Source organism: Streptococcus infantis (assembly GCF_047464615.1).
Lineage (GTDB): Bacteria > Bacillota > Bacilli > Lactobacillales > Streptococcaceae > Streptococcus > Streptococcus infantis_Y.
This window is the reverse complement of the sequence record NZ_JASHBO010000001.1, coordinates 171,438-228,072: the sequence shown is the minus strand read 5'-3', so window position 1 is coordinate 228,072 and position 56,635 is coordinate 171,438. Positions and strand designations below refer to the sequence as shown.

At 39.5% G+C, this 56,635-nt stretch carries 60 protein-coding genes, 1 pseudogene and 1 other annotated feature (2 of these 62 only partly in view); of the genes and pseudogenes, 45 read left to right on the top strand and 16 right to left on the bottom strand.

Annotation, left to right across the window (positions count from 1 at the left end; translation table 11 throughout):
* The 8 genes from QM450_RS01205 to QM450_RS01170 form a co-directional block, all read left to right on the top strand.
* Positions 1–563, top strand: the end of a protein-coding gene (locus QM450_RS01205) for an RsmF rRNA methyltransferase first C-terminal domain-containing protein (protein ID WP_414319419.1). 751 nt of this gene lie to the left of the window's left edge; only the last 563 of its 1,314 coding nucleotides appear in the window; the start codon falls outside the window, past its left edge; its stop codon occupies positions 561–563.
* A 109-nt stretch (positions 564–672) separates the two neighbouring features.
* On the top strand, positions 673–1,551 hold the full coding sequence (locus QM450_RS01200) for a phosphate ABC transporter substrate-binding protein PstS (RefSeq protein WP_049530895.1): 879 nt from the start codon (positions 673–675) through the stop codon (positions 1,549–1,551).
* Positions 1,551–2,468, top strand: a complete 918-nt coding sequence (gene pstC, locus QM450_RS01195) for a phosphate ABC transporter permease subunit PstC (protein WP_049509826.1) — start codon at positions 1,551–1,553, stop codon at positions 2,466–2,468. Before QM450_RS01200 ends, pstC begins: the two co-directional genes overlap by 1 nt.
* Positions 2,458–3,342: a phosphate ABC transporter permease PstA gene (pstA, locus tag QM450_RS01190; protein WP_000543058.1), complete on the top strand. Its 885-nt coding sequence runs from the start codon at positions 2,458–2,460 to the stop codon at positions 3,340–3,342. Before pstC ends, pstA begins: the two co-directional genes overlap by 11 nt.
* A gap of 10 nt (positions 3,343–3,352) precedes the next feature.
* The gene (gene pstB / locus QM450_RS01185) at positions 3,353–4,156 is read left to right on the top strand and encodes a phosphate ABC transporter ATP-binding protein PstB (protein WP_414319418.1); all 804 of its coding nucleotides are present in this window, start codon (positions 3,353–3,355) and stop codon (positions 4,154–4,156) included.
* Positions 4,157–4,168: 12 nt separating this feature from the next.
* Positions 4,169–4,927: a phosphate ABC transporter ATP-binding protein PstB gene (gene pstB, locus QM450_RS01180; protein WP_414319417.1), complete on the top strand. Its 759-nt coding sequence runs from the start codon at positions 4,169–4,171 to the stop codon at positions 4,925–4,927.
* Between the two features lie 11 nt (positions 4,928–4,938).
* The gene (phoU, locus tag QM450_RS01175; protein WP_075231712.1) at positions 4,939–5,592 is read left to right on the top strand and encodes a phosphate signaling complex protein PhoU; all 654 of its coding nucleotides are present in this window, start codon (positions 4,939–4,941) and stop codon (positions 5,590–5,592) included.
* A gap of 157 nt (positions 5,593–5,749) precedes the next feature.
* Positions 5,750–6,565: an ABC transporter substrate-binding protein gene (locus QM450_RS01170; protein WP_414319416.1), complete on the top strand. Its 816-nt coding sequence runs from the start codon at positions 5,750–5,752 to the stop codon at positions 6,563–6,565.
* Positions 6,566–6,584: 19 nt separating this feature from the next.
* On the opposite strand, the gene QM450_RS01165 is transcribed toward QM450_RS01170, so the two are convergent.
* The gene (locus QM450_RS01165) at positions 6,585–7,859 is read right to left on the bottom strand and encodes a PLP-dependent aminotransferase family protein (protein ID WP_414319415.1); all 1,275 of its coding nucleotides are present in this window, start codon (positions 7,857–7,859) and stop codon (positions 6,585–6,587) included.
* 284 nt (positions 7,860–8,143) lie between these two features.
* On the opposite strand from QM450_RS01165, the gene budA reads away from it, so the two are divergent.
* From budA to alaS, 10 genes are all read left to right on the top strand, one after another.
* A complete protein-coding gene (budA, locus tag QM450_RS01160) occupies positions 8,144–8,872 on the top strand; it encodes an acetolactate decarboxylase (RefSeq protein ID WP_414319414.1) in 729 nt (242 codons plus the stop codon).
* A gap of 12 nt (positions 8,873–8,884) precedes the next feature.
* The gene (locus tag QM450_RS01155) at positions 8,885–9,637 is read left to right on the top strand and encodes a YhfC family intramembrane metalloprotease (protein ID WP_414319413.1); all 753 of its coding nucleotides are present in this window, start codon (positions 8,885–8,887) and stop codon (positions 9,635–9,637) included.
* Between the two features lie 114 nt (positions 9,638–9,751).
* Positions 9,752–10,657: a UDP-N-acetylmuramate dehydrogenase gene (murB, locus tag QM450_RS01150; protein WP_414319412.1), complete on the top strand. Its 906-nt coding sequence runs from the start codon at positions 9,752–9,754 to the stop codon at positions 10,655–10,657.
* 159 nt (positions 10,658–10,816) lie between these two features.
* A complete protein-coding gene (locus QM450_RS01145) occupies positions 10,817–11,974 on the top strand; it encodes an ABC transporter ATP-binding protein (protein WP_049526954.1) in 1,158 nt (385 codons plus the stop codon).
* Positions 11,955–12,761, top strand: coding sequence for an ABC transporter permease (locus QM450_RS01140; RefSeq protein WP_000754123.1), 807 nt, complete (start codon positions 11,955–11,957; stop codon positions 12,759–12,761). Before QM450_RS01145 ends, QM450_RS01140 begins: the two co-directional genes overlap by 20 nt.
* Positions 12,758–13,531 carry an ABC transporter permease gene (locus QM450_RS01135; protein WP_045763347.1) on the top strand — a complete coding sequence of 258 codons (774 nt, stop codon included), beginning with the start codon at positions 12,758–12,760 and terminating at the stop codon, positions 13,529–13,531. Before QM450_RS01140 ends, QM450_RS01135 begins: the two co-directional genes overlap by 4 nt.
* A complete protein-coding gene (locus QM450_RS01130) occupies positions 13,528–14,598 on the top strand; it encodes an ABC transporter substrate-binding protein (protein ID WP_281335018.1) in 1,071 nt (356 codons plus the stop codon). Before QM450_RS01135 ends, QM450_RS01130 begins: the two co-directional genes overlap by 4 nt.
* Before the next feature lie 142 nt (positions 14,599–14,740).
* Complete coding sequence (locus QM450_RS01125; RefSeq protein ID WP_049503189.1) at positions 14,741–14,992, top strand: hypothetical protein; 252 nt, start codon at positions 14,741–14,743, stop codon at positions 14,990–14,992.
* Positions 14,993–15,265: 273 nt separating this feature from the next.
* Positions 15,266–15,751: an LURP-one-related/scramblase family protein gene (locus tag QM450_RS01120; protein ID WP_045763344.1), complete on the top strand. Its 486-nt coding sequence runs from the start codon at positions 15,266–15,268 to the stop codon at positions 15,749–15,751.
* A gap of 16 nt (positions 15,752–15,767) precedes the next feature.
* Positions 15,768–18,386: an alanine--tRNA ligase gene (alaS, locus tag QM450_RS01115; protein ID WP_414319411.1), complete on the top strand. Its 2,619-nt coding sequence runs from the start codon at positions 15,768–15,770 to the stop codon at positions 18,384–18,386.
* A gap of 94 nt (positions 18,387–18,480) precedes the next feature.
* Here alaS and gdhA read toward each other — a convergent pair whose 3' ends face one another.
* A complete protein-coding gene (gene gdhA, locus QM450_RS01110; protein WP_414319410.1) occupies positions 18,481–19,827 on the bottom strand; it encodes an NADP-specific glutamate dehydrogenase in 1,347 nt (448 codons plus the stop codon).
* Between the two features lie 229 nt (positions 19,828–20,056).
* Here gdhA and QM450_RS01105 point away from each other — a divergent pair, with 229 nt between their 5' ends.
* From QM450_RS01105 to QM450_RS01080, 6 genes are all read left to right on the top strand, one after another.
* Positions 20,057–20,992, top strand: coding sequence for a dihydroorotate oxidase (locus QM450_RS01105; protein WP_414319409.1), 936 nt, complete (start codon positions 20,057–20,059; stop codon positions 20,990–20,992).
* A 32-nt stretch (positions 20,993–21,024) separates the two neighbouring features.
* Positions 21,025–22,062: a DNA polymerase III subunit delta gene (gene holA, locus QM450_RS01100; protein WP_414319408.1), complete on the top strand. Its 1,038-nt coding sequence runs from the start codon at positions 21,025–21,027 to the stop codon at positions 22,060–22,062.
* Positions 22,063–22,131: 69 nt separating this feature from the next.
* Positions 22,132–22,737, top strand: a complete 606-nt coding sequence (sodA, locus tag QM450_RS01095) for a superoxide dismutase SodA (protein ID WP_414319407.1) — start codon at positions 22,132–22,134, stop codon at positions 22,735–22,737.
* Positions 22,738–22,888: 151 nt separating this feature from the next.
* Positions 22,889–23,797, top strand: a complete 909-nt coding sequence (locus QM450_RS01090; protein ID WP_049526940.1) for a LysR family transcriptional regulator — start codon at positions 22,889–22,891, stop codon at positions 23,795–23,797.
* Positions 23,794–24,255 carry a signal peptidase II gene (gene lspA / locus QM450_RS01085; RefSeq protein ID WP_414317747.1) on the top strand — a complete coding sequence of 154 codons (462 nt, stop codon included), beginning with the start codon at positions 23,794–23,796 and terminating at the stop codon, positions 24,253–24,255. The genes QM450_RS01090 and lspA overlap by 4 nt, the downstream gene beginning before the upstream one ends.
* A complete protein-coding gene (locus QM450_RS01080; RefSeq protein WP_414319406.1) occupies positions 24,245–25,135 on the top strand; it encodes an RluA family pseudouridine synthase in 891 nt (296 codons plus the stop codon). The genes lspA and QM450_RS01080 overlap by 11 nt, the downstream gene beginning before the upstream one ends.
* A gap of 23 nt (positions 25,136–25,158) precedes the next feature.
* Here QM450_RS01080 and ffh read toward each other — a convergent pair whose 3' ends face one another.
* The 3 genes from ffh to QM450_RS01065 are packed head-to-tail and all read right to left on the bottom strand — an operon-like array spanning position 25,159 to position 27,292.
* Entirely contained in the window at positions 25,159–26,724 is a 1,566-nt protein-coding gene (gene ffh, locus QM450_RS01075; protein ID WP_414319405.1) for a signal recognition particle protein, read from the bottom strand.
* A 17-nt stretch (positions 26,725–26,741) separates the two neighbouring features.
* Positions 26,742–26,957, bottom strand: coding sequence for a 2-oxoglutarate:acceptor oxidoreductase (locus tag QM450_RS01070; protein ID WP_414319404.1), 216 nt, complete (start codon positions 26,955–26,957; stop codon positions 26,742–26,744).
* Between the two features lie 2 nt (positions 26,958–26,959).
* Positions 26,960–27,292, bottom strand: coding sequence for a putative DNA-binding protein (locus QM450_RS01065; protein WP_000402065.1), 333 nt, complete (start codon positions 27,290–27,292; stop codon positions 26,960–26,962).
* Positions 27,293–27,445: 153 nt separating this feature from the next.
* Between QM450_RS01065 and rnc the strand changes: the two genes are divergently transcribed.
* The 4 genes and pseudogenes from rnc to QM450_RS01045 all read left to right on the top strand — a co-directional run bounded on the left by rnc (position 27,446) and on the right by QM450_RS01045 (position 33,170).
* On the top strand, positions 27,446–28,144 hold the full coding sequence (rnc, locus tag QM450_RS01060; RefSeq protein ID WP_248034114.1) for a ribonuclease III: 699 nt from the start codon (positions 27,446–27,448) through the stop codon (positions 28,142–28,144).
* Positions 28,135–31,674, top strand: coding sequence for a chromosome segregation protein SMC (gene smc / locus QM450_RS01055; RefSeq protein ID WP_414319403.1), 3,540 nt, complete (start codon positions 28,135–28,137; stop codon positions 31,672–31,674). The genes rnc and smc overlap by 10 nt, the downstream gene beginning before the upstream one ends.
* 87 nt (positions 31,675–31,761) lie before the next feature.
* Positions 31,762–32,421, top strand: a complete 660-nt coding sequence (locus tag QM450_RS01050; protein ID WP_414319402.1) for a trimeric intracellular cation channel family protein — start codon at positions 31,762–31,764, stop codon at positions 32,419–32,421.
* A gap of 171 nt (positions 32,422–32,592) precedes the next feature.
* A pseudogene (locus QM450_RS01045) lies at positions 32,593–33,170 on the top strand (HD domain-containing protein).
* Positions 33,171–33,395: 225 nt separating this feature from the next.
* On the opposite strand, the gene QM450_RS01040 reads toward QM450_RS01045, so the two are convergent.
* On the bottom strand, positions 33,396–33,863 hold the full coding sequence (locus QM450_RS01040; RefSeq protein WP_000136624.1) for an 8-oxo-dGTP diphosphatase: 468 nt from the start codon (positions 33,861–33,863) through the stop codon (positions 33,396–33,398).
* A 333-nt stretch (positions 33,864–34,196) separates the two neighbouring features.
* Between QM450_RS01040 and QM450_RS01035 the strand changes: the two genes are divergently transcribed.
* Genes QM450_RS01035 through ftsY form a run of 3 tightly spaced genes read left to right on the top strand, consistent with a single transcriptional unit; the run spans position 34,197 to position 37,264 of the window.
* A complete protein-coding gene (locus QM450_RS01035) occupies positions 34,197–34,988 on the top strand; it encodes a Cof-type HAD-IIB family hydrolase (RefSeq protein WP_414319401.1) in 792 nt (263 codons plus the stop codon).
* Positions 34,988–35,806 (top strand): Cof-type HAD-IIB family hydrolase, encoded by an 819-nt coding sequence (locus QM450_RS01030; protein WP_414319400.1) that lies wholly within the window; start codon positions 34,988–34,990, stop codon positions 35,804–35,806. The genes QM450_RS01035 and QM450_RS01030 overlap by 1 nt, the downstream gene beginning before the upstream one ends.
* Before the next feature lie 3 nt (positions 35,807–35,809).
* The gene (ftsY, locus tag QM450_RS01025; RefSeq protein WP_414319399.1) at positions 35,810–37,264 is read left to right on the top strand and encodes a signal recognition particle-docking protein FtsY; all 1,455 of its coding nucleotides are present in this window, start codon (positions 35,810–35,812) and stop codon (positions 37,262–37,264) included.
* Positions 37,265–37,303: 39 nt separating this feature from the next.
* Here the strand turns inward: ftsY and zwf are convergent, their stop codons facing one another.
* The 3 genes from zwf to QM450_RS01010 all read right to left on the bottom strand — a co-directional run bounded on the left by zwf (position 37,304) and on the right by QM450_RS01010 (position 42,145).
* The gene (gene zwf, locus QM450_RS01020; protein WP_414319398.1) at positions 37,304–38,791 is read right to left on the bottom strand and encodes a glucose-6-phosphate dehydrogenase; all 1,488 of its coding nucleotides are present in this window, start codon (positions 38,789–38,791) and stop codon (positions 37,304–37,306) included.
* A 448-nt stretch (positions 38,792–39,239) separates the two neighbouring features.
* Positions 39,240–39,980: an amino acid ABC transporter ATP-binding protein gene (locus tag QM450_RS01015; RefSeq protein WP_414319397.1), complete on the bottom strand. Its 741-nt coding sequence runs from the start codon at positions 39,978–39,980 to the stop codon at positions 39,240–39,242.
* A complete protein-coding gene (locus QM450_RS01010) occupies positions 39,980–42,145 on the bottom strand; it encodes an ABC transporter substrate-binding protein/permease (RefSeq protein WP_414319396.1) in 2,166 nt (721 codons plus the stop codon). Before QM450_RS01010 ends, QM450_RS01015 begins: the two co-directional genes overlap by 1 nt.
* A 172-nt stretch (positions 42,146–42,317) precedes the next feature.
* Between QM450_RS01010 and QM450_RS01005 the strand changes: the two genes are divergently transcribed.
* The 8 genes from QM450_RS01005 to QM450_RS00970 all read left to right on the top strand — a co-directional run bounded on the left by QM450_RS01005 (position 42,318) and on the right by QM450_RS00970 (position 48,537).
* A complete protein-coding gene (locus QM450_RS01005) occupies positions 42,318–43,271 on the top strand; it encodes a CPBP family intramembrane glutamic endopeptidase (protein WP_414319395.1) in 954 nt (317 codons plus the stop codon).
* A 76-nt stretch (positions 43,272–43,347) separates the two neighbouring features.
* Entirely contained in the window at positions 43,348–45,336 is a 1,989-nt protein-coding gene (uvrB, locus tag QM450_RS01000; protein WP_414319394.1) for an excinuclease ABC subunit UvrB, read from the top strand.
* A gap of 14 nt (positions 45,337–45,350) precedes the next feature.
* On the top strand, positions 45,351–45,848 hold the full coding sequence (locus tag QM450_RS00995; RefSeq protein WP_414310541.1) for an N-acetyltransferase family protein: 498 nt from the start codon (positions 45,351–45,353) through the stop codon (positions 45,846–45,848).
* Positions 45,849–45,942: 94 nt separating this feature from the next.
* The gene (locus QM450_RS00990) at positions 45,943–46,569 is read left to right on the top strand and encodes an NAD(P)H-dependent oxidoreductase (protein WP_371559142.1); all 627 of its coding nucleotides are present in this window, start codon (positions 45,943–45,945) and stop codon (positions 46,567–46,569) included.
* Complete coding sequence (locus tag QM450_RS00985) at positions 46,566–47,123, top strand: hypothetical protein (RefSeq protein ID WP_414319393.1); 558 nt, start codon at positions 46,566–46,568, stop codon at positions 47,121–47,123. Before QM450_RS00990 ends, QM450_RS00985 begins: the two co-directional genes overlap by 4 nt.
* Positions 47,095–47,619, top strand: coding sequence for a hypothetical protein (locus QM450_RS00980; RefSeq protein ID WP_241768492.1), 525 nt, complete (start codon positions 47,095–47,097; stop codon positions 47,617–47,619). Before QM450_RS00985 ends, QM450_RS00980 begins: the two co-directional genes overlap by 29 nt.
* Positions 47,616–48,050, top strand: a complete 435-nt coding sequence (locus QM450_RS00975; protein WP_045763321.1) for a hypothetical protein — start codon at positions 47,616–47,618, stop codon at positions 48,048–48,050. Before QM450_RS00980 ends, QM450_RS00975 begins: the two co-directional genes overlap by 4 nt.
* Before the next feature lie 19 nt (positions 48,051–48,069).
* A complete protein-coding gene (locus tag QM450_RS00970) occupies positions 48,070–48,537 on the top strand; it encodes an 8-oxo-dGTP diphosphatase (RefSeq protein ID WP_414319392.1) in 468 nt (155 codons plus the stop codon).
* On the opposite strand, the gene QM450_RS00965 is transcribed toward QM450_RS00970, so the two are convergent.
* A complete protein-coding gene (locus QM450_RS00965) occupies positions 48,534–49,049 on the bottom strand; it encodes a transcription repressor NadR (RefSeq protein WP_281334992.1) in 516 nt (171 codons plus the stop codon). The genes QM450_RS00970 and QM450_RS00965 overlap by 4 nt on opposite strands.
* Before the next feature lie 18 nt (positions 49,050–49,067).
* Positions 49,068–49,595: an ECF transporter S component gene (locus QM450_RS00960; RefSeq protein ID WP_001095969.1), complete on the bottom strand. Its 528-nt coding sequence runs from the start codon at positions 49,593–49,595 to the stop codon at positions 49,068–49,070.
* A gap of 188 nt (positions 49,596–49,783) precedes the next feature.
* Positions 49,784–49,919: a sequence feature (ribosomal protein L10 leader region), on the top strand.
* Positions 49,920–49,957: 38 nt separating this feature from the next.
* Here QM450_RS00960 and rplJ point away from each other — a divergent pair.
* Positions 49,958–50,458, top strand: coding sequence for a 50S ribosomal protein L10 (rplJ, locus tag QM450_RS00955; protein WP_001287269.1), 501 nt, complete (start codon positions 49,958–49,960; stop codon positions 50,456–50,458).
* A gap of 73 nt (positions 50,459–50,531) precedes the next feature.
* Complete coding sequence (gene rplL / locus QM450_RS00950) at positions 50,532–50,897, top strand: 50S ribosomal protein L7/L12 (RefSeq protein WP_001196968.1); 366 nt, start codon at positions 50,532–50,534, stop codon at positions 50,895–50,897.
* Positions 50,898–50,996: 99 nt separating this feature from the next.
* Here the strand turns inward: rplL and QM450_RS00945 are convergent, their stop codons facing one another.
* The 4 genes from QM450_RS00945 to QM450_RS00930 all read right to left on the bottom strand — a co-directional run bounded on the left by QM450_RS00945 (position 50,997) and on the right by QM450_RS00930 (position 54,814).
* Positions 50,997–52,148 (bottom strand): tyrosine-type recombinase/integrase, encoded by a 1,152-nt coding sequence (locus tag QM450_RS00945; RefSeq protein ID WP_414319391.1) that lies wholly within the window; start codon positions 52,146–52,148, stop codon positions 50,997–50,999.
* 121 nt (positions 52,149–52,269) lie between these two features.
* Positions 52,270–53,220, bottom strand: coding sequence for an Abi family protein (locus QM450_RS00940; RefSeq protein WP_414319390.1), 951 nt, complete (start codon positions 53,218–53,220; stop codon positions 52,270–52,272).
* A 452-nt stretch (positions 53,221–53,672) separates the two neighbouring features.
* Positions 53,673–54,434, bottom strand: a complete 762-nt coding sequence (locus tag QM450_RS00935) for an ImmA/IrrE family metallo-endopeptidase (protein WP_414319389.1) — start codon at positions 54,432–54,434, stop codon at positions 53,673–53,675.
* Between the two features lie 8 nt (positions 54,435–54,442).
* The gene (locus QM450_RS00930; RefSeq protein WP_414319388.1) at positions 54,443–54,814 is read right to left on the bottom strand and encodes a helix-turn-helix domain-containing protein; all 372 of its coding nucleotides are present in this window, start codon (positions 54,812–54,814) and stop codon (positions 54,443–54,445) included.
* A gap of 303 nt (positions 54,815–55,117) precedes the next feature.
* On the opposite strand from QM450_RS00930, the gene QM450_RS00925 reads away from it, so the two are divergent.
* The 4 genes from QM450_RS00925 to QM450_RS00910 are packed head-to-tail and all read left to right on the top strand — an operon-like array spanning position 55,118 to position 56,506.
* Positions 55,118–55,327 carry a helix-turn-helix domain-containing protein gene (locus QM450_RS00925; RefSeq protein WP_164232111.1) on the top strand — a complete coding sequence of 70 codons (210 nt, stop codon included), beginning with the start codon at positions 55,118–55,120 and terminating at the stop codon, positions 55,325–55,327.
* Positions 55,328–55,337: 10 nt separating this feature from the next.
* The gene (locus QM450_RS00920; RefSeq protein ID WP_414319387.1) at positions 55,338–55,520 is read left to right on the top strand and encodes a hypothetical protein; all 183 of its coding nucleotides are present in this window, start codon (positions 55,338–55,340) and stop codon (positions 55,518–55,520) included.
* The gene (locus QM450_RS00915; RefSeq protein WP_414319386.1) at positions 55,504–56,232 is read left to right on the top strand and encodes a phage antirepressor KilAC domain-containing protein; all 729 of its coding nucleotides are present in this window, start codon (positions 55,504–55,506) and stop codon (positions 56,230–56,232) included. The genes QM450_RS00920 and QM450_RS00915 overlap by 17 nt, the downstream gene beginning before the upstream one ends.
* A 4-nt stretch (positions 56,233–56,236) precedes the next feature.
* Positions 56,237–56,506 (top strand): hypothetical protein, encoded by a 270-nt coding sequence (locus QM450_RS00910; protein ID WP_414319428.1) that lies wholly within the window; start codon positions 56,237–56,239, stop codon positions 56,504–56,506.
* Here the strand turns inward: QM450_RS00910 and QM450_RS00905 are convergent.
* Positions 56,503–56,635, bottom strand: the 3' end of a protein-coding gene (locus tag QM450_RS00905; protein WP_414319385.1) for a hypothetical protein. Its footprint extends 575 nt past the window's final position; 133 of the gene's 708 nt are visible here — the last part of the coding sequence; the start codon falls outside the window, past its right edge; its stop codon occupies positions 56,503–56,505. The two genes, QM450_RS00910 and QM450_RS00905, sit on opposite strands and share 4 nt — an antisense overlap.

Sequence of the window (56,635 nt, the reverse complement as noted above, 5' to 3'; positions counted from 1 at the left end):
GAATGGTCCCTGGGATTGACTTACCTGAAGCCGCTAGAATGTATCCACATCACTTTAAGGGAGAAGGACAGTTTGTTGCCCATTTACAATTTCGAGGGGAAAATAAAGTCTCTAAGTTCAAGCCTTCTAAATCCAACCTCTCTCGAGAACAGATTTCCTTATGGCAGGATTTTGAGAAGAAACATTTAAAAGAGAAACTGGCTGGAGTCCTACAGGTTTTTGGAGACCAACTGTATTTATTGCCAGAAGGTCTACCAGATTTAGGAAAACTAAGAATTGCACGAAACGGACTTCATCTTGGAACCTTTAAGAAAAAACGTTTTGAACCAAGTTTTGCACTTGGCCTAGCTTTGAAACCAAGTCTAGTCAATCAAGGAATTGAAATTCATCAAGAGGACTTTGTCAAGTATGTAGCTGGTGAAACAGTTCAATTATCTGAAACTTTGCCAAATGGCTGGTACCAAGTTTTGGTAGCTGGAAATGGTTTAGGTTTTGCAAAAGTGACAGGAAATACATTGAAGAATTATTTCCCTAAGGGCTTGAGGTTTAAGGTGAAAAACTAGTCAAAATCAGTATTCTATGTTATAGTGGAAGTATGGATTTTTGCATAAAACATTAGAAAAATAGGGCGAAATTCCAAGCTATTCATCATTATTTTCAAGGAGACAAATAGTGAAAAAATTTAAAAAACTCACACTCTCTCTTGCGACTCTTTTACTTGCTGGTTCGTTAGTAGGATGTGCAAGTTGGATTGATCGTGGGGAGTCTATGACTGCTGTTGGTTCAACTGCTCTCCAACCTTTAGTCGAGGCAGCTGCAGATGAATTTGCATCAGCTCACATCGGAAAAACAGTCAATGTTCAAGGTGGTGGTTCTGGTACAGGACTATCGCAGGTTCAGTCAGGAGCAGTAGATGTCGGCAACTCCGATGTATTTGCGGAGGAAAAAGACGGTATTGATGCCTCAGCATTGGTCGACCATAAGGTAGCTGTCGCAGGTTTGGCTGTTATCATCAATAAAGAAGTAGATGTTGATAATCTAACGACGGATCAGCTCCGACAAATCTTCACAGGAGAAATTACCAACTGGAAAGAAGTCGGTGGTAAAGATTTAGCCATCTCTATTATCAATCGTGCTGCGAGTTCAGGTTCTCGTGCGACTTTTGACAGTGTGATCATGGATGGGCAATCAGCAATGCAAAGTCAGGAACAAGATTCAAACGGGATGGTCAAATCAATTGTTTCTCAGACCCCTGGAGCTATTTCCTATCTAGCATTTGCCTATGTTGATGATTCTGTTGGGACTATCAAACTCAATGGTTATGAACCAATTTCAGAGAATGTAACCACGAATAATTGGCCTTTGTGGTCTTATGAACATATGTATACACTTGGTGAGCCAAATGAATTGGTTGCCGAGTTCTTAAACTTTGTTCTTTCGGACGAAGCGCAGAATGGAATTGTTAAAGGAATGGGCTATATTTCTGTTAAGGAAATGAAGGTCGAAAAAGATGCTGCAGGTACTGTGACAGCAATAGAAGGGAGCCAATAATGAATCAAGAAGAATTATCGAAAAAATTACTTTCTCCCTCAAAAAACTCTCGTCTTGAGAAATTAGGAAAAGGGCTAACCTTTGCCTGCCTTTCTTTGATCGTCATCATTGTAGCCATGATTTTGATTTTCGTGGCTCAGAAAGGGTTATCTACCTTCTTCGTAAATGGTGTTAACATTTTTGAATTTTTATTTGGACAGACTTGGAACCCTTCGGGTAAACAGTTTGGCGCCCTTCCAATGATTTTAGGTTCCTTTATCGTTACCATCCTATCAGCTTTGATTGCAACACCATTTGCAATTGGTGCTGCAGTCTTTATGACAGAAGTATCGCCAAAAGGAGCTAAGATTTTGCAACCAGCTATCGAACTTCTAGTTGGGATTCCTTCGGTAGTTTATGGATTTATTGGTTTGCAGGTCGTGGTACCATTTGTACGTAGTGTCTTTGGTGGAACAGGTTTCGGTATTTTATCAGGGATTTTCGTTCTCTTTGTGATGATTTTGCCGACTGTAACCTTTATGACAACTGATAGCTTGCGTGCAGTTCCTCGTCACTATCGTGAAGCTAGTTTAGCCATGGGAGCGACTCGTTGGCAAACTATCTGGCGTGTAACCTTGAAGGCTGCTCGTTCAGGTATTTTTACGGCTGTAGTCTTTGGTATGGCGCGTGCCTTTGGTGAAGCCCTTGCGATTCAGATGGTTGTCGGAAACTCAGCAGTTGTTCCAACTTCATTGACGACACCAGCAGCGACTTTAACATCTGTATTGACCATGGGAATTGGTAATACCGTTATGGGAACTGTTGATAATAATGTTCTTTGGTCACTGGCCTTAGTATTGCTCTTGATGAGTTTGGCCTTTAACAGTGTGATTAAATTGATTACGAAAGAAAGAGGAAAGAAAAACTATGCACGCTAAGAAATTAGATAAACTTGCAACAGCTGTCCTCTATACCATCGCGGGAATCATTGTGACCATTCTTGCTTCCTTGATTCTCTATATCTTGGTTCGAGGCTTACCTCATGTTTCTTGGTCCTTCTTGACTGGAAAATCATCCTCATATCAAGCAGGTGGTGGTATTGGGATTCAGCTCTATAATTCCTTTTTCCTTTTGGTGATTACCTTATTCATCTCAGTACCTCTATCAATGGGAGCTGGAATTTACTTGGCTGAATATGCAAAAAAAGGTCGTGTTACCAATTTCGTTCGTACCTGTATTGAAATCTTGTCTTCACTGCCATCTGTGGTTGTAGGTCTCTTTGGTTATTTGATCTTTGTAGTTCAGTTTGAATATGGATTTTCCATTATTTCTGGTGCCTTGGCTTTGACTGTCTTTAACCTTCCACAGATGACTCGTAATGTTGAAGACAGTTTAAAACATGTTCACCATACGCAACGTGAAGCTGGTTTGGCGCTGGGACTTTCTCGTTGGGAAACAGTTCTTCATGTCGTTATCCCCGAAGCCCTACCTGGTATTGTAACGGGGATCGTGCTTGCCTCAGGTCGTATCTTTGGTGAAGCAGCCGCCCTTATCTATACAGCAGGACAATCAGCACCAGCCCTTGACTGGTCTAACTGGAATGTCCTTAGTGTAACCAGTCCAATCTCAATCTTCCGTCAAGCAGAAACCTTGGCTGTCCACATCTGGAAAGTCAACAGTGAAGGAACTATTCCTGATGGGACACTTGTTTCAGCGGGTTCTGCTGCGGTGCTCTTAATTTTTATCTTAATCTTTAACTTTGGAGCACGAAAACTCGGAAGCTATCTACATAAGAAATTAACCGCTGCCTAAAGGAGAAGCCATGTCGAAATATAATTGGGATGAAAGGCATATCATTACTTTTCCAGAAGAAAAAGTGGCCCTCTCTACGAAGGATTTACATGTTTACTACGGTAAGAATGAATCCATCAAGGGCGTGGATATGCAATTCGAAAAAAATAAAATTACGGCCTTGATTGGACCGTCAGGTTCTGGGAAATCAACTTACCTACGCAGTCTCAACCGTATGAATGATACCATTGATATTGCTAAGGTTACAGGACAAATTCTCTATCAGGGAATCGACGTTAACCGTCCTGAAATCAATGTTTATGAAATGCGTAAACACATCGGAATGGTTTTCCAACGTCCAAACCCATTTGCTAAATCAATCTACCGCAACATCACCTTTGCACATGAACGTGCAGGAGTTAAGGACAAGAAGGTCCTTGATGAAATTGTAGAAACCTCACTTCGCCAGGCTGCCCTTTGGGATCAGGTCAAAGATGACCTTCACAAGTCAGCCTTAACGCTTTCAGGAGGTCAGCAGCAACGTCTCTGTATCGCTCGTGCTATTTCTGTAAAACCAGACATCCTCTTAATGGATGAGCCAGCATCAGCCTTGGATCCGATTGCGACAGCTCAACTTGAAGAAACTATGTTTGAGTTGAAGAAGGACTTTACCATCATTATCGTGACACACAGTATGCAACAAGCTGCGCGTGCTAGTGATTACACAGGATTCTTCTACCTGGGTGACTTGATCGAGTATGATAAGACATCTAATATTTTCCAAAATGCGAAGCTACAGTCAACAAATGACTATGTAACTGGACACTTTGGTTAGAAAGGGAACAGTATGACAGAACCGATTTTACAGGTTTCAGACCTGTCTGTTTATTACAACAAAAAGAAGGCGTTGAATAGTGTTTCCTTATCGTTCCAACCCAAGGAAATTACAGCTCTTATAGGGCCATCAGGATCAGGAAAATCAACCCTGCTCAAGGCTATCAATCGTATGGGAGATTTAAATCCAGTGGTGACCACTACTGGTTCAGTGGTTTATAATGGTCACAATATTTATAGCCCTCGTACTGATACGGTTGAATTACGTAAAGAAATTGGTATGGTCTTCCAACAACCCAATCCTTTTCCTATGTCTATCTACGAAAATGTCGTTTATGGCCTCCGTATAAATGGGGAAAAAGACAAGCAGGTCTTAGATGAAGCAGTGGAGAAGGCTTTACAACGTGCTTCAATCTGGGATGAAGTCAAGGATCGCTTGCATGACTCTGCTATTGGTCTTTCAGGTGGGCAACAACAACGTGTTTGTGTGGCACGTGTATTAGCGACTAGCCCTAAAATCATCCTCTTGGATGAACCCACTTCAGCCTTGGACCCTATTTCTGCTGGTAAGATTGAGGAAACCTTGTATGGTCTAAAAGACAAATACACCATGCTCTTGGTTACGCGTTCTATGCAGCAAGCATCTCGAATCTCCGATAAGACAGGCTTTTTCCTCAATGGAGATTTGATTGAATTTAACGATACCAAGGATATGTTCCTCTATCCTCAACATAAGGAGACAGAGGACTACATTTCAGGTAAATTTGGATAAGGAGTGAGAAGATGTTACGATCTCAATTTGAAGAAGATTTAGAGAAATTGCATAATCAGTTTTATGCTATGGGACAAGAAGTTCTTTCCCAAATCAATCGTACCGTACGTGCTTTTGTAACGCATGACCGTGACATGGCTAAAGAAGTCATTGAGGAAGATGCAGAAGTAAACGAATACGAAGTGAAACTTGAAAAGAAATCATTTGAAATGATTGCCCTACAACAGCCAGTTTCACAAGACTTACGTACAGTTTTAACAGTTCTAAAAGCTGTGTCAGACTTAGAACGTATGGGGGACCATGCTGTATCTATCGCAAAAGCAACGATTCGTATGAAGGGTGAGCAGCGTATCCCTGCAGTTGAAGAAGAAATTAAAAAAATGGGTCGTGAAGTAAAAAACTTTGTTGAAGCCGCTTTAGAACTTTATTTGAATGGTTCTGTGGATCAAGCCTATGAAGTTGCAACCATGGATGAAAATATCAACAATTACTTTGATAATATTCGAGACCTAGCTACAGAAGAAATCAAAAAACATCCAGAAGCTATCGTCACAGGTCGTGATTACTTCCAAGTGATTTCATACTTGGAGCGCATCGGTGACTATGCAAAAAATATCTGTGAATGGGTTGTTTACTTTGAAACAGGTAAGATTGTTGAATTGTAAGATTGATTAATTATGCAAAAAAAGGAGCTTGTTAGTAAGTAAAAGCTCCTTTTTTGAAAGAAAAAATGAAAATTTTTCATAAAAATTTAAAATATGCTTGACAAACGGAGTTTGTGGAGTTATAATTATACAAAATTAACAGAGAGGTTGTTTATTTATGAATTTTAAAAAATGGATATTTGTCTTATGTAGTTTTCTTGCAAGCTTTTTATTGGTAGCTTGCCAATCGTCTAGCTCAAGCTCGCAGTCTGCAGTGGAGGCCATCAAGCAAAAAGGAAAATTAGTGGTTGCAACTAGCCCCGACTATGCTCCCTTTGAGTTTCAAGCACTTGTGGATGGTAAAAACCAAGTCGTAGGTGCGGATATTGACATGGCGCAAGCAATCGCTGATGAACTTGGAGTGAAATTGGAAGTTTCAAGCATGAGTTTTGATAATGTCTTGACCAGTCTTCAAACAGGAAAAGCAGACCTAGCAATTGCGGGAATCAGTGCAACTGAAGAAAGACAAGAAGTCTTTGATTTCTCAATTCCTTACTATGAAAATAAAATTAGCTTCCTGATCAGAAAATCAGATCTTGAAAAATACAAGGATTTGGACTCTCTAGCAAGTGCTAATATTGCAGCTCAAAAAGGGACTGTTCCTGAATCTATGGTAAAAGAGCAACTTCCAAAGGCACAGTTGACTTCTTTGACAAACATGGGCGAAGCAGTCAACGAGCTTCAATCTAGTAAAGTAGATGCCGTTCATATGGATGAGCCAGTAGCACTAAGCTATGCTGCTAAGAACTCAGATTTGGCAGTGGCTACAGTAAACTTGACTATGAAAGAAGGCGAAGCAAATGCTGTAGCTATCAAAAAAGGTAACTCAGATTTGAAGGAAGTAGTCGATAAGGTCATCCAAAAACTGAAAGATGACGGAACTTACCAAACTTATCTTGAAAAAGCTGCTAAGCTAACAGAAGTAGAACAATAAAAAATAACAGAGTTGGATTTCAGTCCAGCTCTGTTTTTAAATAGCTTAATGTTTTTTCAATATTTTCTAAGGGAATTTTTGCAAAGTGATAGGGACAAGACTCTATGTAGGATAATTCGAAAAAGTCGAGTCCTAGAGGACTATGTTTAAGACTAGCGATGCTAGGATAGTTCCTGAGGTCAAGCAAAAGCCCATCATGAAGTGGATAGCTCGGTAGGGAAATGGGATAGCTTTGTAAGAGCTGTTGTATGTGCTCCTGACTTTTTTCTTGCAGTGCCAGTCGTGCTAGTCTGTTTTTCTCAAAGAGTTGACTATCGATGTAGAGTGATAGAGCCTTTTGCATGATAAGGTTGTTATCATAGTCAAGGATATTTTTATAGGACACAAAGGCTTCTTTGATGGCATTTGGAAGTATGAGGGCAGTAATCCGAAGAGCAGGGAAAAGACTGGTAGAAAAGGATTTGATATAGATGACCAGATCATTTTGGTCTAGATAGTGGAAGGTCTGCCCCATTTTGGGATCGAGATCCCCCAGATAGTCATCCTCGACGATGTAAATTTGATACTTGGCAGCCAAATCTAGAATGGCTCGTTTTTCTTGGTCCGTATAGGAATGTCCTAGAGGATAGTGAAAACGTGGAATGGTATAGAAAAACTTAATCTTACCTGTTTTAAAATGTTGTTCTAGTTCGTTTAGGTCAATGCCATCAATCCGTCGTTCAATGGTTTGATAGGGAAGCCCCTGAGCCAGCAGGAGTTGGTTCATTCGATGATAGGTAGGTTGCTCAACCAGAATTTCCTGAGTCCGACTCGGAAAGTCTATCTGAGAAAGGATAAAGAGAGCCTGTTGGGTTCCAGACGTCATGACCAACTGGTCTGCCTTACTATAAATCGCTTGATCAAAGAGTAATGTCTGAACGGACTGACGTAATTCTTCTAAACCCTCTTGGTGTTCATAGTAGTTGTAGAGATAATTTTCTCGCCCAATCAAGCTCTCATTAACGCACAGACGAAAATCATCATAGGCTGCTGCGTGTTCATCGTTAACTGAGATAATTAAGTCTTCATGACTGGTTTGTTGCTCCAATACATAATAACCACTTTGAGGTTTTGAGTAGATATATTTCTCGTATCGGAGTTCTAAGAGTGCGCGCTGTATGGTGTCTTTGCTACAGTGAAAATCTTGACTGAGTTTTCGGATAGATGGTAGGCGACTTCCAGTTGGATATCTACCTGATTCTATCTCATTTTTTAGATAGTGAACGACTTGTTCATACTTGCTTTCTTGCTTCATCCCAGACCTCTCATGATTTTGTTACATTGTACCTTTTTTTTGGAAGTTTGGCAATGTTATACTCTTCGAAAATCTCTTCAAACCGCGTCAACGTCGCCTTGCCGTATATATGTTACTGACTCCGTCAGTTCCATCTACAACCTCAAAACAGTGTTTTGAGCAACCTGCGGCTAGTTTCCTAGTTTGCTCTTTGATTTTCATTGAATATTAAAAGGCAGTCTAGCATTCAATTCTAATCAGAAATGTGATATACTTAGTAAGTAAAATTTTCAAAGAAGAGTGAGATGATGAAGGTGCAAGAACCAGTTAAATTATTCCAATATAATACTTTGGGAGCCTTGATGGCGGGACTTTACGGTGGAACCATGACCGTTGGTGAATTGCTCCAACATGGTGATTTAGGATTAGGAACCCTGGATTCTATCGATGGAGAATTGATTGTCTTAGATGGGAAAGCTTATCAGGCTAAGGGATCAGGTGAGAAACCTGAAATTGTGGAAGTTTCACCAGATGCTTTAATTCCCTATGCAGCAGTTGTACCCCACCAGGCAGAAGTTATTTTCCGTCAGCGTTTTGAAATGACTGATCAGGAACTTGAAAAACGTATTGAGTCCTATTATGATGGAGAGAATCTTTTCCGTTCCATCAAGATTCATGGTGATTTTAAACACATGCATGTTCGCATGATTCCAAAATCAACAACTGAAACGAAGTTTGCTGACGTTGCGACACATCAGCCTGAATATAGCTGCGACAACGTCTCAGGAACTATCGTTGGTTTTTGGACACCTGAAATTTTCCATGGAGTTAGTGTTGCTGGTTACCATCTACACTTTATCTCAGATGACCTAACCTTTGGTGGCCACGTTATGGATTTTGTTATCAAGGAAGGTATTGTAGAAGTGGGAGCTGTTGACCAGTTGGATCAACGTTTTCCTGTTCAGGATCGTCAATATCTATTTGCTAAGTTTAATGTTGACGAGATGAAAAAAGATATCGAACAGGCAGAATAATAGGAGTCAAATATGAAAATTCATGTAATAATAACGATGCTGGCCTTGTTTGCCATCCTCATTGCAGCAGTTTGGTACGCAAGAAAGAAATACAAGATTAATTTTGCAGTTTTGGGACTTGGGGCAGTTGCATTTTTTGCTTCATCTCAGGTCTTAGAGAAAATCGTTCATCTCTTGGTTCTTCATCCACAAAAGGATGGGACAGTTCCACTCATGACAGAAAATCCTCTTCTCTATGTAATTTATGGCATTTCTATGGCTGCTTTATTTGAAGAAACAGCTCGACTAATCTTTTTCAAATGGTTGAACAAAAAAAGAGAGATGGAAGATTCAGATGCCCTCGCCTATGGTCTTGGTCATGGTGGGCTAGAAATGATTTATATCGGAATTGCTGGTTTACTCAATCTATTTATCCTATTTTCAGCAGTTGAATCGCAAAATCCAGCTATCATGCAACTCTTACCTGAGAGTACACTTGCAACCATTCATAATCTAGCAGCTTGGCAGATTTATCTTTTGGGAGTCGAAAGAATTCTTGCCTTGATTCTTCAAGTTGGATTGACCTTCTGGGTTTTCCAAGCTGTTCGCCAAAAAAAATGGATTTATCTAGTAGCAGCTTACGGTCTGCATGCCTTATTTGATCTGGCACCGAGCCTTTCTCAAGTTGCCTGGATCTCAAATCCTCTAGTGGTAGAGGGAATATTGGCAGTAGAAGTTTTGGCTTTCGTTTTCCTAACAAAATCAATCTTTTACAAGAAACAGTAATATTAAGGAGGCCTAGCCTCTTTTTGTATTGTCACTGCTAAAAGGTGACATAATCATCGAAAAAAATCGCTAAAAATGGTATAATGGAATGAATTTCATAAAAGGATTAGAAAAATGACTGTATCAGATAAATTAAAAGAAACCTTAGAAGGAATCGATATTCGTTTCGACGAACCTTTAAAATCCTATACTTATACAAAAGTTGGAGGAAAGGCAGATTATTTAGTTTTTCCACGCAATCGCTATGAGATGGCTCGTGTGGTCAAGTTTGCCAATCAGGAAAACATTCCTTGGATGGTGCTTGGAAATGCAAGTAACATTATCGTCCGTGAAGGTGGAGTCCGTGGTTTTGTAATCATGTGTGACAAGCTCAATAATGTTTCGGTTGATGGTTATACCATTGAGGCAGAAGCTGGAGCTAATTTGATTGAAACCACTCGCATTGCCCTTCGTCATAGTTTGACGGGCTTTGAGTTTGCTTGTGGTATTCCAGGAAGCGTCGGTGGTGCTGTCTTTATGAATGCTGGCGCTTATGGTGGTGAGATTGCTCATGTTCTCCAGTCTTGTCAAATCTTGACTAAGGAGGGTGAAATCGAAACCTTGTCTGCTAAAGACTTGAACTTTGGTTACCGTCATTCAGCTATTCAAGCATCAGGGGCAGTAGTCCTTTCTGCTAAGTTCGCCCTAGCTCCAGGTAATCACCAAGTCATCAAACAGGAGATGGACCGCTTGACTCATCTTCGTGAACTCAAGCAACCTTTAGAGTATCCTTCATGTGGATCAGTTTTTAAACGTCCAGTGGATCATTTTGCAGGTCAATTGATTGCAGAAGCAGGCTTGAAAGGTTATCGTATCGGTGGGGTTGAAGTTTCTGAAAAGCATGCAGGCTTTATGGTCAATATTGCTGATGGAACTGCTAGAGATTATGAGGAATTGATCGAGTCTGTCATTGAGAAGGTTAAAGAGCGCTCAGGTGTTATCCTCGAGAGAGAAGTTCGAATCCTAGGAGAGCATGAATAAACTAAAAATAGCCTAGCTGCTACTAACTAGAAATGTAAGGGGGTGAAAGCCTATCGGTAGCGAAGATATATGCAGGTGGTCTAACTCCCTGCAAGAGGTAGTAGCGGCCTGACAGAGCCCTGATCTGTTAATCTATGAAAAAGAAGGAATTTATGCCAATTGAAAAAACCAATTATCGAATTCAGAAACGTTTCTAAAGTTTTTGAAGATAGCAACACAAAGGTTCTCAAAGATATTAATTTTGAGTTGGAAGAAGGGAAATTTTATACACTGCTAGGAGCATCTGGTTCAGGAAAATCAACCATCCTAAATATCATTGCAGGTTTGCTAGACGCAACGACTGGAGATATTTTACTGGATGGCGTGCGAATCAACGATATCCCAACTAATAAGCGCGATGTTCATACAGTCTTCCAATCTTATGCCTTGTTTCCGCATATGAATGTCTTTGAAAATGTTGCCTTTCCATTGCGTTTGCGTAAGGTCGATAAAAAAGAAATCGAACAACGTGTATTAGAAGTTCTCAAGATGGTACAGTTGGAAGGTTTCGAAAAACGTTCTATTCGTAAGCTTTCTGGAGGACAACGCCAGCGTGTAGCGATTGCGCGTGCGATTATCAACCAGCCTCGTGTGGTACTCTTGGATGAACCTTTGTCAGCCTTGGACTTGAAGTTGCGAACAGATATGCAGTACGAACTGCGTGAACTGCAACAGCGATTGGGCATTACCTTTGTCTTTGTTACCCACGATCAAGAAGAAGCCTTGGCTATGAGTGACTGGATTTTCGTTATGAATGATGGTGAAATTGTTCAGTCAGGAACACCAGTTGACATCTACGACGAGCCAATCAACCACTTTGTTGCAACCTTTATCGGTGAATCAAACATCTTGCCAGGAACCATGATTGAGGACTACTTGGTTGAGTTCAATGGTAAACGCTTTGAAGCGGTCGACGGTGGGATGAAACCAAATGAACCTGTTGAAGTGGTGATTCGCCCAGAGGACTTGCGCATTACCCTTCCAGAAGAAGGAAAACTTCAAGTGAAGGTCGATACTCAGCTTTTCCGTGGGGTTCACTATGAAATTATCGCCTATGATGAACTCGGCAATGAATGGATGATTCACTCAACTCGTAAGGCCATCGTTGGTGAAGAAATCGGTCTGGACTTTGAACCAGAAGACATCCACATCATGCGTCTTAATGAAACAGAAGAAGAGTTCGATGCACGTATCGAAGAATATGTAGAAATCGAAGAGCAAGAAGCAGGTTTGATTAACGCTATCGAGGAGGAAAGAGATGAAGAAAACAACCTCTAAACTCTTTGTAGTACCCTACATGCTTTGGATTGTGCTCTTTGTATTGGCACCCTTGGTCTTGATATTCGGGCAATCCTTTTTCAACATTGAAGGCCAGTTCAGTTTAGAAAACTATAAATCCTATTTTGCGTCACAAAACTTGACCTATCTCAAAATGAGTTTTAACTCAGTTCTCTATGCTGGGATTGTAACTCTAGTGACACTTCTTATCAGTTATCCAACAGCCCTCTTTTTAACTCGTCTCAAACACCGTCAACTATGGCTTATGCTGATCATTTTGCCAACCTGGATCAATCTTCTCCTTAAAGCTTATGCCTTTATCGGGATTTTCGGTCAAAATGGTTCTATTAATCAATTCCTCGAATTTATCGGAATTGGTTCGCAGCAGTTGCTCTTTACGGATTTCTCATTTATCTTTGTCGCAAGCTACATCGAGCTTCCATTTATGATTTTGCCTATCTTCAATGTCTTGGATGATATGGATAATAACCTTATCAATGCGAGCTATGACCTCGGTGCGACCAAGTGGGAAACCTTTCGCCATGTCATCTTCCCTCTGTCAATGAACGGAGTACGAAGCGGAGTTCAATCTGTCTTTATCCCGAGTTTAAGTCTCTTTATGTTGACCCGTTTGATTGGGGGGAACCGAGTGATTACCTTGGGGACTGCCATCGAGCAGAACTTCCTGACAAACGATAATTACGGTATGGGTTCAACTATCGGTGTTGTTCTTATCCTGACCATGTTTATCACCATGTGGGTGACTAAGGAAAGGAGAGAACGATGAAAAAATTATCAAATCTTTACCTAGCCTTTGTCTTTATCGTCCTCTATCTGCCAATCTTTTACTTGATTGGTTATGCCTTCAATGCTGGGGATGATATGAATAGCTTTACAGGCTTTAGTTTGTCTCACTTTGAAACCATGTTTGGCGATGGAAGACTCATGCTAATCTTGGTTCAGACCTTTTTACTAGCCTTCCTATCGGCCCTGATTGCGACTGTCATTGGGACTTTTGGTGCCATTTACATCTACCAATCTCGAAAAAAATACCAAGAAGCCTTCCTATCACTCAATAACATTTTGATGGTTGCACCTGACGTTATGATTGGTGCCAGCTTCTTGATTCTCTTTACACAACTCAAGTTTTCACTTGGTTTTCTGACTGTTCTGTCTAGTCACGTAGCCTTCTCGATTCCAATCGTAGTGCTTATGGTCTTGCCTCGATTAAAAGAGATGAATGGAGATATGATTCATGCAGCCTATGACCTTGGAGCTAGTCAGTTCCAGATGTTCAAGGAAATTATGCTTCCTTACCTAACGCCGTCTATTATTGCAGGTTACTTCATGGCATTCACCTATTCATTAGATGACTTTGCTGTGACCTTCTTTGTAACGGGAAATGGTTTTTCAACCTTGTCAGTTGAAATCTACTCTCGAGCTCGTAAGGGAATTTCTCTAGAAATCAATGCTCTTTCAGCCTTGGTCTTTCTCTTTAGTATTATCCTAGTTGTCGGATATTACTTCATTTCACGTGAGAAGGAGGAGCAAGCATGAAACGACTCTATTCATTTTTAGCAGGAATTCTTGCGATTATCCTCGTCTTGTGGGGAATTTCTTACCATCTTGACAGTAAAATCAATAGTCGCGATAGTCAAAAATTGGTTATCTACAACTGGGGAGACTATATCGCCCCTGAACTTCTCGAGAAATTTACAGAAGAAACAGGAATCCAAGTCCAGTATGAGACCTTTGACTCCAACGAAGCCATGTATACCAAGATTAAGCAGGGTGGGACAACCTATGATATTGCCATCCCAAGTGAGTACATGATTAACAAGATGAAGGATGAAGACCTTCTAGTTCCACTGGATTATAGTAAGATTGAGGGCATTGAGAATATCGGTTCTGAATTTCTCAACCAGTCCTTTGATCCCAACAACCAGTACTCTATCCCATACTTCTGGGGGACCTTGGGAATTGTCTACAATGAGACTATGGTGGAAGAAGCGCCTGAACATTGGGACGACCTTTGGAAGCCAGAGTATAAAAACTCTATTATGCTTTTTGATGGGGCGCGTGAAGTACTTGGTTTAGGTCTTAACTCGCTAGGCTATAGCCTCAACTCTAAAGATCCACAGCAGTTGGAGGAAACGGTAGATAAGCTCTATAAGCTAACACCTAATATCAAGGCTATTGTGGCGGATGAGATGAAGGGTTACATGATTCAGAACAATGCTGCCATTGGTGTGACCTTCTCAGGAGAAGCCAGCCAGATGCTGGAGAAAAATGAAAATCTCCGCTATGTCGTACCGACAGAGGCAAGTAATCTCTGGTTTGACAATATGGTTATTCCTAAGACTGTCAAGAACCAGGATGCTGCCTATGCCTTCATTAACTTTATGTTGAAGCCCGAAAATGCTCTTAAGAACGCAGAGTATGTCGGCTATTCAACACCAAACAATCCTGCTAAGGAAATGCTCCCTGAGGAGACCAAAGAGGACAAGTCCTTCTATCCAGATGCAGACACTATGAAACACCTAGAAGTTTATGAGAAGTTTGACCATAAATGGACAGGAATTTACAGCGACCTCTTCCTACAATTTAAAATGTATCGGAAGTAGGAGTTAGCAGTCACGAAACGAATCAGTCAATCTGGTTCGTTTTTTGAATAGTTGTATAGTTGTGTATTTTTACTATCCTATTTGCTTATTTTATAGCCTAGTAGTATACTAAGTTTATAATAATAGAAAGCGGCAACAAATCATGAAAATGTCTACTTTTTTCAAAAAAAGTTATTGGCCAACCTTTTTGATTGTTCAGCAAACTGTTATACTATTCTCTCTAAAGGATGGTTTGGATCGACAATACCTAACAACTGATTCCATACATTTGGTGATAGGGTTCTTTATATTTGTAAATATTTTCGAAGCTATCTTTAACAATTCAAAACTTTGGAATAAAAGTTGGGATAAAAAGAAAAATGGTAGTAAGAAAAAATATATCCTGAAAAAGTAACCAGAGATATAGGGAGTTGGTTATTTAAATGAGGATTATTTCCAGTTGACGCAGACTTAAAAAAACGATATAATAAGAAAGTTGAGAATTGATTTTCTCTCCATCTTAGTTCAGAGAATTGGCGGTGCTGCGAGCCATCTAAGATAGAAAATCATGCTACTCAATCCAACAATTGCATAAGAATCAAAGAATGACAAGTTCATTGAATGAAGGTGGTACCGCGGTTTTTCGCCCTTCGTGATATGGATTTGTCTTTTATTTTTGGAGGTGTTTATGAGAACATTTCTTGTCAAACAAAAATTTCGCCTAGGTGGTGAACGCTTTGATATCAAGGATGAAATGGGCAATGTCGCCTATCAGGTTGAAGGTTCATTTTTTAAGATTCCTAAAACCTTTACCATCTATGATGTTGCTGGTGAACAGGTCAGTGAGATTAGTAAGGAAGTCTTAACTTTCCTACCTCGTTTTGAAATTCAACTGAGTAACGGCGATCATTTTTATATTCGGAAGAAGTTGACTTTCTGGAAGGATAAGTATGAGTTTGACAATCTCGGCCTTCGCATCGAAGGAAATGTCTGGGATTTGAATTTTAAATTGCTGGACGACCGTGACCAAGTGATTGCTGAGATTACCAAGGAACTTTTCCATTTAACCTCTACCTATACCGTAACCGTCTATGACGAATCTTATGCTGACCTAGTCATCTCCCTCTGTGTCGCTATCGACTATGTGGAAATGCTAGAAAGCCAATCAAATTAGTAAAAAGGAGATACATATGAAACAATTATCTAGTGCACAAGTCCGCCAAATGTGGCTTGATTTCTGGGCCAGCAAAGGCCACTCTGTAGAACCATCAGTTAGCTTGGTTCCTGTCAATGACCCAACACTTTTGTGGATCAACTCAGGGGTTGCCACTCTTAAAAAATACTTTGACGGCACCATCATTCCTGAAAACCCACGGATTACCAATGCGCAAAAGGCTATCCGTACCAACGATATTGAAAACGTAGGGAAGACGGCGCGTCATCATACCATGTTTGAAATGTTGGGGAACTTCTCTATCGGGGATTACTTCCGTGACGAAGCCATTACTTGGGCTTATGAACTTTTGACAAGTCCTGAATGGTTTGACTTCCCAGCTGAAAAACTTTACATGACCTACTATCCGGCCGATAAAGATTCATACAACCGCTGGATTGAAGTGGGAGTGGACCCAAGTCACTTGATTCCGATCGAAGATAACTTCTGGGAAATCGGTGCGGGACCTTCTGGCCCTGATACAGAAATCTTCTTCGATCGTGGAGAAGCCTTTGACCCAGAAAACATTGGTCTTCGTCTTCTTGCAGAAGATATCGAAAATGACCGTTATATCGAAATCTGGAACATCGTTTTGTCACAATTTAACGCAGACCCTGCTGTTCCTCGTAGCGAGTACAAAGAATTGCCACACAAAAACATTGATACGGGCGCTGGTTTGGAGCGTTTGGTGGCGGTTATCCAAGGGGCTAAGACAAACTTTGAAACAGACCTCTTCATGCCGATCATTCGTGAAGTAGAGAAATTGTCTGGTAAGGTTTACGACCAAGATGGCGACAACATGAGCTTCAAGGTTATTGCAGACCACATCCGTTCTCTTTCATTTGCCATCGGTGATGGTGCCCTTCCTGGAAATGAAGGTCGTGGTTATGTCCTTCGTCGTCTTCTCCGTCGAGCTTCTATGCATGGTCAAAAATTGGGTATCAATGAGCCTTTCCTTTACAAACTCGTTCCAACTGTTGGAAAAATCATGGAAAGCTACTACCCAGAAGTTCTTGAAAAACGTGACTTTATTGAGAAAATCGTTAAGAGCGAGGAAGAGTCATTTGCTCGTACTCTTCACTCAGGTCAACACTTTGCCCAAGGCATCGTAGCAGACTTGAAAGAAAAAGGACAATCTGTCATTGCTGGTCAAGATGTCTTTAAACTCTATGATACATACGGATTCCCAGTGGAATTGACAGAAGAAATCGCTGAAGAAGCTGGTATGACTGTAGACCGTGAAGGCTTCGAAGCAGCCATGAAGGAACAACAAGAACGTGCGCGTGCATCTGCTGTCAAAGGTGGATCTATGGGTATGCAAAATGAAACCCTTCAAAACATCACTGTAGAAAGTGTCTTCAACTACAATGCTAGTCAATTGTCTTCTAAGTTGGTGGCTATCGTAGCTGACAATGCCGAAGTAGAAGCTGTGTCAGAAGGAACTGCATCTCTTATCTTTGCAGAAACTCCATTCTACGCTGAAATGGGTGGACAGGTTGCAGACCACGGTCAAATCTTGGATGCTGCAGGAAATGTCGTAGCGACTGTGACAGACGTTCAAAAAGCACCAAATGGACAAGCATTGCACACCGTTGAAGTTCTTGCTCCTCTTGCTTTGAACCAAGAATACACTTTGGCCATCGATAGCAATCGTCGTCACCGTGTTATGAAGAACCACACAGCAACTCACTTGCTCCATGCGGCCCTTCACAATATCCTTGGCCACCATGCTACTCAAGCAGGTTCACTCAACGAAGTAGAATTTCTTCGCTTTGACTTCACCCATTTCCAAGCCGTAACTCCAGAAGAATTGCGTGCTATTGAACAGCAAGTCAATGAAAAAATCTGGGAAGCTATTGCGGTCAAGACTGTTGAGACAGACATTGACACAGCCAAAGAAATGGGAGCTATGGCCCTCTTTGGTGAGAAATACGGTAAGGAAGTCCGTGTTGTGACCATTGGTGACTACTCAGTTGAACTTTGTGGTGGTACTCACGTAGGTAACACTTCTGAAATTGGTCTCTTCAAGATTGTCAAAGAAGAAGGGATCGGATCAGGAACTCGCCGTATCTTGGCAGTGACTGGTAAGGAAGCCTTTGAAGCCTACCGTGAACAAGAAGATGCTCTTAAAGCAGTCGCAGCAACCTTGAAAGCACCTCAACTTAAAGAAGTACCTCACAAGGTAGAAGGACTTCAAGAACAACTTCGTCAATTGCAAAAAGAAAATGCTGAGTTGAAAGAAAAAGCCGCAGCTGCAGCCGCAGGCGACATCTTCAAGGATGTGAAGGAAGTCAATGGTCACCGTTACATTGCTAGCCAAGTTTCTGTATCTGACGCTGGTGCCCTTCGTACTTTTGCAGATAACTGGAAACAAAAAGACTACTCTGATCTTCTTGTCCTAGTTGCCGCTATCGGTGACAAAGTCAATGTCCTTGTAGCAAGCAAGACAAAAGACCTTCATGCAGGAAACCTTGTCAAAGAATTGGCACCAATCGTCGATGGACGTGGTGGTGGTAAACCAGACATGGCCATGGCAGGAGGAAGCAACCAATCTAAAATCCAAGAAGTGTTGGATGCAGTAGCAGGTAAATTGTAAGAAAATAAAGATCTATCCACTCGGATAGGTCTTTTTTAATATATAAGAAAAAACTCCTCACAGGAGATGTGAGGAGTTATATAGTTACTAGGAATTAAACAATCCCTTGGGCAATCATAGCGTTTGCTACGTTTTCAAAGGCTGCAATGTTTGCACCTGCAAGGTAGTCAGTACCAAGACCGTAAGTTTCTGCAGTTGTTTTAGCTGTGTTAAAGATGTTAGTCATGATGTCTTTCAAGCGACCGTCAACTTCTTCACGTGTCCATGAAAGGCGAAGGCTGTTTTGGCTCATTTCAAGAGCTGATACAGCTACCCCACCAGCATTGGCAGCTTTGGCAGGTCCATAAAGGATTCCATTTTCCTTGTAGACTTTGATAGCTTTAAGGTCGCTAGGCATGTTAGCACCTTCAGATACACAGATAACTCCTTGAGCAACCAAGCGTTTCGCAGCTTCACCGTTGATCTCGTTTTGAGTAGCACATGGAAGAGCGATATCGTAGTTTCCAGTGTAAGTCCATACAGAACCTTCATAGTAAGTAGCAGTTGGTTTTTCAGCAGCGTACTCAGTCAAACGAGCACGGCGTTTTTCTTTAACGTCTGTAAGAAGGTCAAAGTCGATACCATTTTCATCGATGACATAACCATTTGAGTCAGATACAGAGATAACAGTTGCACCAAGTTCAGTTGCTTTTTGAAGAGCGTATTGAGCTACGTTACCAGAACCTGAAATCACAACTTTCTTACCAGCAAAGCTGTTGCCGTTAGCTTTAAGCATTTCTTCAGTGTAGTAAACCAAACCGTAACCAGTTGCTTCTGGACGAATCAAGCTACCACCAAATCCAAGAGGTTTACCAGTCAAGACACCAGCATCAAACTGGTTAAGGCGTTTGTATTGACCGTAAAGGTAACCAATCTCACGTCCACCAACACCGATATCACCAGCAGGTACGTCAAGAGATGGTCCGATGTATTTTTGCAATTCAGTCATGAAGCTTTGGCAGAAGCGCATCACTTCAGCATCAGTTTTGCCTTTAGGATCGAAGTCTGATCCACCTTTACCACCACCGATTGGAAGTCCAGTCAAAACGTTTTTAAAGATTTGTTCGAATCCGAGGAATTTCAAGATCCCTTGGTTAACAGTTGGGTGGAAACGAAGTCCGCCTTTATATGGTCCAACAGCTGAGTTGAATTGAACACGGTAACCACGGTTAACTTGAACTTTTCCATCACGGTCAACCCATGGAACACGGAAAGAAATTACGCGTTCTGGCTCAGTGATACGTGCCAAGATATTTTCTTCAATATACTCAGGGTGTTTTTCAAAGACAGGCTCCAAAGTGCTGAAGAATTCTTCAACCGCCTGGAGAAATTCAGCCTCATGCCCGTTACGAGCTTTTACAGTTTCAAACACGCTTTGGATATATTCTTTAGCAGATGTCATATCGTTCTCCTTTTTGTTGTCATATTTTATTACATGAGTCATTATAGCAGAAAAATTTTTCAGTGTAAAGAAAAAAACACAAATTTTCTAAAAATTCTTTCAATTTGATACAACTGATTCAAAACTTGCTAAAAAACGAACATTTTCTATGGAAATGGTTTTATTGAAAAGCAAAAGTTAAAGTATGGTATAATAATAGACATAAAAAGGAATCTGGAGGAACAGAATCATGGTATCAACTAAAACACAGATTGCTGGTTTTGAGTTTGACAATTGCTTGATGAATGCGGCAGGAGTTGCTTGTATGACAATTGAGGAGTTAGAAGGTGTCAAAAATTCAGCAGCAGGAACCTTTGTCACTAAGACAGCAACCTTGGAATTTCGTCAGGGAAATCCTGAACCACGTTATCAAGATGTTCCACTTGGCTCTATCAACTCTATGGGTCTACCAAATAATGGTTTAGATTATTACTTAAACTATCTATTGGAATTGCAAGACAAGGAACCAAATCGTACCTTCTTTTTATCATTAGTTGGAATGTCTCCAGAGGAAACTCATACCATTTTGAAGAAGGTGCAAGAAAGTGATTTTCGTGGTCTAACTGAACTCAATCTCTCATGTCCCAATGTTCCAGGAAAACCTCAGATTGCCTATGACTTTGAAACCACAGATCGTATCTTATCAGAAGTCTTTGAGTATTTTACAAAACCTCTAGGAATTAAGCTTCCACCTTATTTTGATATTGTACATTTTGACCAGGCTGCAGAAATTTTCAACAAATACCCGCTCAAATTTGTCAACTGTGTCAACTCTATCGGTAATGGTCTTTATATTGAAGATGAGTTGGTCGTGATTCGTCCAAAGAACGGCTTTGGTGGAATTGGTGGAGAATACATCAAACCTACTGCCCTTGCAAATGTTCATGCTTTCTATCAACGCTTAAATCCAGAAATCCAAATCATCGGAACTGGTGGAGTATTAACAGGGCGTGATGCTTTTGAACATATCTTATGTGGTGCTAGCATGGTGCAGGTAGGAACTACTCTTCATAAAGAAGGAGTAGGTGCTTTTGAGCGTATTACCAAGGAACTCAAAGAAATTATGGCGCAAAAAGGTTATCAAAGCCTAGAGGATTTCCGTGGTAAATTACATTATATTGATTAAATAAAAGCGAAACTAAAAAGAAAGGAGAATAGATGCTAGCCATAGAAGAAAGCCGAAAACTGTCCTTAGCGAACCTTCCGAGTTTGACCCTGTTTACAGGGGTCGATCAAGGTCAGTATGACGTCATGAAAACACAGGTTCTAAAGCAAATCGGCTACGATCCTGCAGATTTGAACTTTGCTTATTTTGACATGAAAGAAGTAGACTACAAAAGCTTGGAGCTAGAGCTGGTCAGTCTTCCTTTCTTTGCGGATGAAAAAATTGTTATTTTAGATCATTTTGTCGATATAACGACAGCTAAAAAACGCTATCTATCTGATGATGAACTTAAGGCTTTTGAAGAATATTTGGAAAACCCATCTCCGACGAGTAAATTAGTTATTTTTGCTGAAGGGAAGCTAGATAGTAAGCGACGTCTAGTTAAAATTCTAAAGAGGGATGCCAAGATTTTTGAAGCTCTTGAACCAAAAGAGCAAGAAATACGAGCATATTTTCAAAAGTGGGCTCAGGAACAAGGACTGACCTTTGATGGAAAATCCTTTGAACAGTTACTTATCAAATCAGGTTTTCAATTCAGTGAAATTCAGAAAAACCTACTCTTCTTACAGTCTTATAAGGATGATGACCGGATTACCGAAGAAGACATTGTTGAGGCCATACCAAAGACTTTGCAGGATAATATCTTTGATTTAACTCAGTTAATATTGACTAAGAAGATTGATCAGGCACGTGATTTAGTCAAAGATTTGACTTTGCAGGGAGAAGATGAGATTAAACTGATTGCCATTATGTTGGGGCAGTTCAGACTTTATACACAAGTGAAAATTTTGCAAGAGTCAGGTCAGACAGAGTCCCAGATGGTCAGCAGTTTAGGTCACTATCTTGGTCGCAATCCGAATCCCTACCAAATCAAGTTTGCCCTTCGTGATTCTCGAAGACTATCCCTTGATTTTCTCCAGAATTCTATTCGTCATCTCGTCCAAGCTGATTACCAAATTAAGACAGGAGTTTATGAGAAAGGTTACCTGTTTGAGAAGGCCCTATTACAGATTGCTAGCCAGTCAAATTGAGCAAATAACTTGAAAAAATAGGATGATTGCGTTATCATCTTTATATAGAAAGAAAAAGAGGTATTACAGATGGCTATTATCTTACCAGATCTTCCATACGCTTACGATGCATTGGAACCATACATCGATGCTGAAACAATGCACTTGCACCATGACAAACACCACCAAACTTACGTTAACAATGCAAATGCAGCTCTTGAAAAACACCCTGAAATCGGTGAAGACCTTGAAGTTTTGCTTGCTGATGTAGAATCTATCCCAGCTGATATCCGTCAAGCGCTTATCAACAACGGTGGTGGACACTTGAACCACGCTCTTTTCTGGGAATTGATGACTCCTGAAAAAACAGCTCCTTCGGCAGAACTTGCAGCAGCAATCGATGAAACTTTCGGTTCATTCGAAGAATTCCAAGCAGCCTTCACTGCAGCAGCAACTACTCGTTTCGGTTCTGGATGGGCATGGTTGGTTGTTAACCAAGAAGGTAAACTTGAAGTAACTTCAACTGCAAACCAAGACACACCAATCTCAGAAGGTAAAAAACCAATCTTGGGCTTGGATGTTTGGGAACATGCTTACTACGTGAAATACCGTAACGTTCGTCCTGACTACATCAAAGCTTTCTTCTCAGTTATCAACTGGAATAAAGTAGACGAACTTTACGCAGCAGCTAAATAATCTTAATAACGACACCTTTGGGTTAGAATTTCATCTAACTTGAAAGGTGTTTTTTGTTTGCTTTTCTTAGAAGTAACTGTCTTATGATTTTCCTTTGTTGGATAGGCTTGGTTTATGGTATAATGATAAGATAGAAATCGAAGGAGAAATCATGAATATTCAACAATTACGCTACGTTGTAGCTATTGCTAATAGTGGTACTTTTCGTGAAGCGGCTGAGAAGATGTACGTTAGCCAACCGAGTCTATCTATTTCTGTAAGAGACTTGGAAAAAGAGCTCGGCTTCAAGATTTTTCGTAGAACCAGTTCAGGTACTTTTCTTACTCGCCGTGGAATGGAATTTTATGAAAAGGCACAAGAATTGGTTAAAGGATTTGATGTTTTCCAAAATCAGTATGCCAATCCTGAAGAGGAGAAAGATGAGTTTTCAATAGCCAGCCAGCACTATGATTTCTTGCCACCAACCATTACAGCTTTTTCGCAACAATATCCTGACTATAAGAATTTCCGTATTTTTGAATCAACAACTGTTCAGATTTTGGATGAAGTAGCCCAAGGACATAGTGAGATTGGAATTATCTACCTCAACAATCAAAACCAAAAGGGAATTATGCAACGGGTTGAAAAGTTAGGACTTGAAGTGATTGAGTTGATTCCTTTCCAGACGCATATCTATCTGCGTGAAGGGCATCCTTTAGCCAAGAAAAAAGAGTTGGTTATGGAGGATTTGGCTGATTTACCAACAGTTCGATTCACACAGGAAAAGGATGAGTATCTTTATTACTCAGAGAACTTTGTAGATACAAGTGCTAGCTCTCAAATGTTTAACGTAACTGACCGTGCTACCTTAAATGGAATCCTTGAAAGAACAAATGCTTATGCGACTGGTTCTGGATTCTTAGATAGCGACAGTGTGAACGGGATCACCGTTATTCCGCTAAATGATAATCTCAATAATCGCATGGTTTATGTGAAACGTGAGGAAGTAGACTTGAGCCAAGCGGGAACCTTATTTGTAGAAGTTATGCAAGAGTATTTTGATCAGAAGAGGAAAGCATGAAAAAAAGAGGAATAATTGCAGGGATTATAGCAGCCTTAATTGTCTTAGATCAATTGGTAAAGGCGTACGTCGTTCAAAATATTGCTCTTGGTGAAATCAAATCATGGATCCCAAATCTAGTTAGTTTAACCTATCTGCAAAATAGAGGAGCAGCCTTTTCTATCTTACAAGATCAGCAGTTGTTATTCGCTGTCATTACCCTGGTCGTCGTGGTAGGTGCCATTTGGTATCTCCATAAACACATGGAGGATTCCTTATGGACTGTCTCAGGATTGGTTTTGATTATTGCAGGTGGTCTAGGGAATTTTATCGATCGCATCAGTCAAGGATTTGTCGTGGATATGTTCCACTTAGACTTTATTAATTTTGCAATTTTCAATGTAGCTGATAGTTATCTGACAGTAGGAGTAGTTGTGTTATTGCTTGCAATGCTAAAAGAGGAAATGAATGGAAATTAAAATTGAAAGAGGCGGACTACGTTTAGACAAGACTTTGTCAGATTTGACAGAACTGTCGCGAAGTCTCGCCAATGAACAAATCAAATCAGGCCAAGTCTTGGTCAACGGTCAGGTTAAAAAAGCCAAGTATACGGTCCAAGAGGGTGATGTCGTTACTTATCAGGTGCCAGAACCAGAAGTTTTGGAGTATGTGGCTGAAGATATTCCTTTAGAAATCATTTATCAAGATGAGGATGTAGCTGTAGTTAACAAACCTCAAGGAATGGTTGTTCATCCAAGCGCTGGTCATACCAGTGGGACCTTGGTTAACGCCCTTATGTACCATATCAAGGACTTATCAGGCATCAATGGTGTCTTGCGTCCAGGGATTGTCCATCGTATTGATAAAGATACATCTGGACTCTTGATGATTGCTAAAAACGATGATGCCCATTTAGCACTAGCTCAAGAATTGAAGGACAAAAAGTCTCTTCGGAAATATTGGGCCATCGTTCATGGGAATCTTCCCAACGACCGTGGAGTCATTGAGGTGCCGATTGGACGTAGTGAAAAAGACCGTAAGAAACAAGCTGTGACTGCTAAAGGCAAACCAGCAGTGACACGTTTTCAAGTCTTAGAACGTTTTGGTGATTATACATTGCTGGAATTGCAACTGGAAACTGGAAGAACTCATCAAATCCGTGTGCACATGGCTTATATCGGTCATCCAGTCGCTGGTGATGAGGTTTACGGGCCTCGTAAAACCTTGAAAGGTCATGGGCAATTTCTCCATGCTAAGACACTTGGTTTTACCCATCCAAGAACTGGTGAAAATATGGAATTTACTTCCGATATCCCAGATATCTTTAAAGAGACTTTAGAGAAACTTCGAAATAACTAAAAAAGGACTCAAGCGAGTCCCTTTTATTTGCGTTTTTTCTTGGCTTTTTTCATTTTATTGGCCATGCGTTTCATGGATTGCTTCATAGCAAATTCACCGATTTTACCCTTGAGACCTCCACCGAACATTTGGCTCATATCAGGCATTCCTGCTCCTCCAAGAGCTGACAAGTCAGGCATACCACCTTGTCCCATCATACCTTCAAGGGCTGACATATCCATACCCCCAGGCATATTTTTAGGAAGATTGTTAGGGTTGATGCCCATCTGTTTCATCATCTTGTTCATGTCACCAGACATGACACCTTGCATGAGTTGTTTAGCTTGGTTGAAGTCCTTGATGAACTTGTTGACTTCGATAAAGGTATTACCAGAACCGGCAGCGATACGACGGCGGCGACTTGGAGTAAGCAAGTCTGGATTTTCACGTTCTTCAGGAGTCATAGAAGAGACGATGGCACGTTTGCGAGCAATTTGTTTTTCATCCACCTTCATGTTTTGAAGGGCAGGATTGTTGGCCATACCTGGAATCATCTTGAGCAAATCTTCCATCGGGCCCATATTTTGTACCTGATCCAACTGATCGATGAAATCATTGAAATCAAAGGTATTTTCCCGCATCTTTTCAGCCATTTCAAGGGCTTTTTGCTCATCGTATTCTTGGGAAGCTTTCTCAATCAGAGTCAGCATATCCCCCATACCGAGAATACGGCTAGCCATACGGTCTGGGTGGAAGGTTTCGATATCGGTAATCTTTTCACCAGTACCCGTGAACTTGATTGGTTTTCCAGTGATGTGACGAACAGAAAGGGCAGCACCACCACGAGTATCACCGTCAATCTTTGTAAGGATGACACCAGTAACTTCTAACTGAGCGTTAAATTCACGCGCAACGTTTGCAGCTTCCTGACCAATCATGGCATCGATGACAAGAAGGATTTCATTTGGTTGAGCGAGGGCTTTAACGTCACGAAGCTCATTCATGAGAAGTTCGTCAATTTGCAAACGACCGGCTGTATCGATTAAAACATAGTCGTTATGGTTGGCTTTGGCTTTCTCCAAACCTTGGCGAACAATCTCAACTGCAGGAACTTCAGTACCAAGAGCAAATACGGGAACATCAATCTGTTGTCCAAGTGTTTTCAACTGGTCAATAGCAGCAGGACGATAGATATCGGCTGCAATCATTAAAGGACGAGCATCCTCTTCCTTTTTGAGTTTATTAGCAAGTTTACCTGCAAAAGTTGTTTTACCAGCCCCCTGCAAACCGACCATCATGATAATGGTTGGGATTTTTGGTGACTTGATAATCTCAGCTGTGTCTGAACCAAGGACTTCCGTCAATTCTTCATTGACAATCTTGATGATTTGTTGGGCTGGATTAAGGGTGTCAATAACCTCATGCCCGATCGCACGTTCACGAACCTTTTTGATAAAATCCTTTACCACAGGAAGAGCAACGTCGGCTTCTAAAAGAGCCAGACGAATTTCCTTGGTTGCTTCTTGGATATCACTCTCGGTAATTTTTCCTTTTTTACGTAGGTTTTTAAAAACGTTCTGCAAACGTTCTGTTAAATTTTCAAATGCCATATTTTTCTCCTATTTTTTCAATTCAGTGGAAATCGTCCGAAATGTTGCAAACTCTCTAGTTCTTCGGTTGTGACTTCTTTCATGATTTCATTTGGATATCCCCAACAGCTAAAACCTATTTGCATAGCTTTGGAGATATCATCGGGCGAGATAATCTGTAGTCGTCTAGGAAATGGTTCCTCTGCAGCTAATAATTTACAGGGTATTCCTTTATAGACGACAAGATTTTCCATGATTACTCCCTATTATCAATACTGGTCAAAATCTCAATTTGCTCTTGCAGAAAAGTATCTTCTGGATAACGCTCCAAAATCTGATCAAAAATCTGACTGCGAACAATGTAGTCAGAGTACATATGGAGCTTCATCTCATAGTCTTCCAGAATCTTTTCGGTTCGTTTGATATTATCATAAACAGCCTGACGACTGACACCGAATTCTTCAGCGATTTCAGCTAAACTATAGTCATCAGCATAGTAGAGTTCGATATAGTTCATTTGTTTATCAGTCAAAAGGGCTGCATAAAATTCAAATAGAGCATTCATTCGATTGGTTTTTTCAATTTCCATAAGATTTATTATACCAAAAAAAAGCCCAATCCGCTAGCTAGGGGCTGATTTTAGCTAGAAGTTAGAAAATAAGCTTTTCACTGTTCTTTTCTGACTATGAAGCCTTTTTTTGATATAATGGATAGGATTATAATGATTTAGAAAGAGGTAGTTATGAAAGAATTAGAATCAGTGTTACAAGACCGTTTTGAGCTTGTTTTTACAGATAAAAGCTTACTTGAAACAGCTTTTACCCATACCAGTTATGCCAATGAGCACCGCCTCTTAAAAATTTCACACAACGAACGCTTGGAATTTTTAGGAGACGCTGTTCTGCAATTATTGATTTCAGAATATCTGTTTAAAAAATACCCTAAAAAACCAGAAGGGGACTTGTCTAAACTCCGTGCTATGATTGTACGAGAAGAAAGTTTGGCTGGTTTTGCCCGTGATTGCCAGTTTGACCAGTTTATCAAGCTTGGTAAGGGAGAGGAAAAATCTGGTGGTCGTAACCGAGACACGATCTTGGGTGACGCCTTTGAAGCCTTTTTGGGTGCTCTGCTTTTAGACAAGGATATAAAGACTGTAAAAACCTTTATCTACCAAGTCATGATTCCTAAGGTTGAAGCTGGCGATTTTGAGATGATCAAGGATTATAAGACTCACCTGCAAGAATTGCTCCAAGTTAATGGAGATGTTGATATTCGTTATCAGGTGATTTCAGAGATTGGGCCAGCCCATGATAAGATGTTTGAGGTTGAAGTCCTTGTTGAGGGGCGAAGTCTAGGTTCAGGTAAAGGACGCTCTAAAAAATTGGCCGAGCAGGAAGCCGCTAAAAATGCAGTTGAGAAAGGGCTGGATTCATGTATTTAAAGGAAATTGAGATCCAAGGGTTTAAGTCCTTTGCTGACAAGACCAAGGTTGTTTTTGACCAAGGGGTGATGGCGGTTGTAGGACCAAATGGCTCTGGGAAATCAAATATCACTGAAAGCCTCCGTTGGGCACTTGGTGAATCTAGTGTCAAGAGTCTGCGTGGTGGGAAGATGCCTGATGTCATCTTTGCAGGAACAGAAAGTCGGAAGCCTCTAAACTACGCTTCTGTTATTGTTACTTTGGATAATCAAGATGGATTTATTAAGGATGCAGGTCAGGAAATCAAAGTTGAACGCCATATCTATCGTAGTGGAGATAGTGAGTACAAGATAGACGGGAAAAAAGTTCGTCTCCGTGATATTCATGATCTTTTCTTAGATACTGGTCTCGGACGTGATTCTTTCTCCATCATTTCCCAAGGAAAGGTCGAAGAAATCTTTAACTCCAAACCTGAGGAACGCCGCGCTATCTTTGAAGAAGCGGCGGGAGTTTTGAAGTATAAAACCCGTCGAAAAGAAACTGAAAGCAAACTTCAACAAACTCAGGACAACTTGGATCGTTTGGAAGATATCATTTATGAGTTAGATAATCAAATCAAACCATTAGAAAAGCAAGCAGCAACAGCTCGTAAATTTATGGACTTGGACGGTCAGCGTAAAGCCATCTACTTGGATGTTTTAGTTGCACAAATTCAAGCCAATAAGGCTGAATTGGATGTGACAGAAGAAGAATTAAACCAAGTCCAAGAACTTTTAACCGGTTATTATCAAAAACGTCAAGACTTAGAAGAAGAAAATCAAGCTCTCAAAAAGAAACGTCATGATCTACAGGCTGAGATGGCAAAAGACCAGTCAAGCTTGATTGATTTGACTAGTTTAATCAGTGATTTAGAACGTAAGTTAGCTTTATCAAAACTAGAAACTGAGCAAGTTGCCCTCAATCAACAAGAAGCGCAGACTCGTTTGGCTGGTTTAGATGAAAAGAGAAATGCTCTCATTCAAGAGAAGGAAGAAAAAGAAGCCAATCTAAATCAGTTAGAAGAAAATTTAGCGGTCAATACGAAGGAACTCAATCGTTTAGAAGCAGAATTATTAGCTTTTTCTGATGATCCAGACCAAATGATTGAGCAGCTGCGTGAACGTTTCGTGGCATTCTTACAGGAAGAAGCGGATGTCTCTAACCAATTAACAAGGATTGAAAATGACCTTGAAAATAGTCGCCAACAGACTCAAAAGCAAGAAGAACAATTAGAATCCTTGAAGGAACAATTGGCTTCTGACAAGTCCAAGGCTAGTGAGCAAGAGCTTGCCCTTAAATCAGCTAAAGAAGAAGTACAGAACTTACTCGCTGATTACCAGACCAATGCCAAGCAAGAAGAAGCACAAAAGCAGGCTTATCAAAGCCAGCAAAATCAACTCTTTGACCGTTTGGATAGTCTGAAAAACAAACAGGCCAAGGCGCAAAGTTTGGAAAATATTCTTAAAAACCATAGCAATTTTTATGCGGGTGTCAAGAGTGTTCTCCAAGAAAAAAATCGCTTGGGTGGTATTGTTGGAGCTGTTAGTGAACATTTAACCTTCGATGTTCGTTATCAGACAGCACTTGAAATTGCCCTTGGTGCAAGTAGCCAACACATCATCGTTGAAGATGAACAGGCTGCGACTAAAGCCATCGATTTTCTTAAGAGAAATCGAGCGGGTCGCGCTACCTTCCTACCCTTGACAACTATCAAGGCTCGTAGCATTTCAGACCAGAATCAAGATGTGATTGCCTCAAGTCCTGGTTTTCTTGGCATGGCAGATGAGCTGGTTTCCTTTGATGCTAAGCTTGAAGCTATTTTTAAAAATCTACTAGCTACCACAGCTATCTTTGATACAGTGGAGCATGCGCGTGATGCTGCTCGTAAGGTACGTTATCAAGTTCGGATGGTAACACTAGATGGAACAGAGCTACGAACAGGTGGTTCTTATGCTGGTGGTGCCAATCGTCAAAATAACAGCATTTTCATCAAGCCTGAATTGGAGCAGTTGCAAAAAGAGATTGCTCAAGAAGAAAAGCTCCTTCGCCAAGAGGAAGAAAATCTGAAGTCAGTTCAAGAAGCCTTGACTGCCCTCACTCAGACTTTGGAGACCATTAAGTCCCAAGGAGAGCAAGCTCGTATCCAGGAACAAGGCTTGTATCTGGCTTATCAACAAACTAGCCAGCAGGTCGAAGAACTTGAGACACTCTTGAAACTTCAGGAGCAAGAATTAACTAATCTCAGAGGTGGAGATTGGCAAGCTGAAAAAGAAAAATGCCAAGAACGACTTGCATTTATTGCAACTGAAAAGCAAAAACTGGAATCTGAAATTGAAGAAATCAAATCCAATAAAAATGCGATTCAGGAACGCTACCAAAACTTGCAGGACAAACTTTCTCAAGAACGTCTGCTTAAGACAGAAATGTTAGGGCAAAAGCGTTATGAAGTTGCTGATATTGAACGGATCAATAAAGAACTTGAGAACCTCAATATTGAACAAGAAGAGATTGAACGTCTTTTGCAAGAAAAAGTAGACAATCTTGAAAAAGTTGATACTGAACTTTTAGCCAAGCAGGAAGCAGAATCTAAGAGTCAAAAGGAAGAAATTCAACAAGGATTGATTCGTAAGCAGTTTGAACTGGATGATATTGAAGGCCAATTGGATGATATTGCCAGTCATTTAGAACAAGCTCGTCAGCAAAATGAAGAATGGATTCGTAAGCAAACACGAGCAGAAGCGACTAAAGAGAAGATTACAGACCGCCTTCGCTATCTTCAAGGTCAACTGACTGAAGAATACCAGATTAGTTATACTGAAGCATTAGAACAAGCCAACCAATTGGAAGACTTGGCTGTCGCTGAACAAAAGGTTAAGGATTTGGAAAAATCCATTCGTTCACTTGGTCCAGTCAATTTGGATGCCATTGAACAGTTTGACGAAGTACACGAACGCTTGGAGTTCTTGAATAGTCAGCGCGACGATATTCTTTCTGCTAAAAATCTTCTTCTTGAGACCATTACAGAGATGAATGATGAAGTGAAGGAACGCTTTAAATCAACCTTTGAAGCTATTCGTGAGTCCTTTAAGGTGACTTTCAAGCAGATGTTTGGTGGTGGTCAAGCAGACCTAATTCTGACAGAAGGTGATTTATTGACAGCAGGTGTCGAAATCTCTGTTCAACCACCAGGTAAAAAAATCCAATCTCTCAATCTCATGAGTGGTGGAGAGAAGGCTTTGTCAGCTCTGGCTTTGCTCTTCTCAATCATTCGTGTCAAGACCATCCCATTTGTTATCTTGGATGAAGTAGAAGCTGCACTTGATGAAGCAAACGTTAAACGCTTTGGGGATTATCTCAATCGATTTGATAAAGACAGCCAGTTCATCGTCGTTACCCACCGTAAGGGAACCATGGCAGCAGCAGACTCTATCTATGGGGTGACCATGCAAGAATCTGGTGTCTCTAAGATTGTTTCGGTTAAACTAAAAGACTTAGAGAATATGGATGCCTAGTTTGTTATCAGTAAAAAGTTCCAAGCAAGGAAAATAGAAAGACCTTCAAGAAGTCGGAAGGGTTACAAAATAATTTGAGGAGCTTATATGGATTTTGATCTATTCCTAATGATCTGTAATTATATTGGAACTATAGCCTTTGCTGCTTCAGGAGCCATCAAAGGATTCGGTAAACGTTTAGATATTTTTGGAATCAGTTTATTGGCAATTGTAACTGCAGTAGGCGGAGGAATCCTAAGAGATTCCATTATTAGTCGCTTTCCAGCTTCTCTAGCAGATCCTAGCCCCATTTATGTCTCTATCCTGGTAGCGGTTATTATGTATGCCTTTGTGACATCAAAACAAGCCAATGCTAGTCAAGGAAAAAAATTCTATAAGTGGCTGAGAGAAGCTTATCTTATCTTTGATTCAATTGGCTTAATCATCTTTTCCTTGATTGGAGCTACCGCCTTAGCTGATAGTAAATTGAACTTGATGTCTGCAGGGATTTTGGCCTGTTTAACAGGTGCTGGCGGAGGTATCATCCGAGATCTCTTGATTAATGAAGTCCCAAGTGTTCTAAAAGAGGACATCTATGCCCTTCTATCTTTTGTAATTGGCGTTATTTATTATTGGTTGGCCTTTGTCCTTCACTTTCCAAGAATCACTGCTTTTATCATTCTCTCAATTGTCGGTTTTGTGATTCGACTCTGTATTATTAAGTTTAAGCTCTCTTTGCCAAATATGGATAAGAGAACCTTGAATTGATGAATGGCTGAAAGTTTGATTCTAAACCCGTAAATAAGTTTAAAATAGTCATTTTATCAGCGTCTAATCTCATATGGATTAGGCGTTATTTTTTGCAAATACGGGAAATTAATGATGTAAAGATTAATTTTTGCTATTATATTTGTAATTTCGAATAAGGTAGGAATAGCAATGAGTAATTTGAATCATTCAGTTGATTTTATTAAAGAAATAGAGAAATTAAAGTCAGTGACAAGATTTAATAGAACTCTTGATGGCAGATTTGAAAATAGTGCCGAGCATTCCTGGCAGTGTGCCATAGCTGCAATGGTTCTTCAAGATTATTATCCTGAAAAATTGAATATAGAGAAGGTCATTTCTATGTTATTGATTCATGATTTAGGTGAGATTTATGCCGGAGATACTTGGGTTTTTGATGATGAAAAAAAGCATCATTCTCATGATAGAGAACTAGCATCTATAAAAAAACAATGAGCCTCCTTCCAGAAGAAAAATATTTACAAATGAAAAATTCGTGGTTGGAATTTGAAAAAGGGCAGAGTGCTGAAGCAAGATATGCAAGAGTGATTGACGCCTTGGTACCACTGATTAATCACTTGGAAGTGTCAGAATTCAATTATAATCCTGATAATATCAGTGCAGACATGGTAATAGAAAAGAAAAAGTTCATAAAAAGTGAATCAGAAGAATTATGGAAACTGACGGAAGACTTGATTCAGGAAAGTGTGAAAAAGGGCTTATATTTTTAATAACAGTTATCCCAATAGAAGATAGAATTTTAACCGGAGAATGGAAATATATATGATTAAACTTGTCATAACGGAAATCGGAATAAGGAAATTGATACAATAAAATACAAAGACAGCCTTGGAATAAGCTGTTTCCAAGGCTTTATAGCTATCTATAGGTAGAAGGAAAAAAATGCTAGAGTAGATGATTTTTATTAGATACCCTTGATTATACCGGAGAGAATATTAGTCAAATAAAATTGTTTTGTTTTCACTAATGCATTTCTTATTATCATCCCAATAGTTAATACTTTCAAAGCTTCCTTTTCTTAAATAAAGTGGTAGCCTTTTTCTTATTTCATCTTGCATTGGTATTTTATCAATATCTTTTAGATTCCACCATTTTGGCTCACCTTCAGCAGATGTACTTAGTTCACCAGTAAACTGAGTACATAAAAAGTCATAGAAGACAAATCTCTCATTACCAATTGAATTAGTAAAGCCTGAAATTCCTTTTAATTCAAGATTTAATGCAGTGAGACCAGTCTCTTCCTTAAGTTCCCGTAATGCAGCTTCAAAAAAACTTTCAGGGAATTCAACTTTTCCCCCCGGTGGAATCCAGCCAGGAAAATTATCGTGCTGTCTATTAAGTAATAAAATTTCTTGATTTTTCAAAACGCAAATATTAACCCAGTTTTTGATTTTTTCAGTCATATTATTAACCTCCAACAAGTATTTTTTCATATGCAAGATTATATGTCAAGAACTATACGCTATTTATGATTATGACAAATGTTTCTCAGCCAAAGATTGATAATTTTTACGCAACAGCTGATTAACTCTCAGAATAGACTTCAATCAAGAACTTTGGAAGAAAAGTGTTGAGAGGTTGGATATAAAAGAAAGTAAGCTAATCAGCCTGCCCTTTAAATTGGCCCTACGGATTAATTTTTAGAAGACAAGGACGTGTCAATTCAGCACGTCTTTTTTTACTTTTTCTATGGTATAATAGAAGGTAGATTTATTAATTGGAGTATGAAGAATTTTATGATTAAATTAGTAGCAACGGATATGGACGGTACTTTTTTGGATGGTGCCGGTCAATTTGATATGGAGCGTCTGAAAAAGTTGCTCCATTCTTATAAAGAAAAAGGAATCTATTTTGCTGTTGCATCTGGTCGTGGGCTTTTGTCACTTGAAAAGCATTTTGCGGATGTCAAAGATGAGATAATCTTTATTGCTGAAAATGGTAGTTTGGTTCGTTTTCATGGAGAGGACCTTTATGAAGCAACCATGCCTCGTGATTTTTACCTATCAACATTTGAAAAGCTAAAGACTTCACCTTATTTTGATGAGAAGAAGATGCTCTTGACTGGTAAAGAGGCTTGCTATGTCTTAGATACAGTAGATGAAATCTATCTTATGTTTATCCATCATTATAATGAGAATATCCAAAAAGTGGCCAGACTGGAAGATATTACCGATGAGATTTTCAAATTCACAACTAACTTCACTGAAGAAACGGTTGATGCTGGAGAAGCTTGGGTCAATAAACATGTTCCTGGGGTCAAGGCTATGACGACAGGCTTTGAATCCATTGACATCGTTTTAGACCATGTTGACAAGGGAGTTGCTATTGTCGAATTGGCCAAGAAGTTAAATCTAGATATGGACCAGGTGATGGCCTTTGGTGATAATCTTAATGACCTGCACATGATGCAAGTTGTAGGGCACCCAGTCGCGCCTGCAAATGCTCGTCCAGAGATTTTAGAACTAGCTGAAACAGTTATCGGACATCACAAAGACCAATCAGTTATTGCTTATATGGAGGGATTGTAATGGCAGATATTAAATTAATTGCCCTAGACTTAGATGGGACTTTGCTGACGACAGACAAGAAGTTGACTGATCGTACTAAGGCAACTTTAAAGGCTGCGCGTGATCAGGGAGTCAAAGTGGTACTGACAACTGGACGTCCCCTCAAGGCCATGGATTTCTTCCTCAAAGAGCTTGGAACAGACGGCCATGATGACGAGTATACTATCACCTTTAATGGTGGATTGGTTCAGAAAAATACGGGTGAAATCCTTGATAAGACAGTCTTTTCGATTGATGATGTGACACGCATTTATGAGGAAACTGAAAAACTAGGCATTCCTTTAGATGCTATTTCAGAAGGCACCGTTTATCAAATCCAATCAGATCAAGAGAGTCTGTATGCTAAATTTAATCCTGCTCTGACTTTTGTTCCAATTGACTTTGAAGATTTGTCTAGTCAAATGACCTACAACAAATGTGTGACGGCCTTTGCCCAAGAACCACTGGATGCTGCAATTGCTAACATTTCATCAGACTTGTTTAACAATTATGAAATTTTTAAATCTCGCGACATGCTTTTGGAATGGTCACCAAAGAACGTTCATAAGGCTACTGGATTAGCTAAATTGATTGACCACCTAGGAATTGACCGAAGTCAGGTGATGGCATGTGGAGATGAGGCCAATGACCTTTCTATGATTGAGTGGGCAGGACTCGGCGTTGCCATGCAAAATGCTGTGCCTGAGGTCAAGGAAGTTGCAAATGTGGTGACCCCTATGACCAATGACGAGGAAGCTGTTGCCTGGGCCATTGAAAAATATGTACTGAAGGAGAACTAAAGTATGGGATTATTTGACCGTTTATTTGGTAGAAAAGAAGAACCAAAAATCGAAGAAGTCGTTAAAGAAGCTTTGGAAAACTTGGATCTGACAGAACCTAGCGAGGAAGTTGAAACACTTGGAACTGAAGAAGTTGAAGTGAAAAATACTGAAGAAATCGACCAAAGTTCAGAATTTGAGGAAACTTATTCTAAAGAAGCTAGTGAGTCGGAAGAACCAGTAGCAGAAACAACTCTAGAAACAGTTGAACCAATAGCAACCCCTCAGGAAGAAGAGACTCAGTTTGAAGAGGAAACTGAGTGTCATTGTTGTCAGGAAGAGTCAGAGTCAACAGAAGTTGAAGAAACTGAAGCCAGCTCTCAAGAAGTAGTGGAGTTTGTTGCAGAAGAACCTGAGTCACCAGTCGAAGAAGTACCTTCAAGTGATAGTGGCGAGGAAGAATCTGATCAAGTTCAACCAGACGAAACGGAAGCAGACACTTCTCAAGAAGTGGAAGAAGATCTAGTAATCGAAGAAATTTCTCAAGTTCAAGAGACTGTACAGGAAAAATATGACCGTAGTCTCAAGAAAACTCGTACGGGATTTGGTGCTCGTTTGAATGCTTTCTTTGCTAACTTCCGCTCTGTTGATGAAGAATTTTTTGAAGAACTAGAAGAACTCTTAATCATGAGTGACGTTGGTGTACAGGTAGCATCAAACTTAACAGAAGAGCTACGTTACGAAGCTAAGCTTGAAAACGCCAAGAAACCAGATGCCCTCCGTCGTGTTATCATTGAAAAATTGGTAGAGCTCTACGAAAAAGATGGACAATACAATGAAAGCATTAACTTCCAAGATGGTTTGACTGTCATGCTCTTTGTAGGTGTTAATGGTGTCGGGAAAACAACATCTATCGGAAAATTAGCGCATCGCTACAAGCAAGCAGGCAAGAAGGTCATGCTTGTTGCTGCGGATACCTTCCGTGCCGGTGCAGTTGCTCAGTTAGCGGAATGGGGTCGTCGTGTAGATGTTCCTGTGGTTACTGGGCCTGAAAAAGCAGATCCAGCCAGTGTTGTCTTTGATGGGATGGAACGAGCAGTAGCGGAAGGTGTTGATATTCTCATGATTGATACCGCTGGCCGTTTGCAAAACAAGGAAAACTTGATGGCAGAGTTGGAAAAAATTGGTCGTATCATTAAACGTGTCGTGCCTGAAGCACCTCATGAAACCTTCCTAGCTTTGGATGCCTCAACAGGACAAAACGCTCTTGTACAAGCCAAGGAATTTTCAAAAATTACTCCATTGACAGGGATTGTATTAACCAAGATTGATGGAACTGCCCGAGGTGGTGTCGTTCTTGCTATCCGTGAAGAACTCAATATTCCTGTTAAGTTGATTGGTTTTGGTGAAAAAATCGATGATATCGGTGAATTCAATTCTGAGAACTTTATGAAAGGCCTTCTAGAAGGTTTGATATAAAAGAAAATCCTGCAAGAATTCTTGCAGGATTGTTTTTGATTATTCTAAACGACCATCTTTACGATAGGCGATATCTGGTTGCCATGTCCATTTGGCTCCGTATTTTTCAAGTAAATCAAAGCTCGCTTGTGGTCCCATGCTTCCAGACTTGTAGTCATGAAGAGGAGAACCATTGTCAGCCCATAGCTTCTCGATACGGTCAATCAATTCCCAAGAAGCACTTACTTCTTCCCAATGGCTAAAGTTAGTTGAGTTGTTATTCAAAACATCGTAGATGAGCTTTTCATAAGGATCCGGTGAAGCACCAGTTGCAGTTGCATCTGTTCGATAGTCAAGCGAGTTTGGCGCAAGGCTAAACTCTTCCCCTACCTTTTTTCCGTTAAGACTGAGAGAGAATCCTTCGGTTGGTTGGATGTAGATGGTTAGAACATTCGGTGTTAAAGGTTCTCCAAAGATTGAATCCATTTGTTTGAAGACAATGTTCACGTGTGTTCCTTTTTCAGTCAGGCGTTTACCTGTACGGAAGAAGAATGGAACATCACGGAAGCGGTCACTATTTACAAAGAAGGCACCCGAAGCAAAGGTTTCTGTCATTGATTCTGGGTTGACATTTGGTTCGCTACGGTAAGAGATGTATTTCATGCCATCAACTTTACCAGAACGATATTGACCACGGATGAATTGCTCTTTAAGTTCCTCATCTGTAGGGTGGTAGAGGTTCTTGAAGACCTTAATTTTCTCTGCGCGAATGTCATCTTTGGTAAAGCTTGCTGGTTTATCCATAGCTAAGAGCGACAGGAGTTGGAGTGTATGGTTTTGAACCATATCACGAAGGGCACCAGATTCATCATAGTAGCCACCACGCTCTTCAACACCTAGACGCTCTGCAAAGGTAATTTGAACATTATCGATGTGTTCACGATTCCAAACATTTTCAAAAATCATATTAGCAAAGCGAATGGCAAAGATGCTTTGAATCATTTCCTTACCGAGATAGTGGTCGATACGATAGATTTGCTCTTCGTTAAAAGTAGCTAGGAGTTCTTCGTTTAGTTTGCTTGCAGTCTCATAGTCTGTTCCAAAAGGTTTCTCAACGATCAAACGTTCAAAGCCTTTACCGTCAACAATCTGCTCAGACTTGAGATGTTTGGCGATGGTACCAAAGAACTGAGGTGCCATTGAGAGGAAGAAGAGTTTGTTGTGCTCAGTCTGATATTTTTCGTTTAACTCAGCCTGAAGCTTGCGTAGTTCGATATAGTGCTCAGTATCATTGACATCGTGACTTTGATAGTAAAAATGACTCGCAAATGCTTGAGCTTCCTCCACACTATCTGCTAAGTCTAAAATAGATTCGACAACGACAGATTCGAAATACTCCTTACTCCAAGGTCTACGAGCAGTTCCAATAACAGCAAAATGATCAGAAAGATTACCTGATTTATAAAGTCTAAAAAGTGAAGGGTAGAGCTTTCGTTTGGCCAAATCCCCACTTGCACCGAAAATTGTAACAATAACTTTTGATGACATCTAGCTACCTAATTTCTATTTTGTTTCCTAGTTAAACTAGGCATGAGGAGTCCCCATTTTTCATATCCTTTATTTTATCATAATTTTCTAAAAAATCCAAAAATCCAATACGTCTATACTAAGAGGTTAAGCAAAACTCAATTTCATACTCTTCGAAAATCTCTTCAAACCACGTCAGCGTCGCCTTACCGTATGTGTAGGATACTGACTACGTCAGTTCCATCTACAACCTCAAAACAGTGTTTTTAGCTAACTTCGTCAGTTCTATCTACAACCTCAAAGCAGTGCTTTGAGCAACCTGCGGCTAGCTTCCTAGTTTGCTCTTTGATTTTCATTGAGTATTAGGAGAAACCGAAGTAAATCTTTCCACAATAAAACGCATAATAGCAAGTTCATTTATACCTGATACAATGCGTTTTTTTGATTATAAAGACTTTTAGCCCTGCCTCTAGGCGTTTAGAACCTTGTCTAAAAATTCTTTAAGTCGCGGATGTTGTGGGTTGTCAAAGATTTGATCAGGTGTTCCGTCTTCTAGGAACTCGCCATCTGCAGTAAAGATAACGCGGTTGGCAACCTGACGCGCAAATCCCATCTCATGGGTTACGATAATCATGGTCATGCCTTGCTCAGCCAATTCTTTCATAACGTTTAGTACGTCTCCAACCATCTCAGGGTCAAGGGCAGAAGTTGGTTCATCAAAGAGCATGATATCAGGATTCATTGCTAGTCCACGAGCGATAGCCACACGTTGTTTTTGACCACCGGATAGGCTATCTGGGTTAGCATTAGCTTTATCTGCTAGTCCAACCTTTTCAAGCAACTCCATTCCCAATTTCTCAGCTTCTTCCTTAGTCATCAACTTGTGCTCAATAGGAGCAAAAGTAATGTTTTCCAATACAGACATGTGTGGGAAGAGGTTGAAGTGTTGGAAAACCATTCCAATATTTTCACGGACGTGGTCAACATTGGTTGTTTTTTCAGTTAAATCATAGCCGTTCACAGTGATGTGACCGCTAGTGACTTCTTCTAGAAGATTGAGGCTACGGAGGAAGGTTGACTTACCAGAACCTGAAGGACCGATGATACAAACAACATCTCCTTCATAGAACTTAGTCGTAATTCCTTTTAGGACTTCATTTTTTCCGTAGTTTTTGTGTAAATCATTTACATCAATTTTTAGTTTTGCCATTAACGAATCCTCTTTTCTAAGCGTTTCGCTAGTCTAGTCAAAAGTGTGATAATTACAAGATAGAAGATGGCAAGGATTGCATACATCTTGAAACTTTGGTAGTTACGGGCGATGATAATCTTACCAGTTTGGAAGAGTTCAACCAAACCGATAGCAGATACGATAGTTGTATCTTTCAAAGCGATGACAAATTGGTTGACGAAGTTTGGCAACATCAATTTAGTTGCTTGTGGCAAGACAATCTTACGCATGGTTTTTCCATAAGAGATACCCAAGCTTCGGCTGGCTTCCATTTGGCCAACTGGAACGGCCTGAATACCACCACGAACGATTTCAGCGATATAAGCCGCTGCATTGAGGGAGAGGGCGATTGTACCAGCTACAAAGTCGTTAATTGGACTTTGTTGGCCTGTAAGGGATTCGATGAAGTTTGGAATTCCCCAGAAGATGAAGGCTGCAAGAATCATCAAAGGAATACCACGGATAACGTCAACGAAAATCTCAGAAATCACACGAAGAGATTTGTAGGGGCTGACACTAAACATACCGAAGATAATCCCGATAACAATAGCAATAGCAAATGAGATAAGAGCTAGAGCAAGAGTGATACCAAGCCCGCTAAGGAGCTGTTTGTAGTTGTTTTGAAGTAAACCCCAGATAGTTGTTTCGTCAACAGTGCTTGTTGAAGTAGTTGAAGATTCGCTAGCTAGGTATTTGTCAAGAATCTTTTGGAATTCACCGTTTGCTTTAAGGTTAGCAAGTCCGTTATTGAACATTTCAATCAATTCTGGATTTGTGCCTTTTTTAACGGCAAAGGCTGTTTCTCCGATTGGACTTCCAGGGATTGGTGTTTTCAATTTTTGACCTTGGCTGATAGAATATTTGAGAACAGGTTCATCATCCATAACAGCATCAATGGCACCAGTGTTTAAACTGTCATACATTGATGAACCATCAGCGAAGGTTTTAATTTGATAACCGTATTTGCTTTGATTTTCTGTTAGGAAGGTTTGAGAAGCAGTTCCGTTTTTAACACCGACCGTCTTCCCTTTCAAATCTTCATAAGAAGCAATAGTGCTGGATTCTTTGACGCCGAGGATTGTGTTTGCAGTGTAGTATGAATCTGAGAAATCAAAAGTCGCCTTACGAGCATCTGTGACAGACATACCAGCAATGATACCATCTGCTTGACCAGCTTGGACAGCGTTAATAGCGGCATCGAAACCAGGGTTGGTGATTTCAATTTCAAAACCTTGGTCTTTAGCGATTGCCTTAATCAATTCCATATCAATACCAGTGTATTGGTTGCTTGAATTTTGGAAAACAAAAGGTGCAAAAGAAGAATCGCTGGCAATGATGTATTTAGCTTTAACAGGAATAGCTTTTAAGCCCGCTAGAGTAGTTGTGGTTGGCACTGCTGAAGATGATGAAGCAGTCCATTTCTTGATGATTTTATCAAGGCTACCATCTTTTTTCATCTGAGCTAAAGCTTCGTTAAATTCTGTAACTAGGTATTCGTACTTGCTACCTTTTTTAACTCCAAAGGCAAAGCTTCCAACGGCTTCTCCGTCCATGTTGATACTGAGATCTTGCCCTTGGTTAATAGCGTACTCGATAACTGGTTTGTCATCCATGATGGCATTTACAGCACCTGTACTGAGACTGTTATTCATCAAATCACCAGTATCAAAGGTTTTGATAGTGAAACCATATTTATCTTTGATGCTTTCTAGGAAACGTTGTGCTGCAGTACCGTTTTTAACACCGACGGTTTTGCCAGTTAATTGGTCATATTTACTAATCTTGTGTGCCTTCGTAGTCGCAATGACAACTTTTGTATCATAGTAAGTATCAGACATGGTGAAGACTTTTTCACGTTCTTTCGTCTTTGTCATACCAGCCATGATTGCATCTGCTTGCCCTGCTTGGACCGCATTGACAGCAGCATCAAAGCCTGGATAAGACATTTGGATATTCCATCCTTTTATCTCAGCGACTTTATTGATGATGTCGACATCAATTCCTTTATAAGTCTGGTCTGTATCTTTAAACTCAAAGGGTGCATAAGCAGTATCACTAACAATCTTGATAGTGTCCGCATTAGCATAGCCTAAAGAGAATAAGGGAAATAAAAATAATAAAAATGCAAGGATTTTTTTCTTCATGTTTAGTCTCCTTTTTAGAATATTTACCCATTATAGCAGAAAATAAAAAAGTTGGCAAGTATTTAGTGTTTTGATGTAAGAAAATGTGACATTGATTTTTCCTTTTCTTTCTTGAATTGCTATTAAAAAGTGCTATAATAATAGTATATATAGAAGAAAAAAGGACAGGGATATGAAGAACAAAAGAATTTTTAAAGACTTCCAAGCTTCAAAAATGAGTTTAAACATTTACACAAGCCCCTTGTTAGCCTTTGCTTTTGTCTTTATAGGAGAGTTTGTGGCTTATACTTTGTATGGTATTAGTTTGTTAGCTCTCATCGGACTTGCTAGAAATTTTGGAGAGGGTGGTCAAAATCTTGCAACCTACTTGCAAACCTTGCATCAGAGCTTGACGGACAAAACAGGTGATTTTCGTTTAATTTTAGAATTGCTGGCCTTTGGTTTTATTCTCAACACTGTGTTCAGATGGACTAAAAAAGTTGAGAAAAGACCTATTCGAACCTTGGGATTTTATAGAGAGAATTTCCTCAGCAATCTTCTGAAAGGATTTGGCTTAGGCCTGACACTTTTTATTCTGACCTTGTTAGGTTTAGTAGCTTTAGGGCAATATCGTTTTGAGTCCATTCACTTGAATCCTTATTCGCTAGCCTTTGTCATTTTTACCATTCCATTTTGGATTTTACAGGGGACAACAGAAGAAGTGGTGGCCCGTGCTTGGCTCCTTCCTCAATTGGCCTCAAGAACCAATCTAAAACTTGCTGTTCTTATATCTAGCCTGTTCTTTACCCTGCTTCATATGGGCAATTCTGGTCTAACCCCTCTATCTCTAGTGAATCTGTTTTTATTCGGAGTTGCCATGTCACTTTACCTCCTCAAAACAGATACAGTTTGGGGTGTAGCAGGTATTCATGGCGCCTGGAATTTTGCTCAGGGTAATCTCTTTGGGATTTTAGTTAGTGGTCAACCATCAGGAACGTCATTGATGACCTTTTTACCACAAGGTAATCAAGATTGGCTATCAGGTGCCTCTTTTGGGATAGAAGGATCTATCATGACAAGTCTGGTTTTGCTACTGCTGATTGTCTATCTCGTCTATCGATTAAAGAAAGAAAATGAAAGGATGTGACTTAGGTCCGTCCTTTTCTTCGTGAAAATGTTACAAGTATGCTAAAATAGGAATAGCACATCGAGAGAGGATTCTTATGATTAACCGCATTATAGATAATCAATTTAAACTAGTATCAAAATATCAACCATCTGGGGATCAACCGCAAGCTATCGAACAGTTGGTAGATAATATCGAGGGTGGAGAAAAGGCTCAAATCCTGATGGGGGCGACTGGTACAGGTAAGACCTATACCATGAGCCAGGTGATTTCCAAAGTTAATAAACCAACCCTAGTCATCGCCCACAATAAGACCCTAGCAGGCCAGCTCTACGGGGAGTTTAAGGAATTTTTCCCTGAGAATGCTGTCGAGTACTTCGTGTCCTATTACGATTACTACCAGCCAGAAGCCTATGTTCCCTCTAGTGATACTTATATCGAAAAAGATAGTTCAGTTAACGATGAGATTGATAAACTCCGTCACTCCGCTACATCAGCGCTCTTGGAGCGTAACGATGTCATCGTTGTAGCATCTGTATCTTGTATTTATGGTTTGGGTTCTCCTAAGGAATATGCGGATAGTGTAGTAAGTCTGCGCCCAGGACTTGAAATTTCTCGTGATAAACTGCTTAATGAATTAGTCGATATTCAATTTGAACGCAATGATATTGATTTCCAGCGGGGAAGATTTCGTGTACGTGGAGATGTGGTGGAAATTTTCCCAGCATCTCGTGACGAGCATGCCTTTCGTGTTGAATTCTTCGGAGATGAGATTGATCGTATTCGTGAAGTCGAAGCTCTTACGGGGCAAGTTCTGGGAGAAGTGGATCATTTGGCGATTTTCCCAGCGACTCACTTTGTGACCAATGACGACCACATGGAAGTAGCGATTGCTAAGATTCAGGCTGAGTTGGAGGAGCAGTTAGCTATCTTTGAAAAAGAAGGCAAACTCCTTGAAGCGCAACGCTTGAAACAACGGACAGAGTACGATATCGAGATGCTACGTGAGATGGGCTATACAAATGGTGTCGAAAACTACTCCCGTCACATGGATGGACGAAGCGAAGGAGAGCCTCCGTACACACTTCTTGATTTCTTCCCAGATGATTTCCTGATTATGATTGACGAGAGTCATATGACTATGGGGCAGATCAAAGGAATGTATAATGGAGACCGTTCACGTAAGGAAATGTTGGTTAATTACGGTTTCCGTTTGCCGTCTGCCTTGGACAACCGTCCCCTTCGTCGTGAAGAGTTTGAAAGTCATGTCCACCAGATTGTCTATGTTTCAGCGACGCCAGGTGATTACGAGATGGAACAAACGGACACCGTGATTGAGCAAATCATCCGTCCAACAGGTCTTTTGGATCCTGAGGTGGAAGTTCGTCCAACTATGGGACAGATTGATGATTTGCTTGGTGAAATCAATGCTCGTGTTGAAAAGAATGAACGCACCTTTATTACTACCTTGACCAAGAAAATGGCAGAAGACTTGACTGATTACTTCAAGGAAATGGGTATCAAGGTCAAGTATATGCACTCGGATATTAAGACCTTAGAGCGGACAGAGATTATCAGAGATTTACGATTAGGAGTCTTTGATGTCTTGGTTGGAATTAACCTCCTTCGTGAAGGAATTGACGTACCGGAAGTCAGTCTGGTTGCCATTCTCGATGCCGATAAGGAAGGTTTCCTCCGAAACGAACGTGGTCTGATCCAAACCATCGGTCGTGCAGCCCGTAATAGTGAAGGGCATGTCATCATGTATGCAGACACTATGACTCAGTCTATGCAACGTGCCATTGATGAAACAGCCCGTCGTCGTAAGATTCAGATGGCCTATAATGAAGAACACGGCATTGTCCCACAAACTATTAAGAAGGAAATCCGTGACCTTATCTCTGTAACAAAAGTTGTGGCTAAAGAAGAGGACAAGGAAGTCGATATCAATAGCCTCAATAAACAAGAACGCAAAGAACTAGTCAAGAAACTGGAAAAACAAATGCAAGAAGCCGTCGAAGTGCTTGACTTTGAGTTGGCAGCGCAAATACGTGATATGATGTTGGAAGTCAAGGCGTTGGGTTAGATAGGATAAAGCGAATGAAGATTATCATTAAAACAATGGAAACTCCTGAAGAGATAGAAGGCAAATCCCTCGTTCATTGGCAAACGTGGAGAGAGGCTTATGACAATCTTTTACCCGCGGAATTTCAGGAGACGATGACATTAGAAAGATGTCGATTCTTTAGTCAAAAATATCCAGAAAATACCTTGATTGCGATGGATGGAAAGCAGGTCGTTGGATTTATCAGCTATGGAAATTTTCGTGATGAGACCATTCAAGCTGGTGAAATCATTGCCTTATATGTTTTAAAAGATTACTATGGAAAAGGTGTGAGTGAACAGTTAATGCATGCTGCATTTGTTGCTCTTGATCATTTCTCTGAAATTTATTTATGGGTATTGAAAGATAATAAGAGAGCCATTGCTTTCTATCAAAAAATGGGTTTTACTTTTGATGGTCAAGAAAAAATACTTGACCTTGGAAAACCTGTTAAGGAATTGCGGATGATGTTTTCTTCAAATAAAAATTCCTAAAGGACATATCTATCAATCTTTGAACCATTATCAACTAATCAAGTATAAAAAGTGAAATAGATAGAATGAAACAAAGAGATGAAGGAGAAGATGAATGAAAATTCTAGTCATCAATGGACACCCAGATAAGGAAAGTTATTGTCAGGCTATTTTTCAAACCATTGTAGAAAATATTGACACAAATCATCATGAAGTTGAAGTGATCAAACTCAATGAAGAAGACTTTGATCCTGTTTTACGTTATGGTTATCGAAAACGTATGGAAGAAGATTCTTTTATCCTTCGTTCTCAGGAATTAATCCAATGGGCAGATCATTTCATATTTGTTTATCCTATCTGGTGGAGTAGTATGCCTAGCCTCATGAAAGGCTGGATTGATTGGGTCTTCACACCTGGGATTGCCTATTCTGCCAATGGCCAGGGGAGTTTTATCTGGAATTACCTAAGAGGCAAGCAGTTTAAAAAGTTATTAAAAGGGAAAACAGCCAGTATTTACGCAACCTCCATGGCGCCCACTTGGTGGTACAAGATCTTTTCGGGTCCTATCAACATTCCAGATAGCTATGGCATCTCTGTTTTGAAAAATGCGGTCTTGAATCACTGTGGGATTAAAACCAAGCGCGTGTGCGTACTAGGTGAAGTTGGACGGGATGTGAATACAGCAAGTATGCGTGAAGAGCATCTCCAAAAAGTAGCAGAAGAAGTTAAAAAACTATCATGAAACAAAAAAGTAAGAGACAGAAAATATTAAAAAAACACCAGAAATCAAATCGAAAGATTGGTTTACTAGACCGCATGAATCTGTGGTTTGTGCAACATTCAACAATTGCCTGGATCCTTGATGCAAGCGTTCTGTTCTTTTCTGCTCTAGGAATATTATGTCTATTGTACGGGACAACCCTTATTCCAAGTCCCTATCGGGAACCGCATTATAGTTTTCCACTTTATTTAAATATCGTTCTTTTGGTGAATGCATCTTATCATACTTTCCTTCGTAACTTTAGGAAAGACTGGATTTCCTTGCGAAATTTTGCAGAAGTGTTTTTATATTCTAACGGAATTGCTTGTGTATTACAGTTAACGATTGGGATGACCTCTAAAAGAGGAAGAAGACTACTTCCGATATGGGCATTAGACTATCGCTATATCTGGTTTCCCCTCGTTACTTATTTCATTTTCTTTCTAGTGCCTATTGTGACAATTATAATTTCCAAGTATATTGAAAAGAAAAAGAGAAAAGAAGAAAATGGGAAAAATACAATCAAATCAAAGTAACAAAAGAAAGTCAAATACAAAAAAGAATCACCCAAGAAAAGAAAGTTTTCAGCTTTGGCTAGATTCTCATAAAATTATAGGTTTTTTCCTGATCCTTGCTCTCATCTTAGGAATAGGACTAGGTGTTACCCTTGTTTTTAAACTTCTTCCTATTCCGTCTCCATACCGAGATATCAACTATAGTTTTCCAATATATATAAATCTTTTTTGTCTGGTGTATCGATTATTTGACTATTGGTTCCTAGACTTGTCTAAGACAAGGATGACAATAAAAAGATATGCAGATTTATTTATCTATCTTAATAGTATTGGTTTAATAGTTCATCTCTTTATTGGTATTGGCGGGAAAAATAGTAAAGGAATTTTACCTCCCCTCTTATCCCTAGATCACCGCTACATCTGGTTTCCTATTGCAACTTATCTGATCTTTTTCAGTTTGGCATCTATTATAACTCTAGTAATGAAATATATTGAAAAGAAAAGGAGTCAATCATGATGAAACATCTAACTGTATTTAGGTTTATTTATCTTTTGTGCCTGGTATTTGTACTGCTTCATTTTATCTTAGGGCTTTTTGGTTTAGCCTTTACACCGGTCTTGTGGAATTTCTGGTTCTTTGGTCTTTGTTTAACCCTATTTATCCATCCGTGGACTATCTTTTATAAATCTAGAATCTTTCAATGGCATCATCTGATTTTTCAAGCTCTCAGTGGATTCGTTGCTCTCATAATCTGGTTTATGATATTTTTATTTTTCTCCACGGTTCCAGATTCATCTATGCCTATCAATTTAGACTACTATGTGATTAGGGAAAAAAATGAAATAAGAATCATCAGAGGATTCTTACTCCATGAAATTCATGAATATCATGACTTAGTTAATCCTTTGATTATGAAGTCTAAAGTTAAGTATGTAGAAAAAAATTAAACATTAGAAAGTGAGTCCTATGTCTAGAGCACAATTAACCATTCTAACTAATATTTGTCTAATAGAAGACCTTGAAACTCAGCGCGTGGTTATGCAGTACCGCACTCCTGAAACCAACCGCTGGTCTGGTTATGCCTTTCCAGGAGGCCATGTAGAAAATGGCGAGTCTTTCGCAGAGTCTGTCATTCGTGAAATCTATGAAGAAACAGGTCTGACGATTCAAAAACCTCAACTGGTCGGCATTAAAAATTGGCCACTAGATACAGGTGGGCGCTATATTGTCGTTTGTTATAAGGCGACTGAGTTCTCTGGTACCCTTCGCTCTTCAGATGAAGGAGAAGTTTCTTGGGTGCAAAAAGACCAGATTCCAAACTTGGATCTGGCCTATGATATGTTACCTTTAATGGAGATGATGGAAGCTCCGGACAAGTCTGAATTTTTCTACCCTCGCCGTACAGAAGACGATTGGGAAAAGAAAATATTCTAATCCTTTACTAAATAACCTAGCTGGTCCAAGGCCTTCTCGATATAGAGAAGGTCTTGTTCGTTTTCAGCTTCGACTAGGTGATAATGGACGCCATCTGTTAATTCAGAAAGTGGTCTAAAGTCAGATCTTTCGACTTGCTCTAAAAAATGCTGAACGTCACGGCGACAAGAGAGTTTGAGCAAGGTTTCAATTTCACCGTAGACAGGATGATCAATCAAGGTATTCTGAACACGTCCCCCATTATCGACGATAGCTAGAAGTTCTTGACCAATTTCTTCCATCTCGTGCTTAACTTTAAACAGTTTGTGAACATAAGGATTGGTTTTATTCTCTTTATAAATATAGCCACGATTGGTTGATAAGATCGGAGCACCATCAGCACGTAGAACAGCAATGTCCTGAACGATAATCTGACGGGTTACATGAAAACGGTCTGCTAAAGTTTGACCATTTAGAGGTTTTTGAGACTCCTTTAACAGTTGTAAAAGTGCTTCTTTTCGATTTTTTGTCATATTCTTCTCTCTTAACGCTTAACGGCGTTTTCTCAATGCTTTATAAACAGCCAAGGCTAAGTAATAGTCTACCATACTATGGATAATAGTACCAAATCCAACTAATACAAACAAGACATAGAACATATTTTTTAAGTCAGTTCCAGTACTAGCATAAAAAATCATACAAGCCAAGACTTCAGCAATAGCATGAACCAAACCAAGTACAAAGTTAAAAATCAATGAAGATTTCTTATTGTCCAAGGTTTGAGGATGTTTTTGAAGATAGAAAGCGCCTAGACTTCCAAAAAAGATATGGGAAAAGGCACGAAGTACGATAACAATCGGATACCCAGCCATGAGAAATCCTAAACTAGAAGCTATAATAACAAAGATAGCCATCCATGGAGAGAGAAACATAGCGATAAAAATAGCAACGTGACTTCCTAAAGTGTAGGAAGCGGGAGGAATGACAATTTTAAAGGGCATCACCAAAGGAATCAAAATAGCGATAGCTGTTAGCAATGCGGTTAAGGTCATGAATTGTGTTTTCTTTTGTGTATTCATAATAACTCCTTTTAACTGTATATACAGTTGTATAGTACAATAAAAAATCAAACAAGTCAAGAAGCAAAATTGATTTTAGAGAAGATTATTTTAAAATGAGGAAAAAGAATGCTAAAAAGAATTAATAAAATTTTAAAAAAATAAGCAAAAAACTCTTGCACTAAACAAAGTAGTGTGGTATACTTATAAACGGTTTGAAAAAACTGCCTAAGACAGTAGGGGAGCTCGACTCATAAATATCCTACCGAGGACAAAACGTATCATTTAAAAAGAAGCGTATTGTACTTTCGTGTCTAGGTTTGGGCGCGTTTTTCTTTTGGAAAAATTCCCCAAGCAAAATAATTACGGAGGTGAACACACTAATGAGTGAAGCAATTATTGCTAAAAAAGCGGAACTAGTTGACGTAGTAGCTGAAAAAATGAAAGCTGCTGCATCAATCGTCGTTGTAGACGCTCGTGGTTTGACAGTTGAACAAGATACAGTTCTTCGTCGTGAGCTTCGTGGAAGCGAAGTTGAGTATAAAGTTATTAAAAACTCAATCTTACGTCGTGCAGCTGAAAAAGCTGGCCTTGCAGAACTTGCATCTGTATTTGTTGGACCATCTGCAGTAGCATTTTCTAACGAAGATGTTATCGCTCCAGCGAAAATCTTGAACGACTTTGCTAAAAACGCTGACGCACTTGAAATCAAAGGTGGTGCAATCGAAGGCGCTGTCGCATCAAAAGAAGAAATCGTTGCTCTTGCAACTCTTCCAAACCGCGAAGGACTTCTTTCTATGCTCCTTTCTGTACTTCAAGCGCCAGTGCGCAACGTTGCTCTTGCAGTCAAAGCGGTTGCAGACAACAAAGAAGACGCAGCTTAATCTTAAGCTACGCAGCGTAGCCTAGCTACAAAAATATAAACATAAAATATAAACTTATTTGGAGGAAATAACAATGGCATTGAACATTGAAAACATTATTGCTGAAATTAAAGAAGCTTCAATCCTTGAATTGAACGACCTTGTAAAAGCTATCGAAGAAGAATTTGGTGTAACTGCAGCTGCTCCTGTAGCTGTAGCTGCTGCTGGTGGTGCTGAAGAAGCTGCTAAAGATTCATTTGACGTTGAATTGACAGCTGCAGGCGACAAGAAAGTCGGCGTTATCAAAGTTGTACGTGAAATCACAGGTCTTGGTCTTAAAGAAGCTAAAGAACTTGTTGATGGTGCACCAGGTGTCATCAAAGAAGGCGTTGCAGCTGCAGAAGCTGAAGAAATCAAAGCTAAATTGGAAGAAGCAGGAGCTTCAGTTACTCTTAAATAATAGAGCGACTACTTTAGTAGCTTAAAAACATGATTAAACCGCTATTCTTAGGAGTAGCGGTTTTTCTTTTTGTTCGAGAAGGGGCAAAAAAGGGGCAAACTATTTATAAAGTTTATCTAAAACATCAACAACTTTTGACTTGATGTTCTTGGTAACGTGAGTATAGATTTCCATGGTTGTCTTACCGTTATCCTTATGTCCTACTCTCTGAGTAATGGCTTTTAGAGGAATGTTGTTTTCAGCAAGTGTACTGATAAGGGTGTGTCTTAGGATGTGAGGGTGTAATGGCTTATTTATCGGCTTCTTTAACGTGGCATTAGCATTCTTCATCAACTTACCGATGCTTGATTTATGAATTGGAATACCGCTAGATGAAACAAAGATAAATCCCATATCTTTATAGTTTGGATTTGTATTTTTCCGTAGTTCATGCAGCTCTATAAACTCTTCTATAATCTCAATTTCTTTATTGGTTAAATCAACTACTCTGATAGATGATAAGGTTTTAGGAGTTGTCTTGATACCCTCTGAACCTTTACGAGTTGGATCTAAAGTTCCGTTAATAGTGATAGTACGTTTTTTCTTGTCATAATTCTCAAATTTAAGCGCACTAGCTTCACCGACACGACAACCATTTAAAGCCATAAATTCAGCCATGCGGGCAACGTGATACCCTCGGTTATATTTTTTCATAGCTTTTAAGAGTCGCTTCAATTCGCTTTGTTCAAGGAACTTATCTTCGATACGCTCCATAGTTTCGTATGTGACGACTTTTTTGGGCAGCCTGACACGTTGGATAGGGTTGCTATCAATCAACTCTAAATCTTGAGCGTATTTGAATACCATACTTAGTACGGATTTATGTTTTTTTAACTTGATGTGATTTTCTTCGGAATCTGTGAAATACTGTTGTGCGTACTTAGCAGTGATATTTTTTATTTTAATCCCTGGCGCAAAATTTTCTTTTACTTCATCTACTGCATAGACCATAGTTTTCTCGGTAGAAGCTTTGATGGACTTTTTATGGAGATCCCACCAATCACTTAGCACGTCTTCGAAAAGCATATCAGTAGTAGTCAAGCTTTGTAGCTTTTCAGCTATCTTTTCATCTAGTAGTTTTTGTGCTTCTTTCTTAGCTCTGCTTGATCCTGAATCAAGCGTTATAGCTAACCTTTTCCACTTTTCAGTGTATGGATCTTTGTAGCGCTCAAAAAATTTGTATTTTCCGTTGGGAAGTTCTTCCATCCACATTGTATTTACCTCACTTTTTTGATAAAATGGGTATAGTAAAGAGGGCTTTTTAATGCCTTTTACTATCCAAGATATCCTCACACTCAAAGTTTGGCGATGGCGAGTGTGGGGATTTTTTTGTTTAGACGATAGGAATAAGTTCACCGCCTATTTGTTGGTTTATATAATCTCTGTCTTCTGGATATTTCAACAGATAGGAGTTGATAGCTTCCATAATCTGGAAGTTCAATAATCCCACTGGTGATACTGGGCCCCAAGTTTTGAATATGGTTAGGGAAAAGATGAGTGTCTTCAAACCGTTTTGTCCTTGCCCATTCTTGTAATCTTCTTCTGTGATGTGCAATCGATTGTGAAAGAATCTATTGTAATTGATTTTGTTCTTTTCTGTTGTGAAGTTATAGACTCTTCCAAGATGGGCGCATCTGTTACGATAGGAGAGTAAGAAGTAAAATACATTGATAAACAATTGTTTAATATCATTATCTATATTTTCTTTGTCTAGTCCTGTCATGCGCTGGATAACTTCTGTCTTTATATGCGACTTTTGTAGTTTATAAAAAGTGATTAGGTGACCAAAAGTCATCCCTTTAACAAGAATCCAAGGCGGCACGTTGCCATGGATTTCTCGATAATGTTTATATGGTTGAGTCTTATCTTGGGTGATTTTATAGCATTTACGTAGAAACTTAGATCGTTCAGACTCTTTGAATTTTTTAGCACCTCGTTCATAGTTCTCTCTTTGAAGGTATTTATTTTGGTCTGCAGTATAATGTTCTGCGACTACGTAGGAAAGAACGGTTCTAAGATGAGCCTCGATTTCTTGTAATGCTAGATTGATGTTTGTTCGTATGCTTTTGTTCATGAGGAAAAAGTCTACGAGTTTTTCAAATGTTGCGCCCTCTTTAAATTTCTCTCCTTGATCAATACCAATTTCTTTATAGCCGTTTATGATTTCGTAATAGCTGTATGTTGATAAAATGCTGATTGCAATGTTTTCATCTCGGATGGTAAGTCCTCGAGATTTTAGGAGTTCTATCTGCTCTCGGAACGTTTTGAAAGGTTTTGTTTCCATATCTCTCCTTTGTAAATCAAAAAGAGCCTCTGCATAGATGCAAAGACTCTTTTAGGCTCCCAGGGGGGAGCATTCACTTAGATTAACCTAATTATAGAGTCTTTTGTTGTTTTTGTCAAGTTTTTTGTTAAATTTATTTTTATTGTTGCCAACTATTTCCAAAATGGAAACAGTTGGTTTTAACTTATACTCAGTGTTGCGATTTGTTCCTCGATTGTTTTAAACGGCTTCAAAAAAACTCCCCCATTCTATTTAGAATGAAGGAGCTTTCCCGTATCGGTCCCCGTAGAGATCCCGACGCTTTTTCTCTAATGAATTCATTCTAAATGATTTTTTTAAAAAGTCAACTGTTTTTTAATATTTTTAAAAAATATTTTTTTATTTCTCTCTATACAAATCCATGACTTCACCGATAGTCTGGAGCTCGTTGTGTTCTTTTTACCTCTTGTATTTTAAGCAATTTCTTGTAATTCTCTTTGAAATTGTTGCAAAGCCATAATGGTCCATCCCTCGTCTTTTTTGTATCCTTGAACAATATTGAGAGCATAATATTCTTGACAATTACAATTATACATTAGAAAGTTCATCAAACGATTATGCAATGCAGGCTTTGACATTTGACTACGTTCAATAAGTTGTTTAAATGTCAAGCCAGATTTTATGTACTCAAGAAGTTTATAATCATTGAGAAACAAAATTGATGCAATGGTATTTGCTTCGTCCTCTATTGGGATAATCTCAGTTGGGTAGGAATCGCTATAGTTTGACGAGGTCTTAGAAACCAGGACTTTATCATAAACAGAATCCATAAGATGACAGTATATATGGGCTAATTCGTGAAGGATTGTAAACATAACCCTTCCCTTAATCACATCTTGGTTGATATAAACAACAAAACGATTCTTTTGAAAATCAGGAATCGTCATTCCAGAACAAACATTACAAAAGCTGAAATCAACCAACAAGAGAGAATTATTTGAAGTTAAATTATATTTAAGTTCTTGTTTTTTATTCGGGAACCATTTGTACATTAAATCCGCTTCAAAATAGACAAATAAAATATTAAACTTAGTTTCAAAGAATTCAATGATTAGGTCGAAAGTGATTTGAGAAATATGGATATTGAAATGGTTAGATATATCCATAAGTAGTCTGTTTGCATTTTCGTGATATTGTAAGTAAGTTTCTTTTGAGGGTCTTGTAAATCGTTTCAAATAGCCACCTACTTCCAGAAAGAATCATCTTTGGCAAGAGCACGAGCATTTTTCATCATGCTAAAGAGTGCTTTGTTAAAACGCTCTTTTTCATCGTCGGACATATCCTCAGTTTCTTTTCGAAACATTATTAGAGTTTCAAGCTCTTGAGTGTTCATCAAATCGTCATTCGATGTGTAAGGATTTTTTGTTCTGCCCAATAAATAATCCGTGGACACATTGAAGTAGTCGGCGATTTGTTGTAGCCGTTCAGCAGACGGTTGATTCCTTTTCAACCCATACAAAGAATTCTTGCCAAGCTTTAGCTTATCTTCTAAAGTGTTTAGCGAAATCCCTTGTTTTTCACATAAATCTTTTACGATTTCAAAAGTAGAAAACATTGATTTATCAGCCTTTCTAAGACATGACAAAAAATATTTTATAAAATACGCAAAAAAGTAGTTGACATTATTTTGCGTTTACGCTAAAATAGTTTTTGTAAGTTAATGAGTTAGTAAAAAACGAAGTTAAAACTTATCTAAAAATAAATAGCTTTGGCGAGCAAAATGAGTTGATAGATATAATGTTTTATCAAGGTTTTTAATTATGCTTTCATTTTAGCAGATACGCTAAAAACTGTCAAGCGTTTTACAAAATAATTTACTAACTCTTTAACTCCATTAAAAATAAAAGGAGGAGGTCACATGAGCCAACAACATCGCAAATGGATTGAGCTTGTAAAAGAACGAATTGAAAAACGTGGGTGGTCGCAAACGGATTTGGCTATCGTTGTAGGTGTTAGTCCGTCAGCCATCACGCAATTATTCAAAGATGGTAAAGGAAGTGATGACTTGAAGCTTCGCATTAACAAGAAGTTGCGGATTAGTGAGTCATGGGAAAGATTTGAGGAGTAGGAGGAATAACATGACCTTAGAAGAACGAGTTGCAGCAATTGAGAAGCGATTGAATATGGTTCGCTTTGAAGAACCAAAAGTTGCACTTTTAATCTCACAAAGTACCTATCACAAAATCATTGACCAAATCGTTGAATTGGAAAGTGGTAATTTAGAAAAAGAGTTGGAGGAAGAAGATGAACGAAGTTATTAAAGTGACTGTGAATGACAATCAAGAACCGATTGTCTCAGCAAGACAATTACATAAAACCCTTGAAGTTAAGACAAGATTTAGCCAATGGGTGGAACAAAACTTTAAAGGGTTTGAAGAAAATTATGATTTTTGCTCCGTAGTTACAACTACACAGCTAAATCAATATGGTGGAACAAAGGAATTGCAAGACTATGCTTTATCATTGGATACTGCAAAACACTTAGCAATGATGTCGAAAACCGACAAAGGAAAAGAAGTCAGACAGTACTTCATCCAAGTAGAAAAGGACTTCAACAGCCCTGAGAAGATTATGGCAAGAGCCTTGCTCATGGCGGATAAGAAGATTCATAAACTGGAGACGCAGATTGAAGCGGACAAACCCAAAGTCCTCTTTGCAGACGCAGTGAGTGCAAGCCATACATCTATCTTGGTTGGTGAACTTGCCAAACTCATTAGCCAAAACGGCTACAAAATCGGTGCCAATCGACTCTTTACTTGGATGCGTGAAAATGGCTACCTGATTAAGCGCAAAGGATCAGATTGGAATATGCCAACCCAACGTAGCATGGACTTGAAACTCTTTGAAATCAAGGAAACAAACGTGCAACACGCAGATGGACATATCACTGTGAACAAGACACCAAAGGTCACTGGCAAGGGTCAGCAGTATTTTATCAACAAGTTCTTGAGTGAAGATGAAGTAGCGGGGTAGGGAGATGAACGAACTAGAAAGAACAGCCCTCAATGAGATATTGAGGACTGTAACATATATTGCTGAAAAAGTGGATGAAATTGAAAAAATTTTAGAACCACAAGCAGAGATTAAAGACGAGATCATTGAGGCTTTATCTGCTGGCAAAGGAATCGTTGATTATGGTATATGCTCTGCAAAAGGCCATGTTGGCCTAAGGGCGCTCAACAACGACGAACGTCTTGCTGTGGGTTTGCCAGTGGATGAGCTTATTACAGGGGATTTAGGTGTTTAACAAAAAATTTCAATTATCTTTTGAACGGCTGGTTTATTTTCACGCTCAACAGCATCATGCCATGCGTTTAAAAATAGTTCAAAATCGGGTATTCCATACAGATTTGCTAATTTAGGTAATTCTGTAAAG

What these genes read in the sequence shown, in the direction of transcription:
- QM450_RS00945 (WP_414319391.1), bottom strand. Translation starts at nt 52,148, where the DNA reads ATGTGGATGGAAGAACTTCCCAACGGAAAATACAAATTTTTTGAGCGC.
- QM450_RS00980 (WP_241768492.1), top strand. Translation starts at nt 47,095, where the DNA reads ATGGGAAAAATACAATCAAATCAAAGTAACAAAAGAAAGTCAAATACA.
- QM450_RS01030 (WP_414319400.1), top strand. Translation starts at nt 34,988, where the DNA reads ATGGCAGATATTAAATTAATTGCCCTAGACTTAGATGGGACTTTGCTG.
- sodA (WP_414319407.1), top strand. Translation starts at nt 22,132, where the DNA reads ATGGCTATTATCTTACCAGATCTTCCATACGCTTACGATGCATTGGAA.
- holA (WP_414319408.1), top strand. Translation starts at nt 21,025, where the DNA reads ATGCTAGCCATAGAAGAAAGCCGAAAACTGTCCTTAGCGAACCTTCCG.
- murB (WP_414319412.1), top strand. Translation starts at nt 9,752, where the DNA reads ATGACTGTATCAGATAAATTAAAAGAAACCTTAGAAGGAATCGATATT.
- QM450_RS01015 (WP_414319397.1), bottom strand. Translation starts at nt 39,980, where the DNA reads ATGGCAAAACTAAAAATTGATGTAAATGATTTACACAAAAACTACGGA.
- QM450_RS00985 (WP_414319393.1), top strand. Translation starts at nt 46,566, where the DNA reads ATGAAACAAAAAAGTAAGAGACAGAAAATATTAAAAAAACACCAGAAA.
- QM450_RS00990 (WP_371559142.1), top strand. Translation starts at nt 45,943, where the DNA reads ATGAAAATTCTAGTCATCAATGGACACCCAGATAAGGAAAGTTATTGT.
- alaS (WP_414319411.1), top strand. Translation starts at nt 15,768, where the DNA reads ATGAAACAATTATCTAGTGCACAAGTCCGCCAAATGTGGCTTGATTTC.
- QM450_RS01050 (WP_414319402.1), top strand. Translation starts at nt 31,762, where the DNA reads ATGGATTTTGATCTATTCCTAATGATCTGTAATTATATTGGAACTATA.
- rplL (WP_001196968.1), top strand. Translation starts at nt 50,532, where the DNA reads ATGGCATTGAACATTGAAAACATTATTGCTGAAATTAAAGAAGCTTCA.
- QM450_RS00970 (WP_414319392.1), top strand. Translation starts at nt 48,070, where the DNA reads ATGTCTAGAGCACAATTAACCATTCTAACTAATATTTGTCTAATAGAA.
- QM450_RS01135 (WP_045763347.1), top strand. Translation starts at nt 12,758, where the DNA reads ATGAAAAAATTATCAAATCTTTACCTAGCCTTTGTCTTTATCGTCCTC.
- QM450_RS00965 (WP_281334992.1), bottom strand. Translation starts at nt 49,049, where the DNA reads ATGACAAAAAATCGAAAAGAAGCACTTTTACAACTGTTAAAGGAGTCT.
- QM450_RS01165 (WP_414319415.1), bottom strand. Translation starts at nt 7,859, where the DNA reads ATGAAGCAAGAAAGCAAGTATGAACAAGTCGTTCACTATCTAAAAAAT.
- rnc (WP_248034114.1), top strand. Translation starts at nt 27,446, where the DNA reads ATGAAAGAATTAGAATCAGTGTTACAAGACCGTTTTGAGCTTGTTTTT.
- QM450_RS01005 (WP_414319395.1), top strand. Translation starts at nt 42,318, where the DNA reads ATGAAGAACAAAAGAATTTTTAAAGACTTCCAAGCTTCAAAAATGAGT.
- QM450_RS00910 (WP_414319428.1), top strand. Translation starts at nt 56,237, where the DNA reads ATGAACGAACTAGAAAGAACAGCCCTCAATGAGATATTGAGGACTGTA.
- lspA (WP_414317747.1), top strand. Translation starts at nt 23,794, where the DNA reads ATGAAAAAAAGAGGAATAATTGCAGGGATTATAGCAGCCTTAATTGTC.
- pstA (WP_000543058.1), top strand. Translation starts at nt 2,458, where the DNA reads ATGCACGCTAAGAAATTAGATAAACTTGCAACAGCTGTCCTCTATACC.
- QM450_RS00915 (WP_414319386.1), top strand. Translation starts at nt 55,504, where the DNA reads ATGAACGAAGTTATTAAAGTGACTGTGAATGACAATCAAGAACCGATT.
- QM450_RS01120 (WP_045763344.1), top strand. Translation starts at nt 15,266, where the DNA reads ATGAGAACATTTCTTGTCAAACAAAAATTTCGCCTAGGTGGTGAACGC.
- pstB (WP_414319417.1), top strand. Translation starts at nt 4,169, where the DNA reads ATGACAGAACCGATTTTACAGGTTTCAGACCTGTCTGTTTATTACAAC.
- QM450_RS01170 (WP_414319416.1), top strand. Translation starts at nt 5,750, where the DNA reads ATGAATTTTAAAAAATGGATATTTGTCTTATGTAGTTTTCTTGCAAGC.
- QM450_RS00930 (WP_414319388.1), bottom strand. Translation starts at nt 54,814, where the DNA reads ATGTTTTCTACTTTTGAAATCGTAAAAGATTTATGTGAAAAACAAGGG.
- QM450_RS00975 (WP_045763321.1), top strand. Translation starts at nt 47,616, where the DNA reads ATGATGAAACATCTAACTGTATTTAGGTTTATTTATCTTTTGTGCCTG.
- QM450_RS00920 (WP_414319387.1), top strand. Translation starts at nt 55,338, where the DNA reads ATGACCTTAGAAGAACGAGTTGCAGCAATTGAGAAGCGATTGAATATG.
- QM450_RS01105 (WP_414319409.1), top strand. Translation starts at nt 20,057, where the DNA reads ATGGTATCAACTAAAACACAGATTGCTGGTTTTGAGTTTGACAATTGC.
- smc (WP_414319403.1), top strand. Translation starts at nt 28,135, where the DNA reads ATGTATTTAAAGGAAATTGAGATCCAAGGGTTTAAGTCCTTTGCTGAC.
- zwf (WP_414319398.1), bottom strand. Translation starts at nt 38,791, where the DNA reads ATGTCATCAAAAGTTATTGTTACAATTTTCGGTGCAAGTGGGGATTTG.
- QM450_RS01155 (WP_414319413.1), top strand. Translation starts at nt 8,885, where the DNA reads ATGAAAATTCATGTAATAATAACGATGCTGGCCTTGTTTGCCATCCTC.
- QM450_RS01010 (WP_414319396.1), bottom strand. Translation starts at nt 42,145, where the DNA reads ATGAAGAAAAAAATCCTTGCATTTTTATTATTTTTATTTCCCTTATTC.
- QM450_RS00940 (WP_414319390.1), bottom strand. Translation starts at nt 53,220, where the DNA reads ATGGAAACAAAACCTTTCAAAACGTTCCGAGAGCAGATAGAACTCCTA.
- QM450_RS01080 (WP_414319406.1), top strand. Translation starts at nt 24,245, where the DNA reads ATGGAAATTAAAATTGAAAGAGGCGGACTACGTTTAGACAAGACTTTG.
- pstB (WP_414319418.1), top strand. Translation starts at nt 3,353, where the DNA reads ATGTCGAAATATAATTGGGATGAAAGGCATATCATTACTTTTCCAGAA.
- QM450_RS01140 (WP_000754123.1), top strand. Translation starts at nt 11,955, where the DNA reads ATGAAGAAAACAACCTCTAAACTCTTTGTAGTACCCTACATGCTTTGG.
- QM450_RS01040 (WP_000136624.1), bottom strand. Translation starts at nt 33,863, where the DNA reads ATGACTGAAAAAATCAAAAACTGGGTTAATATTTGCGTTTTGAAAAAT.
- QM450_RS00995 (WP_414310541.1), top strand. Translation starts at nt 45,351, where the DNA reads ATGAAGATTATCATTAAAACAATGGAAACTCCTGAAGAGATAGAAGGC.
- QM450_RS01125 (WP_049503189.1), top strand. Translation starts at nt 14,741, where the DNA reads ATGAAAATGTCTACTTTTTTCAAAAAAAGTTATTGGCCAACCTTTTTG.
- ftsY (WP_414319399.1), top strand. Translation starts at nt 35,810, where the DNA reads ATGGGATTATTTGACCGTTTATTTGGTAGAAAAGAAGAACCAAAAATC.
- QM450_RS01035 (WP_414319401.1), top strand. Translation starts at nt 34,197, where the DNA reads ATGATTAAATTAGTAGCAACGGATATGGACGGTACTTTTTTGGATGGT.
- rplJ (WP_001287269.1), top strand. Translation starts at nt 49,958, where the DNA reads ATGAGTGAAGCAATTATTGCTAAAAAAGCGGAACTAGTTGACGTAGTA.
- uvrB (WP_414319394.1), top strand. Translation starts at nt 43,348, where the DNA reads ATGATTAACCGCATTATAGATAATCAATTTAAACTAGTATCAAAATAT.
- pstC (WP_049509826.1), top strand. Translation starts at nt 1,551, where the DNA reads ATGAATCAAGAAGAATTATCGAAAAAATTACTTTCTCCCTCAAAAAAC.
- QM450_RS01070 (WP_414319404.1), bottom strand. Translation starts at nt 26,957, where the DNA reads ATGGAAAATCTTGTCGTCTATAAAGGAATACCCTGTAAATTATTAGCT.
- QM450_RS01130 (WP_281335018.1), top strand. Translation starts at nt 13,528, where the DNA reads ATGAAACGACTCTATTCATTTTTAGCAGGAATTCTTGCGATTATCCTC.
- ffh (WP_414319405.1), bottom strand. Translation starts at nt 26,724, where the DNA reads ATGGCATTTGAAAATTTAACAGAACGTTTGCAGAACGTTTTTAAAAAC.
- phoU (WP_075231712.1), top strand. Translation starts at nt 4,939, where the DNA reads ATGTTACGATCTCAATTTGAAGAAGATTTAGAGAAATTGCATAATCAG.
- QM450_RS00925 (WP_164232111.1), top strand. Translation starts at nt 55,118, where the DNA reads ATGAGCCAACAACATCGCAAATGGATTGAGCTTGTAAAAGAACGAATT.
- QM450_RS01090 (WP_049526940.1), top strand. Translation starts at nt 22,889, where the DNA reads ATGAATATTCAACAATTACGCTACGTTGTAGCTATTGCTAATAGTGGT.
- QM450_RS01065 (WP_000402065.1), bottom strand. Translation starts at nt 27,292, where the DNA reads ATGGAAATTGAAAAAACCAATCGAATGAATGCTCTATTTGAATTTTAT.
- budA (WP_414319414.1), top strand. Translation starts at nt 8,144, where the DNA reads ATGATGAAGGTGCAAGAACCAGTTAAATTATTCCAATATAATACTTTG.
- QM450_RS00960 (WP_001095969.1), bottom strand. Translation starts at nt 49,595, where the DNA reads ATGAATACACAAAAGAAAACACAATTCATGACCTTAACCGCATTGCTA.
- gdhA (WP_414319410.1), bottom strand. Translation starts at nt 19,827, where the DNA reads ATGACATCTGCTAAAGAATATATCCAAAGCGTGTTTGAAACTGTAAAA.